Source organism: Comamonas sp. SCN 65-56 (assembly GCF_001724135.1).
Classification (GTDB): domain Bacteria; phylum Pseudomonadota; class Gammaproteobacteria; order Burkholderiales; family Burkholderiaceae_C; genus Comamonas_C.
The window spans coordinates 169,058-224,117 of record NZ_MEDS01000001.1; the positions used below are offsets into that span (position 1 = coordinate 169,058).

Genomic DNA, 55,060 nt, shown 5'->3' on the forward strand with positions numbered 1-55,060 from the left:
AGCGCGAGCAGGTGGCCGAGCAGATGTTGGCAGCGGTGGCGGCGCGTGGCTGGCTGAGCGCGGATTCGCATGGCTGAAGTGGCTCCCTGGATTGCACGCCAGCGCGACCAGCTGCTGGCGCAGCGCGGCCATGCCTGGCTGCTGCATGGCCCTTCGGGGCTGGGGCAGTACGCGCTGGCGCTGGAACTGGTGCGCGCCTGGCTGTGCGATGCACCCGGCACGCAGGGCGCCTGCGGTCAATGTGCCAGTTGCCACGGCATCGCGGTGCGCACCCACGCCGATGTGCGCGTGCTGATGCCCGAGGTGCAAATGCAGCAGCTGGGCTGGCCGCTGCCGGAGAAGGCGCAGGCCGACATTGACGAAAAAAAGCGCAAGCCCAGCCGTGAAATCCGTGTTGATGCGATGCGCGAAGCGGTCGATTTTGTCCAGCGCACCAGTGCACGCGGACGCGGCAAAGCGGTGCTGGTCTACCCGGCCGAACAGATGAATGCGGTGACGGCCAACGCCTTGCTCAAGACCCTGGAAGAACCGCCGGGCGACGCGCGCTTCGTGCTGGCGACCGAGGCCGCGCATCAGCTTTTGCCCACGATCCGCAGCCGCTGCCAGGCCCATGCCTTGCAGTGGCCTGCGCAGGCCGAGGCGCAAGCCTGGCTGGTGGCGCAGGGCGTGGCGGCGGATGCGGCGCCGGTGTGGCTGCGCGCGGCCGGTGGGCGACCGGCCGATGCGCTGGCGCTGGTGCAGGCTGGCGGCAGCCCGCAGGCATGGGCCGGTCTGCCGCAGGCCCTCGCGCGCGGTGATGCGACGGCGCTGGCCGGCATGGAGCCGCCACAGGCGGTCGAGGTACTGCAAAAGCTTTGCCACGACGCGTTGGCGCAGCGTGTGGGCGCCGCGCCGCGCTACTTTGCCGTCGTAGATCTGCCGCCACCCGCGCAATTGCCATCCATTTCCGTGCTCACCCGTTGGGCCGCGCTGCTGCGTGCGCAGGCACGCACGGCGGAACATCCCTTCAATGCCGGCCTGATGCTGGAAGCGCTCACCGCCCAGGCGCGCGAAACGCTGGGCCATGCCCTAAACTCCGGTCACCCGAACCGCCGCTGACACCTACCGACATGGCTACCCCCGCCAATGCGCCACGCCCCAGCGTGATGCAGCTCAACATCAAGGACAAGGCGATGCTGCACGCGTCGTTCATTCCACTGTTTGCCGAAGGGGGCATCTTCGTGCCGACCACGCGTGAATACCGGCTGGGCGATGATGTCTACGTGCTGCTCTCGCTGCCCGAGCAGCCGCAGCGCTACCCGGTTGCCGGCAAGGTGGCCTGGGTCAACCCGGCGCGCGCCGGTGGCGGCCGCACCCAAGGCGTGGGCGTACGCTTTCCGGACGATGACAAGGCGCGCCAGCTCAAGCTCAAAATCGAGGAAATCCTCGGTGCGCTGCTGGGCTCGGACAAGCCGACACAGACCATTTGAGCGCTCTTGCCGCCTGGCGCGCAACGTGCGTGTGGCGTGAACCATGTTTGTCGATTCCCACTGCCATTTGAATGATCCCGGGCTTCGCCCGCAGCTCGCCGCCATCCGCGCGGCAATGGCGCAGGCGCAGGTAGACCGTGCGCTGTGCATCTGCACCACGATGGAGGAATTCCCGCAAGTGCACCAGCTCGCGCTGGACCATGACAACTTCTGGGCCAGCGTGGGCGTGCATCCCGAGACCGAAGACATGGCCGAGCCCAGTGTCAACGAGCTTGTACGCCTGGCGGTGCTGCCACGCGTCGTTGCGGTGGGAGAAACCGGGCTGGACTACTACCAGCTCGACGAGCGCAAGGGCGGCCGCAGCGTGGCAGACCTTGAGTGGCAGCGCGAGCGCTTTCGCACGCACATCCGCGCCGCGCGTGCGGCCGCTCGCCCGCTGGTGATTCACACGCGCAGCGCGAGTGAAGACACGCTCGCCATCCTGCGCGATGAAGGCGAAGACGGCAGTGCGGGCAGTGCCGGCGGCGTTTTCCACTGCTTCACGGAAAGCATGGACGTGGCGCGTTCCGCATTGGATCTGGGTTTTCATATTTCGTTTTCCGGCATCGTCACGTTCAAGAAATCGCAGGACCTGCGCGCGGTGGCGGCCTTTGTGCCGCTCGATCGCCTGCTGATAGAGACCGACAGCCCTTACCTCGCCCCCGTTCCCATGCGCGGCAAGCCCAATAGCCCGGCCTATGTGCCGTATGTGGCGCAGCAGGTGGCGCAGGTGCGGGGTGTGGAGATCGCCGAAATCGCGCAGGCGACGAGTCGCAACTTTGAACGGCTCTTCCTGAAAGGTGAAGCGGCGTGATGGCGCGCAGGCGAGTGCTGCTCCTGGCCTGGCTGCCGCTGATGGCGCCGGTAGCCAGGGCTGGCGCGTATGAAGATTTTTTCAAGGCCATCGAACTGGACGACGACCGCACGGTCGCAGACTTGCTGCGCCGCGGCTTTGATCCGAACGCGCGCGACCCGCGCCGCCAGTCGGCGATCATCGTTGCGCTGGACAAGGATTCGCGCAAGGTCGCTGCCGTGCTGCTGGCCAGTCGCAAGCTCAAGGTGGAAGCGCGCAATGCCAAGGACGAGAGCGCGCTGATGATGGCGGCGCTGCGCGGCAATCTGGAGGCAGCGCGCACCTTGATCGCGCGCGACGCCGATGTGAACAAGACCGGCTGGACGCCATTGCACTACGCAGCCAGCAGCAGTGCGGATACCGCCCAGGCCATGGTGCGTTTGCTGCTGGAGCACTCGGCCTACATCGATGCCGGTTCGCCCAACGGCACCACGCCGCTGATGATGGCGGCACAGTACGGCGAGATCGACGTTGCCCGCCTGCTGCTGCAAGAGGGCGCGGACCCCTCCATCAAGAACCAGCTCGGCCTTGCCGCAGCGGACTTCGCGCGCAAGGCGCAGCGCGATGGCCTGGTGCAGGACATCGTGCGCGCCCTGCAGCAACAGCGGCCCGACAAGGGCCAGTGGTAGGGGCTATGAATGCCCTACCGATCTGAGCCGCGCATACAGGCCGCCAGCGGCCAGCAATTCGGCGTGCGTGCCTTGCTCGGCAATGCGACCGTGCTCCATCACGATGACGCGATCGGCATGCTCTATGGTGGAGAGCCGGTGCGCGATGATCAGCGTGGTGCGCCCGTGCATCAGCCGCTGCAGCGCCTGTTGCACCAGGCGCTCTGACGTGGTATCGAGCGCCGAGGTGGCTTCGTCCAGGATCAGGATGGGCGCATCCCTGTAGAGCGCGCGCGCAATCGCCAGCCGCTGGCGTTGCCCGCCCGAGAGCTGCGTGGCGTTGTGCCCCAGCACGGTATGCATGCCTTGCGCCAGCGTGTCCACATGCTCGGCTAGGTTGGACGCCTCCAGGCTGTGTTGCACGCGCGCTTCGTCAATCGTCGTTCCCAGCGCCACATTGGCGGCAACGCTGGCATTGAACATCACCACGTCTTGGCTCACCAGCGCAAATTGCTGGCGCAGGCAGCGCAAATTCCAATCGTGCAGCGCCACGCCGTCCAGCGTGATGCTGCCGCCATCGGGCGTGATGAAGCGCGGCAACAGGTTGACCAGCGTGCTTTTGCCCGCCCCCGAGGGGCCGACCAGCGCCACCACCTCACCAGGCTTTATGGCCAGCGTGATGCCATCGAGCGCGAAACTCTGCTTGCCGGCGTAGCACACGCGCACGTCGCGCAGCTCGATCGCGCCGTGGGCTCGCCCGCTTTGGTGGCTGCCTTCGTCTTCGGGCTGTGTCTCGTCCAGCAGGCCTTGTCCGCGCTCCAGGGCGGCAACGCCACGCGTGATGGGGTTGGCGATATCGGCCAGGCGCTTGATCGGAGAAATCAGCATCAGCATGGCCGCAATGAAGGCCGCAAAGCCGCCAACGCTCACCGCTTGCGCGCCGTTGCCGCGCCCCTGCCACAACGCAATGCAGATCACGGTGGACAGCGCGGCCGCAGCCAGCAGCTGGATGGCTGGCGTCATGGCACCCGAGGCGACGGTAGATTTCATCGCCAGTTGCCGCAGGCGTTCGCTGAGCTGCTCGAACCGGCTTGCTTCCTGCGCTTGTGCACCATGCAGCCGCACCACGCGGTGCGCGAGCACGTTTTCCTCGACCACGTAGGCCAGGTCGTCGGTGGCGCCCTGGCTGGCGCGGGTGATGCGGTACAGGCGCTTGGACAGGGTCGTCATCACCCATGCCACCGTCGGCACCATGAGGGCGACGATCAGCGTCAATTGCCAGTTCAGGTAGAGCAGGTAGCCTAGCAGTGCGAGTACGGTAAAGCCGTCGCGCGATGCGCCCAACACCGCCTGTACCAGCACGGTAAAGCCGTTTTGCACCTCGTACACCACGGTGTTGGAGAGGGTGCTGGCCGATTGCCGATCGAAAATGTCCATGCGGGCGGCCAGCAACCGGTCGAACAGTGCGGCGCGCAGGCGCACCATGCCCTCGTTGGCAATGCGCGCCAGCGCGTATTTGCCGGTGAACTGGGCCACGCCCCGAATCAGGAACACGCCGATGATGGCTACAGGCACCAGCCACAGCGGCAGCGAGCCTTCCGTGAAACCCTCATCCAGCAGGGGTTTGAGCAGCGCCGGGATCAGCGGTTCGGTAGCCGCCGCGACCACGGTGGTGAGCAGTGCCACGACCCACTCCAGGCGCTGGTTGCCGAAGTAGGGGCGCAGACGTCGCAGGCGCGCGCCCAGCGCTTGAGCCGGCGGCGTCGGCGAGCTCGCAGTAGAATCGTGGTCTTGCATTGATTGCAAATTTTACGTTGGGGTGGTTGCTGAGCGGCACAGTTTGTCACATGGTTTGCTACGCTATGTGTAACATTCAACGCTTTGTCTGAAGGCTTTTACGAGTCACTATTTGTGATGATTTTTGACCCCCCTTCCCAGATCTCTTCTTCCAGGCGCCAGTGGCTGGCTGCTGCGGCGCTCGCTGCCACGACACCGGCAATGGCGCAGTTTCGCGTGGAGATCACCGGCGTCGGCCTGACCCAGATGCCCGTCGCCATCCCGCCATTGCGCGGCGAAGACGCCTCGCCGCAGAAAATTTCCCAGATCGTCCTGGCAGACTTGGAACGCAGCGGCCGCTTCATCGGCGTGGATGCATCCGGCGTCCAGCTCGATGAAACCTCCCGCCCCGATCTGTCGCAATGGCGCGAGCGCAAGGCCGATGCGCTGAGCGCGGGCAGCATCACCCAGCTGGGCGATGGTCGCTGGGACACCCGCTTTCGTCTCTGGGACGTGGTGCGCGGGCAGGATCTGAGCGGCCAGAGCTATACCGTCACCCGCGCCGACCTGCGTCTGGTGGCGCACCGCATCGCGGATTACATCTATGAAAAACTGACGGGCGAGCGCGGCATTTTCTCCACCCGCATCGCCTACGTCACCAAGGTGGGCAGCCGCTACAGCCTGTGGGTGGCCGATGCGGATGGCGAGAATGCGCAGTCGGCGCTCTCCAGCCCCGAGCCCATCATCTCGCCCGCCTGGTCGCCGTCGGGTACGCAGCTGGCTTATGTTTCGTTCGAGTCGCGCAAACCCGTCGTCTACGTGCACGACATCGCCACTGGCCGGCGGCGGCTGATCGCCAATTTCCGCGGCTCCAACAGCGCACCCGCCTGGGCGCCGGACGGGCGCACGCTGGCCGTCACGCTCAGCCGCGATGGCGGCTCGCAGCTCTACACCATCAGCAGCAGCGGGGGCGAACCCACGCGGCTGATGCAGAGCGCTGGCATCGATACCGAGCCGGTCTACTCCAGCGACGGAGTGATTTATTTTGTGAGTGATCGTGGCGGCTCGCCGCAGATCTACCGCGTCGGAGCCAGTGGCGGCAATCCCGAGCGCGTCACCTTCCAGGGCAACTACGCCATCTCGCCCGCCATCAGTCCCGATGGCCAGTGGCTGGCCTACATCGCACGCGTCAATGGTGCGTTCAAGCTGTATGTGATGGACCTCAAATCGCACACGGCAAGTGCCATCACCGATACCACCGACGACGAGAGTCCGAGCTTTGCGCCCAATGGCAAACTGATCGTCTATGCCACGCGCCAGCAGGGCAAGGAGATGCTGATGACGACGACGCTGGACGGCAAGATCAAGGCCAGGCTCGCCGGGCAGAGCGGAGACATCCGCGAGCCGGCGTGGGGGCCATTTCAGAAGCAATGATTTCTTTTTCAAACAAGTGAGAGTTCAACGTGAAAAATTTCGGGTTCAACCGCATGTCTCTGGCCCTGGTGGCAGCCGCCTTGGTGGTGGGCTGCAGCTCGGGCGTCAAGCTGAATCAGCCGCCGGTTGAAGACAAGGGGGCGGCGTCTACCAATGGCGGCAACGGCGCGAGCCAGAGCGGCGTGGCGCCGGTCGATTTGAACGCTACGCAAGGCACGGCCCAGGGGCCGGTGGACGTGGCGCGCATCATTTATTTCGACTTTGACAGCTACTCGGTCAAGCCCGAGTACCAGTCGGTGCTCGATGCCCACGCGCGCTACCTCAAGAGCCACACGGCCACGCGCGTGACGCTGGAAGGCAATACCGACGACCGCGGTGGCCGCGAATACAACCTGGCGCTGGGCCAAAAGCGCGCCGACGCGGTGCGCCGCGCACTGGGCTTGCTGGGCGTGCCTGAATCCCAGATGGAAGCCGTGAGCTTTGGCAAGGAGAAGCCGGCGGTGCAGGGTTTTTCTGAAGAAGCTTTCGCCAAAAACCGCCGCGTTGAGCTGACCTACCATTGAAAGGAGCGGGTGCATGCAGCGATTGACCTTGCGCTGGTGGCTGGCCGTTGTATGCGCATTGCTGGCGCTGGGCGCATCGGCGGCGCATGCGGCGCTGTTTGAGGATGATGAAGCGCGCCGGGCCATTCTGGAGATGCGCCAGCGCATCGATCAACTGCAACAGGGCAGTCAGCGTTCGGGCGATGATTCGGCGCAGTTGCGGCGCAGCCTGCTGGATCTGCAATCGCAAATCGAATCGCTGCGCGGTGATATCGCCGACCTGCGCGGCCAGAACGAAAAGTTGCGCCGCGATGTGACCGACCTGCAGCAGCGTCAGAAGGATGTCGCCAAGAGCGTTGACGACCGACTGCGCAAGTTCGAGCCCGAAACCGTCCAGGTCGATGGCCGCGAATTCAAGGCGGAACCCGCGGAGAAGAGCGACTACGAAGCGGCTCTGGCGGTTTTCCGCACCGGAAAATTCCCCGATGCAGTAACGGCATTCCAGAGTTTCGTTGGCAAGTACCCGCAGTCCGGCTATCTGCCCTCTGCGCGGTTCTGGCTGGGCAACGCGCAATATGCCACGCGTGCCTATCAGGCAGCCATCGACAATTTCAAGGCACTGCTGGCCAGCGCGCCTGACCATGCACGCGCTCCGGAAGCGGCGCTGTCCATCGCCAATTGCCAAGTCGAACTCAAGGATGCCAAGGGCGCGCGCAAGACGCTGGAAGACCTGATCCGGGTCTATCCGCAGTCCGAGGCGGCCACTGCCGCGAAAGAGCGGCTGTCACGCCTGAAGTGACGTCATCGGCTTGCGCGTCCGACGCTGATCTTGCCCGGCGTTTTGCCGGGCTGCAGCGTCTGTACGGCATGACCGGCGCAGCCCGCATCCGCGATGCGCATGTCGCGGTGGTGGGTGTCGGAGGTGTCGGCTCGTGGGTGGCGGAAGCACTCGTTCGCAGCGGAGTCGGGCAGCTGACGCTGATCGACTTGGACCAGGTTGCCGAGTCCAACATCAATCGCCAAGTGCATGCGCTGTCCATCACGCTGGGGCAGGCCAAGGTGGACGCCATGGCCGAGCGCATCGCGTTGATCCATCCCGGATGCGTCGTGCAGTGCGTGGAAGAGTTCGTCGAACCTGAGAACTGGCCGCACGTGCTGCCAGCGCCGGTGGATGCGGTCATCGATGCGTGCGACCAAGTGCAAGCCAAGACGGCCATGGCGGCCTGGGCGCTGCAAACCTCTGCGCTCTTCATCACGGTGGGTGCTGCCGGCGGCAAACAGCAGGCCGAGCGCGTGGAAGTTGCCGATCTTGCCGCTGCAACGCACGATCCGCTGCTGGCGAAGCTGCGCTACGCCCTGCGCCGCCGCCACGGTGCGGCGCGTGATGGTCGCCCGCTTGGCGTCCCCTGCGTCTTCAGCCGTGAGAGCGTGGCGCCGCCAGATGCCTCGTGCACGGTGGCGGCGCCCGATGGCACGCTCAATTGCCACGGCTATGGCTCCAGCGTTGCAGTGACGGCCACGTTCGGCATGTGCGCCGCAGGCTGGGCGATGCGCGCGCTGGCAACCAAGAAAGAGCCGAAAAGCCATTTATAATTGCAGGCTTGGTTGAATTTGGGTCGTTAGCTCAGTCGGTAGAGCAGCGGACTTTTAATCCGTTGGTCGCGCGTTCGAGTCGCGCACGACCCACCAAAGCAGCAAAGGAAACCCAGCTCTTCAAACGATAGCTGGGTTTTTTCTTGGTGACGCTTTGGGGCTTGATGCTCCCCTTCCTCAAGCCCCGCCGCTCACCAGCTCCACCGACTTGAATTTCCCCAACCTCAAAGCATCCAACCTCGCCCGCATCCGCCCCAGTATGTCGCCCATGGCGGATATGGACGCCAGCACATGGGCATCATGCTTTGCCTGTAGCCGCGCTCGAACGCGCGCCGGTGCATGCCTTTGGGCTTGATCCCGTTTCTTCGCTCCTTTCCAGCATTGCTGGTCATGAGCTAAGAAGTCCATTCTTCAAGGGCAACCTCAGTCGACGACTTCCACCAAGCTCAGGAAGCTGATGCGCACAAAGAACCCGCCATGCAGGCGGGCGTCGTTTTCGTTGGTGAAGAGGATCAAGCCAGTGAAACCGTAGCCTGCACCTGCTCCCACGGCGCGGTCAGCTTGCGGCCATCGCGCACCAGCAGTCCGGCGGCCTCCAAGGTGGCAACATCGCCATGCACGTTCTTGTAGTCACGCCCCAGCGCTTGAGCGAGTTCTCGCACATTGCCCACGGCCTGCCGGTGAACATGACGCAGCAGTTCCAAACGCTTGGGCGTCAAGGTTTCCAACATGGTTTGTGCGTCCAGGAATGTGACGTGGGTTTCATCGACTTGCTCGCCAACTGCTGCGCGATTCCAGGCGCCAGCAAAGCGCCCACCCATATCCGCCAAGGTGCCCACGTGTGCTTGAACTTTGTTCATGATGTACCTCCATTGGCCTGCTGTACGTCAGCCAGAAAATCAGCCACCAACTGCTCCACGCTGGTGAAGTGGTAGGGCTGTTCCACTGCGCCGACATGCTTGTGGTCGCCCTTGCCGCGCTCGTTGTCGTAGCCCACGATGCGCCGCCCATCACGGCCATAGAACAGGCGGTACTTCAGCCGATGCGGGCGTTCGGGCGATGGTGCAGGCAACTGCCATATGACCATTTCCACAATGGCTCCGTCGGGCAACAGCGCCTTGTCGTAGAAGATGCGCCGTGCTTTCATATGGTGTATGAAACCATAAATTCAATGATGGTGTCAATGACCATATTCAAGCGCTTTTGATATGCACCACATTGGCGCTTTGCTCTTGCAGCAGGCGCAGCAGCAGCGCCAGAGACTCGCGCTTTTCATCCATGTAGTCGTGCCCGTCGTAGTGCCGCGCCTGCGCCCCGGCAATGCCATGGGACTGCAAGAGCCGTGCGCCTTGGCGTTCACACCAGCATATCCAGCTGCATTGCGGTCACCGGCATGCCGTCGTTCAGAAGGTAGCTCGGCGTGGTGCTGTTCTCGCCGGCGAAATTGTCGTAGTCGTAGGCGGTGGCCAGCGATTCGAGCCCCAGGCCATCGCCAAACGGCACGCCGAAGCGATTGGGCTGAAGCCAAGACGTGTCGCTCAGCAGTGGCGATGGTGTGGTGATCGCCTGCAAAACCCAGTCTCGCATCAAGGCCATGAGCCCCGGGTCTTCCTGAAGGGCGGCGCTACCGGGGGTAGAGACTGGTGTCAGGTCGTTGACGAAAGCACGGAGCGCGGCAGTCTCCAGCAAGGCATCGTCCGAGGGCAGCGGCTGCGTCATCGGGCGGATAGATTGCATCCAGGGCGATGAAACGGCGTCTATGGACATGATGGACTCCTTGAGCGCTCACGCCAGTGAGATGGTGTCACCGTGCGATGGGTTGCTGTGCGTTTGCAACCAATTGTCTCGCTCTGCTCGCGGGGGGGCACGACTTCAGGCCAGCAGTGCCTGCGCAAACTCGCGTGCGCTGAAGGTTTCCAGGTCTTGCACTTTTTCCCCCACGCCGATGAAGTAGACCGGCACCGGGCGCTCCTGCGCAATGGCAGCGAGCACGCCGCCCTTGGCCGTGCCGTCGAGCTTGGTGACGATGAGGCCGGTCAGCTGCAGCGCATCGTCGAAGGCCTTGACCTGCGCGAGCGCGTTCTGGCCGGTGTTGCCGTCGATCACCAGCAGCACCTCATGCGGCGCGCTGGCGTCGGCCTTGGTGATCACGCGCTTGATCTTTTGCAGCTCTTGCATCAGGTGCAGCTGGGTCGGCAGACGGCCGGCGGTGTCGACGAGCACCACGTCCTTGCCGCGGGCCTTGCCGGCGCTCACGGCGTCAAAGCTGACGGCGGCCGGATCGCCCCCTTCCTGGCTGACGATTTCCACGGTGTTGCGCGTGGCCCAGACGCCGAGTTGTTCGCGCGCCGCGGCGCGGAAGGTGTCGGCGGCGGCGAGCAGCACGCTTTCGCCATGGTCGGCCAGGTGCTTGGTGAGCTTGCCGATGGAGGTGGTTTTGCCGGCGCCGTTGACGCCCGCCACCATGATCACGGTGGGCTGGTGGGCGCCTATGGCCAGGGATTTTTCCAGCGGAGCGAGCAGCTCGGCCAGGCAGTCGGCCAGCAGCACCTTGACCGCCGCGGGATCGGTTGCCTTGGCGTCCTTGACGCGGCGTTTGAGTGCTTCAAGCAGGTGTTGCGTCGCCTTGACGCCGGTATCGGCCATCAGCAGCGCGTCTTCCAGCTCTTCGTAGAGCGCATCATCGATGCGTGTGCCGGTGAATACGCTGGTGATGCTGCTGCCGGTCTTGCGCAAGCCCGCGGAGAGGCGGGCGAGCCAGCTTTTGCGCTCTGGCGCCGGAGCTGGTGCGGGAGCTGGCGCAAGCGCGGGAGCAGGTTCAGGCGCAGCTACGGGTTCGGGCGCGGGGGGTGCGGTGGCAGCGGGGCCTTCGGTGGTGGCTGAAGGCGGTTGCGGCGCAGGTGGCGCGATGGTGGGTAGAGCGGGTGTCTCGGCTGGCGCTGCCGGCTCCGCTACGGGGGCATCCGGTGCCTCGGGAGGCGGCGCGGCCGGGGAAGTCTTTTTTCTGAAGAAGCTGAACATTGCGAAGTTTCTAGAATCGCAGCCATTCTATGAAACACACCCTTCTTTTATGCGCGGTGCTGCTGGCCGGCTGCAGCACAACCGCGCCGCCGCAGTCTGCGGCACCTGCTGGTGGCGTGCAAGCGCTGGTTGCCACCGCGTCCGGGGCGCAGGAATTTCGCCTCGCCAATGGCATGACGCTCATCGTGCAGCCGGACCACCGCGCGCCGACGGCGATCCAGATGCTCTGGGTGCGCACCGGCAGCATGGACGAGGTCAATGGCACGACGGGCGTGGCGCATGTGGTGGAGCACATGATGTTCAAGGGCTCGGCCAAGCTCGCGCCTGGTGAGTTTTCACGCCGCGTGGCGCAGTTGGGCGGGCAGGAGAACGCCTTCACCACGCGCGACTACACCGGCTATTACCAGCAGATTCCGGCCGGCCGCCTCAAGAATGTGATGCAGCTGGAGGCAGACCGCTTCGCGCACAACCAGTGGCCCGATGAGGAGTTCCGCAAGGAGATCGAAGTCATCAAGGAAGAGCGGCGCATGCGCACCGACGATCAGCCGCGCGCCGCGCTGATGGAGCAGCTCAATGCCGCCACGTTCATGGCCTCGCCCTACCACCATCCGGTCATTGGCTGGATGAACGATCTGGACCATCTGCAGCCCGACGATGTGCGGCATTTTTATCGCACCTGGTACACGCCCGCCAATGCCGCGCTGGTGATTGCCGGTGATGTCGATCCGCAGCAGGTGCGCGCCTGGGCCGAAGAGATTTATGGCCGGCTGCCGGTGCAGGCGCTGCCGCAGCGCAAGCCGCAGCTGGAGCCGGAGCAAAAAGGCATGCGGCGCATCAGTTTCAAGGCGCCCGCGGAGCAGGCGTATGTGGCGCTGGCCTTTCACATCCCGGCGATGCGCCAGTTGCAGGAGCTTGCCGCCAGCGACAAGGATGCGCTCTCGCTGCTGGTGCTCTCGGCGGTGCTCAGCGGTTACGACGGCGCGCGGCTCGACCGCGCGCTGACCCAGGGGCCTGACCGCGTGGCCGACAGCACCAGTGCCTGGGCCTCGGTGTTCGGGCGCGGGCCTGCGGTGTTCATGCTGAGCGGTGTGCCGGCGCAGGGCAAGAGCGCGGCCGATGTGGAATCCGCTTTGCGCGCCGAAGTGGCGCGGGTGGCCAGGGAGGGCGTCAGCAGCGCCGAGCTCTCGCGTGTGAAGGCGCAATGGGCGGCATCGACGATTTACGCCCGCGATTCCCTGCGCGGCCAGGCAAGCGACCTGGGCAGCAACTGGATCCAGGGCCTGCCGCTGGATGCGGACGATCGCCTGCTGGCGCTGTTGCAGAACGTCACACCGGCAGAGGTGCAATCGGTCGCCGCGCGCTATTTCGGCGATGACCAGCTCACCGTCGGCACCCTGGTGCCCCAGCCGGTCGCCGCGGGTGCCAAGGTGCGCCCGGCGGCACCAGGCGGCGCCGCAGGCGCGATTCGGTAAACGGCGGGAGCGGGAGCAGGGCATGGTAAAAATCATCAAAAAGATAGCTTGCAGCGCTCTATTGACGGGCGCTGCAGGCATTTTTTATATGCAGAGTGCGTTTGCATTGCTGCCGATAGAGCACTGGACGCAGCCCAGTGGCGCCGAGGTCTGGCTGGTGCGGAGTCCGGCAATTCCCATGGTGGATGTGCAGGTGGATTTCGATGCCGGCAGCCGCCGCGACCCGGCCGCGCAGGCGGGACTGGCCAGCGCGGCGGCGCTGATGAGCGCCAAGGGCGTGCAGGCGGAAGGTGGCATGCCGGCGCTCGATGAGAACCAGCTCGGCGAAGCCTGGGCCGACCTGGGCGCCAGCCTGGACGCCGGCGCCGGGCGCGATGCGCTGAGCTTCTCGCTGCGCTCGCTCACCAAGCCTGAGCTGCTCGATCGCGCGGTGCAGTTGGCGGCCCGCCAGATCGCCCAGCCCAGCTACCCGCAGGCGGTGTGGCAGCGCGAGCGCGCACGCTGGCAGGCGGCGATTGCCGAAGCGGACACCAAGCCCGGCACCGTGGCCGGCAAGGCCTTCGCCAAGGCGGTGTACGGCAGCCATCCCTATGGCCAGCAGACCACGGCGCAGACGCTGAACGCCATAGAGACCGCTGATCTGCGCGCCTGGCACACACGCTATCTGCAGCGTTGCCGCGCGCGCGTGGCAGTGGTGGGGGCGGTGAGCCGCGCGCAGGCGCAAGGCTTGGTCGATGGCCTGCTGGCGCGGCTGCCGGCCGGTGATGCGCAGCGTTGCGCGGCACCGCCGGCACTGCCGCCGCTGCAACCGCTGAGCAAGGCGCAGGAGCTCGATATTCCCTTCCAGTCGGCGCAGGCGCATGTGCTCATCGGCCAGCCCGGCTTTGTGCGCAGCGATCCGGATTTCCTCGCCCTGCTGGTGGGTGACCATATCCTGGGCGGTGGCGGTTTTGCCTCGCTGCTCACGGAAGAGGTGCGCGAGAAGCGCGGGCTTTCTTACAGCGTTTTCAGCGAGTTCACGCCGGGTTTGTCGGCAGGGGCCTTCGTTGCCGGTTTGCAGACGCGGCCGGACCAGGCGGCCGAGGCGATTCAGGTCACGCGCGCCGTGATTGCCGACTTTGTCAAGAACGGCCCAACCGAGGCCCAGTTGCGCGCGGCCAAGGACAACCTGATCGGCGGCTTTGCGCTGCGCATCGACAGCAACCGCAAGCTGCTGGGCAACGTCGTCAACATCGCGCGCAATGGGCTGCCGCTGGATTACCTGGAACACTGGACGGACCGCGTGGAGGCGCTCACCGTGGCTGACGTGAAGGCGGCGATGCAGCGCAAGCTCCAACCCGATCGCATGGTGACCGTGGTCGTGGGCGCCAAGCCGGCGGGCAAACCGTGAGCAAGAGCGCTGCCCGCCCCGCGGGTGAGGTGCGCATCATCGGCGGGCAATGGAAGCGCACCCGCCTGCCGGTGGCGGACCGCCCGGGTCTGCGCCCCACGCCCGACCGGGTGCGCGAGACGCTGTTCAACTGGCTCGGGCAGGACTTGACCGGCTGGCGCGTGTTCGATGCGTTCGCCGGAACCGGCGCCCTGGGGCTGGAAGCGGCCTCGCGCGGCGCGACGCAGGTGCTGCTGGTGGAGCACGACGGGGTTTTGGTGCAGGGCATTGCGCGGCTGGCGCAGAAGCTGCAGGCCAGCCAGGTGCAGGTGCGCCGCGGCGATGGCGTGGCGCAGTTGGCGCAGTGCGCGGGGCAGAGCCAGGACCTCGTGCTGCTCGATCCGCCGTTTGACGCGGCGGCGCTGTTCGTGCCCGCGCTGCAGGCCGCGGCCCGGGCGGTTGCTCCGCATGGCTGGATTTACCTGGAAGCGCCCAGGCACTGGGAAGCGACAGCACTGGCACCGCTGGGCCTGGCGTGCCAGCGCTACCTCAAGGCCGGTGCGGCGCATGCCCATCTGCTGCAGCGCTTGCCGGTGCACTCCTGAAAGTGAAGCTGATGGCGCTTGCCAGCCGTGCGCTGGAGGCCTGTTTGATTCAAATCGCAGGATAATGGCGGCCGACCCGCCGCTGGAGCCTGCCCCATGTCCGCCACGATAGCCGTCTTTCCCGGAACCTTCGACCCCATCACCTTGGGGCATGAAGACATGCTGCGCCGAGCGGCGGCGCTGTTTGGCACGGTGATCGTCGCCGTGGCCATGGCGCACCACAAGAAGACGCTGTTCACGCTCGATGAGCGGCTGCAGCTGGCGCGCGATGCGCTGGCGGACCGGCCCAACGTGCAGGTGCAGGCCTTTGACGGCCTGGTGACCGAGTTTGCCGTGGCGCATGGCGCGCGGGTGATGGTGCGTGGCCTGCGCTCGGGCACCGACCTGGATTACGAATACCAGCTCGCCGGCATGAACCGCCATCTGCGGCCCGAGGTCGATACCGTCTTCCTCACGCCCGATGCGCGCTGGCAATCCATCAGCAGTACCTTGGTGCGCGAAATTGCGCAACTCGGCGGCAAGGTGGATGGCCTGGTCAGCAGCACGGTGCTGCCGCGCCTGCTGGCCAAGGTGGGCCGGGCGTAGTCAATTTTTTGATAGCTGCAGACGCTTTCCCACCAAGAGCTGGAGCCGTTTTTCCTTCTAGTTCGGCCCTGCGGATTCCGTCCATTCCTCGGGTACTTGCGAGGCTGATGCGCCGGTTGGCCGGGCGCGCGCCTGTTCGGGCACGATGGCGCTGAGCGGCGCCGGGTGCGGCGCGTGCCTGCGCGTGAGCGCTTCGGCGATTTGCACCGCCGAGGCAGGGCGCCCGGCCACCGTGGGGCGCAGGATGTCCGGGTCACTCTGCAGCTCTTGCGGCGTGGGAACATGCGGCGCGAAGCTGTGCGCGTCGGCCAGCGGCCAGTACAGGCGGTAGGTGTTGTGCTGGTGCGCCAGGTCGTCGAGGATGGCGCGCCGCTCCATCGTCGGCATCAGCGCCGAGAGCAGGCGGATGCGCGCGCTGTCCAGGCGCCGCACGATGTGGTGGGTGCTGAGCTGGTCGGGGTGCATCAGGCCGGCGGCCTGCAGCAGCTCTTTCAGCGCATGCAGCGTGTTGGCGTGGTACTGGGCCACGCGCGGCGCCTTGTTGGAGACGACGAGGGCTTTTTCACGCACCGGGTCCTGCGTGGTGATGCCGGTGGGGCAAAAGCCGGTGTGGCAGACCTGCGCCTGGATGCAACCCAGTGCCATCATGAAGCCGCGCCCGGAGTTGCACCAGTCGGCGCCCAGCGCGAACATGCGCGCCAGATCAAACGAGGTGATGACCTTGCCCGCGGCGCCGATCTTGATGCGCTCGCGCAGCCCCACGCCGATCAGCGTGTTGTGCACCAGGTGCAGGCCTTCCTGCACCGGCGCGCCCATGTGGTCGGCGAACTCGATCGGCGCCGCGCCGGTGCCGCCCTCGGCCCCGTCGACGACGATGTAGTCGGGCGTGATGTCGGTCTCCAGCATCGCCTTGACGATGCCGAACCACTCCCAGATATGGCCTATGCACAGCTTGAAACCGACCGGCTTGCCGCCCGAGAGCTCGCGCAGGCGGGCGATGAAGTGCATCATTTCCACCGGCGTGGAGAAGGCGCTGTGCGAAGACGGCGAGACACAATCCTCGCCCTCGGGCACGCCGCGCGCGGCGGCGATTTCGGTCGTCACCTTGGCGCCGGGCAGGATGCCGCCATGCCCGGGCTTGGCGCCCTGGCTCAGCTTGATCTCGATCATCCGCACCTGCGAGCTGGTCGCCTGATCGGCGAAGCGCTCGGGGTTGAAGCTGCCGTCCGGGTTGCGGCAGCCAAAGTAGCCTGAGCCTATTTCCCAGATCAGATCGCCGCCGTTCTGGCGGTGGTAGCGGCTGATGCCACCCTCACCGGTGTCGTGCGCGAAGTCGCCCATCTTCGCGCCCAGGTTCAGTGCCAGGATGGCGTTGGCCGACAGCGCGCCGAAGCTCATCGCCGAGATGTTGAACACGCTGGCGTTGTAGGGCTGGGTGCAGGGGGAGACGCCGGCGCGCGGCTGGCCCGGCTGGCCGCCGATCCAGATGCGGAAGTCGTGCGAGTCGATCTTGGTGGTCTGCAGCGAATGGTTGATCCACTCATAGCCCTTGGCGCCCACATCCAGCTTGGTGCCGAAGGGCCGCACGTCGGGCACGCCCTTGGCGCGCTGGTAGACCACGGTGCGCTGTGCGCGGGTGAAGGGCTCGCCCTTGTCGATGTCGCCCTCGATGAAGTACTGGCGGATTTCTGGGCGAATGAACTCCAGGAAAAAGCGCATGTGCCCGAGGATAGGGTAATTGCGCAGCACCGCATGGCGCGTCTGGCGCAGGTCGTAGAGGCCGACGACGATCAGTGCGCACGCCAGCGCGAACACGCCGAGCGGCCAGGCGCCCGGGCGCATGGCCATCCAGGGCAGGCTGACGACGGCCGCCAGCACGCACAGCGCGAAGGTGGTGTAGCGCACATGCGTGGCCACGAAGTGGGGATGGGACATTGCCGGAGCTTCCAAAGCCGTGATGAGCCATGCTAGCCCACTGCGCCAATTTTGGGCACCGGGTTTTCAGCCATGCACCGCCGCGCCGCCGGCGAAGGCGCAGGTACAGGCGGGCGGTTTAAGCCCTGCTTCAGCCAGCGCCCCCACAGTGGGCCCAACCATTGGGCACGATGCGATGAACCTCCTGGCACGCCTGCGCCGCGCGTTGAATCTGGCACCCCAGGCCTGGGCACTGGCCGCACCCTATTTCCGCTCCGAGCGCCGCTGGATCGCTGGCGGCCTGCTGCTCGCCATCGTGGCGCTCAACCTGGCGGCGGTGTACATGCTGGTGCAGATCAACAGCTGGAACCGGCTGTTCTACGACGCCTTGCAGCAGCGCAACACCAGCGTTTTCTGGCAGCAGCTCGGCCACTTTGCCTGGCTGGCCCTGGGCTATGTGGTGATTGCGGTGTACCGTTTCTACCTCACGCAGCGCCTCACGATCGACGGGCGGCGCTGGCTGGCGGGCAAGGCCTTCTATCGGCTGGAGCTGGTGCGCTTTCGGGACGGCGAGCAAGGCGCCGCAGCCCTGCCCGACAACCCGGATCAGCGCATCCAGGAGGATTTGAACCTGTTCACCGGCGCCAGCGTCGGCCTGTCCATGGGCCTGCTCAACGCCGTGGTGACGCTGGCGAGCTTTGTCGGCATTCTCTGGGGCTTGAGTGCCAGCGTCGGCCTGCCGCTGCCCACCGCCTTGGGCGGGCCGCGCGCATTTCCGGGCTTCATGGTCTGGATGGCGCTGTTGTACTGCGTGGCCGGCAGCGCCATTACTTTCTGGGTCGAGCGACCGCAAATGCGTCTGAACTACCGTCAGCAACGCCTGGAGGCCGATTTCCGCCACCGCATGGTGCGTGTGCGAGAGCACAGCGAGGCGATTGCACTCGATGGCGGCGAGGGCGTGGAGCAGCACCAGCTCGGCGGGCGCCTCACGGATGTGCTGGCCAACTACCTCAAGCTCGTCAAGGCGCAGAAAAACCTGGTGTGATTTACCAGTTTCTTTGGCCAGGCGGCCGTGGTGTTTCCTTTCATCATTGCCGCGCCGCGCTTCTTGAGTGGTGCCATTCAGCTGGGCGAACTGATGCAGATCGCCTCGGCGTTCGACCGCGTGCAGGGTTCACTGTCGTGGCTCGTGGACAACTATGCCGATCTCGCTGCCTGGCGCGCCACCACCGAACGCCTGAGCGGTTTCGAGGCCAGTCTGGCGGACCCATCCGGCGCTGTCGGCCTGCAGCCCGAACCGGCCGCAAGGCTCTCGGCGCGCGATCTCAGCGTGGCGTTGCCCGATGGCAGGCCGCTGCTCACCCGGGCGACGCTGTCGGTCACGGTCGGCCAGACGGTGCTCATCAGCGGCCCCTCCGGGGCGGGCAAATCCACGCTCTTGCGCGCGCTGGCGGGCATCTGGCCCTGGGCACAGGGCAGCGTGCACCTGCCGCGGGACGCCATGTTCATCCCGCAAAAGCCCTATTTCCCCGACGGCCCGCTGCGTGATGCGCTGGCCTACCCGGAGCGCGCCAGCCGCTACGGTGAGGCCGAGCTGCGCCGCGCCCTGTTCGAAGCCGAACTGCCGGCGCTGTGCCAGCGCCTGGACGAGGCCGGCGCCTGGAACGCCCGGCTTTCGGGTGGCGAGCAGCAGCGCCTGGCGATTGCGCGTGTGCTGCTCAAGCGCCCGGCCTGGGTCTTTGCCGACGAGGCCACGAGCGCCCTGGACAGTCGCACCGAAGACCTGCTGTACCAGCGGCTGCGCGACATAGTGCGCGGGCGTGGCGCGCTCGTCTCGATAGCGCACAAGTCCAGCCTGGAAAGATTCCACGCGACGCGCTGGCGCCTCGATCCGCAGCAGGCACAGATACGCGCTGAATCGATGGAAGCGGCCACTGCCGCGTGATGGGTGTGAGCGTGGTGCGTGTCAGCGCTGCCCGCAGACGCTGCAGGCGCCGTCGCGCGCCAGGCGGATTTCGCTCCAGCGCATGCTGCGGCCATCGAGCATCAGCAACCGGCCTGTCAGGGGCTCGCCGGTGCCCACGATGAGCTTGAGCGCTTCGGCCGCCTGCATGGTGCCAATGATGCCGACCATGGGTGCGAAAACGCCCATGGTGGCGCAGGCCACTTCCTCGAACGCCGCATCGGGCGGGAACACGCAGGCGTAGCAGGGCGATTGGGCATCGCGTGTGTCGTAGACCGAAATCTGCCCGTCAAAGCGGATCGCCGAGCCCGAGACCAGCGGCTTGTGCGCCGCCACGCAGGCAGCGTTGATGGCGTGGCGCGTGGCGTAGTTGTCCGTGCAGTCCAGCACCACGTCGGCAGCAGTCACCAGGGGCGCCAGGCTTTCGCGGTCCATGCGTTGGCGCAGGCCGCGTACCACCACCTCGGGGTTGAGTGCGTGCAGGGCGGCGGCGCAGGAGTCCACCTTGGCTTGGCCGACGCGCGCCGTGGTGTGGGCGATCTGGCGCTGCAGATTGGTCAGGTCGACGACGTCGTCGTCCACCAGCGTGATCGTTCCGACGCCCGCCGACGCCAGAAACAGCGCCGCAGGTGAGCCCAGACCGCCGGCGCCGATGATGAGTGCGTGCGCCGCGAGGATGCGCTCCTGCCCCTCGATGCCGATGGCGTCGAGCATGATGTGGCGCGAGTAGCGCAGCAGTTGGTCGTCATCCATGGTCGAGTCTGCATGAAAAAGGCCGGACAGGCCGGCCTTGGGGTGGCGCCTTGATGGCGTTCAATCGTCCTTCTTGGCTTCCTTGCGTTCGGTCAGCGTCTTGCTGACCTGCACCGGCTGGCCCTTGAGCTGGTTGAGCGCCTGCATCAGCGGGAAATCCTTGTCGGAGCCGAATTCGGGCAGCTTGTGCTCGGTTTTCGCCGTCTTCGCTTCTTCCTCCAGCTTTTTGCGTGCTTCTTCACGGGCCTTCTCCAGCGCCTTGTCTGCCGCGGCTTCGCCACCCTGGGTGTTGTCCAGGTGCTTGGCCAGGTCGGATTCGCGCAGGCGCAGGGCGGCAAAGACGTCGCCCTCGGCCGTTTCATCGACCATCACGTCGGGCACGATGCCGCGCGCCTGGATGGATTTGCCACTGGGGGTGAAGTAGCGTGCGGTGGTCAGCTTGATGCCGGTATCGGGCCCCAGCGGGCGCACCGTCTGCACCGAGCCCTTGCCAAAGGTCTGGTTGCCCATGATGGTCGCGCGGTGGTTGTCCTGCAGCGCGCCGGCGACGATCTCGCTGGCCGATGCAGAGCCTTCGTTGACCAGCACCACCATCGGCACCTTGCGAAAGACTTCCGGCAGGCGCTTGAGCGGGTCGCCGTTGCCGCGGCGCACGTAGTTGGCGGGCGAAGCGGTGAAGATCGCCTTGCTTTCGGCCAGTTGCCCATCGGTGCTCACCACCGTCGCGCCTTCGGGCAGGAAGGCGGCGGAAATGCCGATCGCGGCATCCAGCAGGCCGCCGGGGTCGTTGCGCAGATCGAGCACCAGGCCCTTGATGTTCGGATCCTTCTGGTAGAGGTCCTCGGCCTTGCGCACGAAATCATCGAGCGTGCGATCCTGGAATTGCGAAATGCGGATCCACGCGTAGCCCGGCTCGACCATCTTGGCCTTGACCGATTGCGTCTTGATTTCCTCGCGCGTGATCGTCACCGGAAAGGACCGGCTCTCATCCTTGCGAAAGACCGTCAGCGTGACCTTGGTACCGGGCTCGCCGCGAATGCGCTTGACCGCATCGTTGAGTGGCAGCCCGCGCACCGCCTCGTCGCCGATGCGGGTGATCAGGTCGCCGGTTTTCAGGCCTGCCCGATCCGCCGGCGAGCCTTCGATGGGCGAGACCACCTTGATCAGGCCGTCCTCCTGCGTGATCTCTATGCCGACGCCGACAAAGCGCCCGGACGTGCCTTCGCGAAATTCCTTGAACGACTTCTTGTCAAAGTATTGCGAATGCGGATCCAACCCCGCCACCATGCCGGAGATGGCATCGGTGATGAGCTTCTTGTCGTTCACCGGCTCGACGTAATCGGTCTTGATGAGTCCGAACACGGCAGCCAGCTGCTGCAGTTCCTCGAGCGGGAGTGGCGCCATGGAGCCGCGCGCCACCGTCTGCAGTGACACGGTCGTCAGCGCGCCGGCCAGCACGCCAACCGAAATCCATCCTGCAATCTTGAGTCTCTGCCCCATAAACCACCTTTGTCGCGTCGCGGCAATATACACCTTGGAGGGGCGGGTTCAGCGCCGGTTCCCGCGTCAGGCCTTGCCTTGATTGGCCACGGCAGCCGCAGCCTGCGCGGCCGCGTCGGCATCACCAAGGTAGTAGTGGCGCAGCGGCTTGAGTTCGGCGTCGAGCTCGTAGATCAGTGGTATGCCATTGGGGATGTTCAGACCCACGATGTCCGCATCGGAAATGCCGTCCAGATATTTCACCAGTGCGCGGATCGAATTGCCGTGCGCCGCGATCAGCACCCGCTGCCCGCCGCGGATGGCCGGGGCGATCGTGCCCTGCCAGTAGGGCAGCACGCGCGCCACCGTGTCTTTGAGGCATTCGGTCAGCGGCACCTGGTCTGCCGCCAGATTGGCGTAGCGCAGATCGCCGCGTTCGCAACGCGGATCGGTCGGCTCGAGCGCGGGCGGCGGCACGTCGTAGCTGCGCCGCCAGATATGCACCTGTTCGTCGCCATACTGTTGGGCCGTCTCCGCCTTGTTCAGACCCTGCAGCGCGCCATAGTGGCGCTCGTTCAGGCGCCAGCTGTGCATCACCGGCAGCCAGGTGCGCTGCATGGCATCGAGACAGTGCCACAGCGTGTGCGTAGCCCGGGCGAGCACGCTGGTGCAGGCCAGGTCGAACTCATAGCCCTCGGCCTTGAGCAGGCGCCCGGCACTCTGCGCCTGGCCAATGCCGGTGGCCGTGAGTGGCACGTCGGTCCAGCCGGTGAATCGGTTTTCCAGGTTCCAGGTGGATTCGCCGTGGCGGATCAGGACAAGCTTGTGCATGCGGTGTTCCAGTGCTTGAACAAACCGGCTATTTTAGAATCGACGTCTTTTCATCAAAAAAACTGGCGCGCCGTGAATTTCGTTCTGGAAAACTGGTATCTGATCGTCCTCGCCCTGGCTTCCGGCGGCTTGCTGGCCTGGCCGGTGGTATCTGGCGGCGGTGCGGGCGGCTTGTCCGCCACGCAGGCCGTGCAGCTCATCAACCGCGAGAAAGCGGTGGTCATCGATGTCTGCGAGGCCGCCGAGTTCGCCGCAGGGCATGCCAGTGGCGCGAAAAACGTCCCGCTCTCGAAATTTCGCGAGCAGCTGCCCCTGACCGTCAAGAACAAGAGCGTGCCGCTGGTGCTGGTTTGTGCCCGCGGCATGCGCGCGCGCCGCGCCGTGGGCATGGCGCGCCAGCTGGGGTACGACAAGGCGCAGGCCCTGACGGGTGGCATGCATGCCTGGCGCGAGGCCAACATGCCGGTTGAAAAGGCGTGAGCCCAAATGCGGCTGCCCCAGTGTCGCCGCGCCGCGAATGAAAGGAACCATGCCATGCAAGCCGTGAAGATGTACACGACCGCCACCTGCCCCTATTGCGTGCGCGCCAAGCAGCTGCTGCAGCAGCGCGGCGTGCAGGCGATCGACGAGATCCGCGTCGATGCCGATCCGCAGGCGCGCCAGCAGATGATGGAGATCACCGGGCGGCGCACCGTGCCTCAGATTTTCATTGGCAGCCACCATGTGGGCGGATGCGACGACCTCATGGCGCTGGATGCCGAAGGCGGCCTGGTGCCGCTGCTGAACGGCTGAGAGCTCGCGGCGATGCACGCTGCATAATGCGGATTTGACCTGCCCGCTGCGGGAACCTCCCGGGCGGGCATTTTCGTATTCACCACCCTCAAAGACCGACACCATGGCCGACGAACAAGCAACCCCCGTATTCCAGATTCAGCGCATGTACCTCAAGGACGTGTCGCTGGAGCAGCCCAATTCGCCCGCGATCCTGCTGGAGCAGCAGCAGCCCAGCGTCGACATCCAACTTGGCGTTGGCGCTGAAACCGTGGCCGACGGGATCTATGAAGTCACGGTGACGGCGACGGTGCATGCCAAGCATGGCGAGAAAACCGTGTTCCTCGTCGAGGCCAAGCAGGCGGGCATCTTCGAAATCCGCAACGTACCGCAGGAGCAGATGGACAACGTGGTGCGCGTGGTTTGCCCGCAGATCATTTACCCGTACGCTCGTGCCAATGTCGCCGATGTGGTGACGCGCGCAGGCTTTCCGCCGGTGCATCTGGCGGAAATCAATTTTCAGGCGATGTACGAGCAACAGCAGTCGGCAGCGGCTGCGCAGGGTGCCAACGGTACGCAACAATAAACGGCATTTTGATGCCTGGCCCAGATGGAGCAAGCGTCTAAAGCTCTTAATATCGTAGTGTTCGGCGCGGGCGCGTGGGGTACGGCGATCGCCATCCATGCCGCCAACCACCCCGGCGGGCATCGCGTTTGTCTTTGGGCGCGCGACGCGGCGCAGGCCAGCGCCATGCAGGCCGAGCGCGAAAACCGGCGCTACCTGCCGGGCGTGGCGTTCCCGGCCGCGCTGTGCGTGGTCGGCGGCGAATGCACCGGTCTCGCGGCGCAGGCCGATCTGCTGGTGGTGGCAACGCCCATGCAAGCGCTGCGCGGCATGTTGCAGACCCTGCATGGCACCGTGGCACCCGTGGCCTGGTTGTGCAAGGGGCTGGAAGCGCAAACCGGCCTCATGCCGCACGAAGTCTGTGCGCAGGTCGCTCCGGAACTGGCGGCAGGTGCACTCAGCGGTCCCAGCTTTGCCCTGGAGGTCGCGCGTGGGCAGCCGACAGCGCTGGTGGCCGCGAGCCGCCACGCCAGTGTGCGCGAAGCCTTGGTGCAGGCGCTGCACGGACAGCATTTGCGCGTCTATGCCAACGATGACCTGGTGGGCGTGGAGGTGGGTGGCGCGGTGAAGAACGTGCTGGCCATAGCCACCGGCCTGTGCGATGGGCTGCAGTTGGGGCTCAATGCGCGCGCTGCGCTGATCACGCGCGGCCTGGCGGAGATGTCGCGTCTGGGGCTGGCGCTGGGCGCGCGTGCCGAAACCTTCATGGGGCTTTCCGGACTGGGTGATCTGGTGCTGACGGCCACGGGAGACCTCTCGCGCAATCGCAAGGTGGGTCTGCTGCTGGCACAAGGCCAAACACTGACGCAGGTGCTGCAGTCGCTGGGCCATGTCGCCGAGGGCGTCTACAGTGCGCGCACGGTGGCGGCACGCGCACGCAGCCTGCAAGTGGACATGCCGATCACCAGCGCGGTGGTGGCGCTGCTCGATGGTCGGTGGCGGCCTGAGCAGGCCGTTGCCGCCTTGATGGGGCGCGATGCGCGCAGCGAACGCGCGTAGGGCTCAGGCTGACCGGTGACTGGCGGGTGCGCGCATGCGCAGCGCGCCATCGAGCACCAGCACGCTGACGGCGGCAAAAATCGGTATGTAAGTTGGCCACTGCGCACTGCTGATGCGTTCTCCCAGCAGCAGTGCGGCAAGCACCAGCAAGATGGGCTCCACATAGCTCAACAGGCCGAACAGCCCCAATGGCAACAGGCGGCTTGCGGCCATGTACAGCGCCAGAGCCACCGCACTGACGGCGCCAAGCGCTGTCACCATGCCCCAGAGGTGCGTGTGGCCGGCAAACAGGCTGGTCGATGCCGGTGCCCGCAGGATGTACCAGAGCGCTGGCGGTGCCAGCAGCGCCAGGTCGACCCAGTGGCCTGCCAGATGGTCGGTGCCCAACTGGCGCCGCAGCACGAAGTACACCGTATAGCCGAGGGCCACCAGCCAAGTTTCCCATGACAGCGCGCCACTGCGCAGAATTTCGTGCGCCACGCCCAGCGCGGCGAGCAGCACGGCCAGGCACTGCAGCAACGACAGGCGTTCATCAAACAGCAGGCGCCCGGCGATCACCATCACGAGGGGCAGCAGAAAGTAGCCCAGGGAAACGGCTAGCGCCCGCCCCTGCAGCGGCGCCCAGAGAAACAGCCACAGCTGCACGCCCAGCAGCGCGGCGCTGGCACACAGCGCCAGGCCCCAGGCCGGATTGCGCAGCGCGTGCCGGGCCATCGTGCGTACGCGCGGCCCTTGCTTGCGCGTCAGCAGGATCAGACTGGTGAATGGCAGGGTGCACAGCACGCGCCAGCCAAAAATCTGCTCGCCATCCAGCGGTGCGAGCCAGGGCGCCAGGTAGTACATTGCGGCAAACAGCACCGATGCACTGATGGAGACAAGGATGCCGGTCCACATGATGATGCAGGCCAATCACCCGGTGGCACTCGGGCCATCCGGATGTCGGGCTATTCGGTATCGTCAAAGACCAGCGACGGGTTGTTGATCACGCGTGCGCTGGCGCCTGGGGCCAGTCGCCCGGTTCCCGGGTAACCAAAACCGGTGCCGGGCTCAAGTGCGGCGGCCGCCACGTTCGCCAGGGACTGGTTCAGGCCGACGTAGTAGCTGCCGGCAGGGGCGTCCACGGTCTGGCGCAGGACTTGCGGCGCCGGTGCGCCGGCCGGATTGGCGGGGAAGGTCTCGGTCAATATCGATCCCGCTTCGGCAATGCGCATCACCTGCAATCCGAGCATGCGCAAAGGTTCCGCGGCGGCCGAGTCGCCAGCCAGCCAGTAACCACAGGGCCTGGGGCGACTGACCTCGGCCTGCAGTTGCACGGTGGAGGTCCAATTCACCTTGTGAGGGGTGATCGCGCCAGTCTGCGCATTCATCAGCGCCAGTTCGCGCTGCGAGGTGGTGGGGCTGGCCTGGACTGCCACGCTACCCTGGCAGGCCCTGGATGCGATGTCGCGCGCGACAAAGGTCTGCACCTGCAGCAGGTCCTTGCCACGTTCGGCAGTGCTGCGCAGCACGCTGCTCAGCGCCACCACCAGGCTGTGCACCCGGCGCTGGATGTGCGCCGCGCCCAGGTTCGAGCCGCGGCTGGCGATCTCCAGGCTGACGGCATTCTGCAATCCGCCCAGGTTGCGCAGCGTTTGGGGCCGCGCATCGCCGGTGACGGCGCTCAGGCCGTTGTCCGTGGATTCAAGTCGGTAGAACCATTCATGCGTCAGCTGGCTGGCGTCCAGGGCTTCGAGCATGGGGCGCAGGTACCACTCCTGAGCGGCTTTGGTAATGAAATCCGGGATGTTGGGTGTGGTGGCGTACTGCGCCAGCACGTCCTGGCCGGGCAGCCAGTCGCCCTCGGTGCCGTGGGCTGCCACCACCGGGTACTCGTGCACGTCGGCAACGACGTTGGGGCGGACGGTACTGATGAGCCTGGCCAGGGCCTGGGCTTCCGGGGTGCGCAGATCGAGGTGATCGCGGTCGAGGTCGGTGCCATTGGCCGTGGCATGGGCATCGTTGGCGGCGCCGTCGGGATTGGCGCGCACGACGATGACGACGTTGATGCGTTGCAGCATGGGCTCGAGCAACCCTTGCGCGAGTTCACGGGCGATCACCATCAACGCTTCGCCACTCGCCGGCTCATCGCCGTGCTGCTGGCCGACCAGCAACACCGTGGGGCGTCCGTTGGACTGACCGGAGGGTGTGCCGCCGCGCGCCCCAGTGCTCAACGCAAGCGCCTGGATCGCGGCCCCTCCTTGCGACAGGCCCAGATCCATCAGCCGGGCATTCACGCCGCCCTGCGGTGCCCGTACGAGATCTCCCAGCCACTGGGACACTTCGGCATTGGTGCTGAAGGCGCGGCGACCGGGCCGCAGGCCCGGAGTGTCGTATTGCACGGGCGGTTCGGAGAAGTGGGCTGCAACGGCGGTCGATTCAATCGGCGCGGTGTCCGTGCTGGTCGTTATCGGAACGACGGGGGTTGCCACGGCCTGGTCCGCAGGCGCCTGGGCACCGGCTGGCGGTGGTGCGACCGCCTGGGTCTTCGGTGGTGCGACTTTGGTGCCCGGTGCCGGCCATGGCGGCAGCGGCGTGCTGCTACAGCCTCCCAGCATCAGCGCAATGGCCAGCGGAACGGCTCGCGAAAATCCTTGGCGAATGCGCAGGGGCGGCTGGCCGGGGGTGAGACAAGGCAACGATGTCATGGGTGGTTCATCAGCGCGGGCGCGCAATGCGAGGGTGGCGATAGCTTGCCACAAAGACGCGCGCCCGCCCCACCCCGGTGCCGTCAGTACCTGGGTGCGCCGCCACGCGGACCGCGGGAACGGTTTGCGCCACCGCCGCCGCGGCGCCCGCGCTGCCCCATGATGTCCACGCTGGTGCGCATCGGGTCGGGCTGGCCGCCGTGCTCGCGCGCACCACGCGGCTGGTCCATGCCCATGCGGCCCAGGCGCGTGCCCAGATGGGCGTTCTCGCCCCGGGGCTGGCTGTCGTCACGGCGTTGACCGTGGTGCTCGGGGCGCCGCCGTTCCTGGTGCTGGGTGTTGCCACCTTCGCTGCGCGCATGTTGCGCTTTACCCGTTCGCTGCTGGTCGCCAGAGCGCGGCGTTGCGCGTGCGGCCCTGCTGGCGCGCATGCGATCCATCATTTCCGAACGCGCAGCTTTGGCCGCGGCCTGCATCACGTCGCGACTCGGCGGTTTGCCGGCGCCGCCCCAAAGCGTCTGGCGACCCATGGCGATGGGTTCGGCCTGCTCGCCTTCGTCGGGGCCGAAGCCGTCGATCATCTGAACTGGAATTTCCTGGCGCGTGAAGCGCTCGATCTCCATCATGAAGCCTTCCTCATCCATGCAGACGAGGCTGACGGCGTGGCCTTCGCGTCCGGCGCGGCCAGTGCGGCCGATGCGGTGCACGTAGTCTTCCGGCACGTTCGGGATTTCGTAGTTGACGACGTGCGGCAGGTCATCGATGTCAATCCCGCGCGCTGCAATATCCGTAGCTACCAGCGCACGTACCTGGCCCGTTTTGAAGCCTTCCAATGCCTGAGTTCGGGCGCTCTGGCTCTTGTTGCCATGCAGCGCCATGGCACTCACGCCATTCTTTGCCAAAAATTCGGCTACGTTGTTGGCACCGAACTTGGTGCGCGTGAACACCAGCACCTGGCTCCAATCGTGCTGCTGGATGATGTGCAGCAGTACCTGTTTTTTCTTGGCGCGGCCCACGGGGTGGATGACCTGGCTGATGCGCTGCACCGTGGTGTTGCGCGGCGTCACCTGGATGCTCTGGGGGTTTTTGAGTAGGCCATTGGCCAGCTCGCGGATCTCGTCGCTGAAAGTCGCCGAAAACAGCAGGCTTTGCTTGTCACGCGGCAGCAGGGCGAGGATTTTTTTCACGTCGTGGATGAAGCCCATGTCCAGCATGCGGTCGGCTTCGTCGAGCACCAGGGTCTGCACTTCCGACAGCGCCAGCAAGCCTTGCTGCTGCAGATCGAGCAGACGGCCAGGCGTGGCCACGAGGATGTCCACGCCGCGGCGAATGCGCTCGACCTGGGGGTTCATGCCAACGCCGCCGAAGATCACGGTGGAGCGGATGTCCAGGTACTTGGCGTAGGCGCGGATGGCTTCTTCGATCTGTGCCGCGAGTTCTCGCGTGGGCGTGAGGATCAGTGCGCGGATGGGCGCTCGCTTTTCCGTGCCGCGATCGAGCTGTGCGAGGCGGTGCAGCAAGGGGAGCGCGAAGGCCGCCGTCTTGCCGGTGCCTGTCTGGGCGCCCGCAAGCAGGTCGTGGCCTTGCAGCACGGCGGGGATCGCCTGTGCCTGGATGGGGGTGGGGGCGTCGTAGCCCAGCTCTTGCACGGCGCGCAGCAATGCTGGCGCCAGGTTCAGTTCTTCAAAGGTCATGTATGTGGTTTGCACCCATCCTGGGCGCGGGTATCAGCCTGATGCCGCCGGGTTGGGGCCGGCGGTCCAGTACAACAGGGCTGATGGTTGCGAAAGTGCAGGCCATGCCGCATGGCCTGTGCGCCAGGTATTCAAGGCGCGGCTGCCGACGTTCTGGAGCGCCCGACAGCCGACTATTGTCGCATGCAAGGATAATCGCTGCATGCATGCGCGTGCATGTTGTTGTATTCGGACCGCATCTCAAGAAGGAAACCATGGCCCAGTATGTTTTTTCGATGAACCGCGTGACCAAGACGGTGCCACCCAAGCGGCAGATTCTGAAGGACATATCGCTGTCCTTTTTTCCCGGCGCCAAGATCGGCGTGCTGGGCCTGAACGGCTCGGGCAAGTCTTCGCTGCTCAAGATCATGGCCGGCATCGACAAGGAGATCGAGGGCGAGGCCATTCCCATGCCCGGCCTGTCGATAGGCTACCTGCCGCAGGAGCCCCAGCTCAACCCCGAGCACACGGTGCGCCAGGCCGTGGAAGAGGCCATGGCCGAGGTGAATCACGCCCGCGCGCGGCTGGAGGAGGTCTACGCCGCCTACGCCGAGGAAGACGCCGACTTTGACGCCCTGGCCGCCGAGCAGGGCAAGCTGGAGGCCATCATCGCCGCTGCCGGCACCGACAGCGAGCACCAGTTGGAAATTGCCGCCGACGCGCTGCGCCTGCCGCCCTGGGAGGCGGTGATCGGCCAGCTCTCGGGTGGCGAGAAGCGCCGCGTGGCGCTGTGCCAGCTGCTGCTGTCCAAGCCCGACATGTTGTTGCTGGATGAACCCACCAACCACTTGGACGCTGAGTCTGTCGAATGGCTGGAGCAGTTCCTGCACCGCTTTCCCGGCACCGTGGTGGCGATTACCCACGACCGCTATTTTCTGGACAACGCTGCCGAATGGATTCTGGAACTCGACCGCGGCCACGGCATTCCCTACAAGGGCAACTACACCGAGTGGCTGCTGCAGAAGCAGGCACGCCTGGAGTCGGAGCAAAAGGGCGAGGAGGCGCGTGCCAAGGCGCTGAAGAAGGAGCTGGAGTGGGTGCGCCAGAACGCCAAGGGCCGCCAGGCGAAATCCAAGGCACGTATTGCCCGCTTTGAGGAACTTTCCGACTACGAATACCAGCGCCGCAACGAGACGCAGGAAATTTTCATCCCGGTTGCCGAACGCCTGGGCACGCAGGTGATCGAGTTCCACGGCGTCACCAAGAGCTTTGGCGACCGCGTGTTGATCGACAACCTGAGCATGACGATTCCCGCGGGCGCGATCGTCGGCATCATCGGCCCCAATGGCGCGGGCAAATCGACCTTGTTCAAGATGATTGCCGGCAGGGAGCAGCCGGACAGTGGTCAGGTCATCGTGGGTCAGACCGTGCAGATGGCCTATGTGGATCAGTCCCGCGATGCGTTGTCCGATGAAAAAACGGTGTGGGAAGACATCTCGGGCGGGCTGGACATCATCAACGTCGGCAAATTCCAGATGGCCAGCCGTGCCTATTGCGGGCGTTTCAACTTCAATGGGCAGGATCAGCAGAAGCTGGTGGGCAAACTCTCCGGCGGCGAGCGCGGGCGCCTGCACCTGGCCAAAACCCTGATCAAGGGTGGCAACGTGCTGTTGCTGGACGAGCCCTCGAACGACCTCGATGTGGAAACCCTGCGCGCACTGGAGGATGCCTTGCTGGAGTACGCCGGCACTGTGCTCGTCATCAGCCACGATCGCTGGTTCCTCGATCGCATCGCCACGCACATTCTGGCGGCCGAGGGTGATTCACAGTGGGTGTTCTTTGATGGCAACTATCAGGAGTACGAAGCCGACAAGAAAAAACGACTGGGCGAAGAAGGTGCTGCGCCAAAGCGGGTACGCTACAAGGCGCTCAAATAAGGGTTTGTCGTTTTTTCAGCCTGTCGCAGCGATCTGCCATGTCGGTTTCACCCTCGGATTCGGCGGCCATCTATCGCGCCTGCATCGTCAATGCCGTCAAACGCAGTGCTGCGCTGATGACGGATTTGGTGCGTCAGGTACGTGAACACTGGGGTGAAGCACCGGGAGAGGACGCACAGGCCAGTGCCGCGGCATTGACGGCACTGGCCGGCAGTGGCAGCAAACTGGTTGCCGAATACCCGATGGCCTTGCTGGAGCTCGTGGCCCAGGGCGCGGCGACGGCGCAAGGGCGTACCAGTGCCGAGACCAGGCCGAGCCGTGTAGAACCCGGTGAGGCGCGTGCACGGGTGGAGATGGTCAGGACACGCCAGCAGGTTGCGCGCGAAGCGGCACCGGCGTTGACGGAGCTTGACGGCCTGATGGGTTCGGTACAGGGTTTTGACCGAGCACAACCGGAGCGCAATCCCTTGCGCCCTGGCAATTACGTTCGTGCGTTGTACGGTGTGGTGGCGGGTGCGGGCGTGCCTGATCAAGTTCGCCGCCAGTGGTTGCTGCGCATGTCGGAGCGCTTGGGTGCGCTGCTTTCCCGCGAATACCGGCGAATTTCTGATGAGCTGCGCGGGCAGGGGATCAGGCCGGTGCACTACATGCCCACGGTGCGCAGCCGGCAGGGCGACTTGGGCGTGACCACGGGGTATGGGGATGCTTCGAGTGCATTCCTGGCACCTTCGGAACTGGGGATGTTGCCAAGCCTGGAGTCTTCGCTTTGGGACACTGTGCGACCCGCAGGCATCACGCGCGCGGACGATCTCACCGGGTATGCGGACACAGCGGCAGCAGCGCCGACAGGCCGTGACGGTGCTGCTGCGGCAATGGGTAGCAGGAGGCCTGTGGCGCAGCCCGATCTGGTCCGCGATGTGTTGTCGCAGATGGTGGAAACGATCGTGCGCGACGAGCGCCTGATGCCTGTGGTGCGCCATGCCGTCATTCGGCTGGAGCCGATTTTGCGACAATTGGCTCAGGGGGATACCCGTTTTTTCCTTGACGCAGCCCATCCTGCCCGCCGGCTGCTGGATCGCCTGACGGTCAAGGGGTTGGAGGGCGCTGCAACCAGTGCGCGGTGGCGCAGCCAGTTTGCGCATTCGGTGGAGGGCGTCGTAGCCAGCCTGACGAGCGAAGGCGTGCCGACGGTCGACATGTTCGAGCGTGCCTTGTGGTCACTGGACGCCGAGCCCATGGCCGTGCGCGCAGAGGCTGCAGCGCGAGCCGCGTTGCAGCCAGCGGATTTGTCCCGCGCCGAGCCGGTGGGGCAAGCGATTGCACCGACCGCCTCAGATCAGGGAAATGCCTCTCTGCAACTGGGCGATTGGGTTGAGATTGATGGTGCGCATGGCATGTCGCGCACCCAATTGACCTGGTGCAGCCCGCGCCAGACGCTGTTTCTCTTCACGCAGGCCGATGGCAGTACACAAAGCATGACGGCGCGCATGGTGGACAAACTGCTGCAGTCCGGCACCATGAGGCGTGCCGCTTCCTCCTGAACGGGAAGGCCCAAAAAGGACGCCTGCAGGAGTCGGTCTCCTGCAGGCGTGTACAGGCCTCGCGCGCGTCAGACGCCCAGATAGCGCTGGATGACCTCAGGTTGTTTCTTGAGCTCTGCGGTCGAGCTCTCGTGCACGATCTGACCGTTGTTCAGGATGTAGGCCCGGGTTGCGAGCGAGAGCGCGGCCGCCAGGTTTTGCTCGATCAGCACGATGGTCTGCCCAGCCTTGGCCAGATCGCGGCAGACGCGGATCAGATCCTGGACGATGACGGGCGCAAGCCCTTCAAACGGTTCGTCCAGCAGGATGATCTTCGGATCGCGCACCAGTGCCCGGGCGATGGCCAGCATCTGCTGCTCGCCGCCCGAGAGATCGGTGCCGCGGCTGGTCTTGCGCTCCTTCAGGCGCGGGAACATCGCGTAGATGCGTTCCAGCGGCCACTTGTTGGATGCGGTCAGTCCGGCGAGGATGATGTTCTCCTCGACGTTCAGGCTGCCGAAGATGCGCCGCTCTTCGTGCACCAGTTGCAGGCCCTGCATGGCGATCTCGTGGGCCTTCTTGCCTGCGAGTTCGACGCCATCGAGCTTGATGCTGCCCTTGCGGGGTTTGACCACGCCGGCAAGGCTTTTGAAGGTGGTCGATTTGCCGGCCCCGTTGCGACCCAGCAGGGCGACCACCTCGTTCTTTTCGACGCGCATGCCGACATCGAAGAGGATGTGGCTGTCACCGTAAAAGCTGTTGACTCCACTGACTTCCAGCAGGCTCATTGCGTCTCTCCATGTACGCCGCCGAGGTAGGCTTCCTGCACCTGGGCGTTGTTCTTGATTTCGTCGGGCGTGCCTTCCACCAGCAGGCGGCCTTCCTGCAGCACGGTGACGCGTTCGACCAGTTCGAACAGCGAATCCATGTCGTGGTCGATGATGACCAGCGTGCGCCCCTTGGCGATCGATTTGAGCAGCGCCACGGTTTCCACGCGTTCCTCGGCGCTCATGCCGGCGAGTGGCTCGTCAAGCAGCAGCAGGGTAGGTGAGGTGGCCAGCGCAAGACCGACTTCGAGGCGGCGTTTCTCGCCATAGGCGAGGTCGGCCACGGGGGCGTCCAGCCGGTGCGAAAGGTGCACCAGCGCGGCGGTGCTGTTGACCTGGTTGGTGAGACCGCGAACCTTGCCCAAGGATTTGAGCAGGTCGAGCTTGAAGGTGCCGCGGATCTCGGCCAGCGCGGCAATCATCAGGTTCTGGCGCACGGTCAGGCGTTCGAACAACTGGTTGATCTGGTAGCTCTTGGTCAGGCCGATCTGGCAGGCTTCGACCACGCCCATGTGCGTGATGTCGCGCCCGTCGAACTTGATCGTTCCGGCGGTGGGCTTGACCTCGCAGGTGAGCATCTTGAAGAAGGTGCTCTTGCCGGCGCCGTTGGGGCCGATGATGCCGCGGATCTCGCCGTAATTCACCGCAAAGTCGATGTCACTGTTGGCGGCAATGCCCCCGTAGTGCTTGGTCAGACCCTTCACCTCGATGATGTGGCCGCTTTTGTTGCGGGTGCTCTTGAGGTGCAAGGCACCAGCCGTTTCGGCGGCCTTGCCGTGCACTGCGGGTTCCGGTGCGGTGGCGGTCTTTTGGGGGCGGAACGCCATGCGGTACAGGTCGATGAAGGCGCCTGCGAGCCCGCGGCGCAGAAAGACCACCAGCAGCACGAAAATGATGCCCAGCACCAGCTTCCAGCTTGCGCCCAGATCCAGCGTGATCTGGAAGAAGTCACTCAGCAGCAGCCAGGTCGCAGAGCCGAGAATGGGGCCAAACAGGGTGCCGGCGCCGCCGATGGCGGTCATCATCACCACTTCGCCGGAGGTGGCGAACATGAAAGCGTCCGGTGGCATGAAGCCCTGCATGACGGCGAGCAGCCCGCCGCCAAAGCCGGCGTATACCGCGGCAACGATGAAGACAACGAGCTTGTAGCGGTGGATGTTGTGGCCCAGGGCGGTGGCACGGTCCGGGTTCTCGCGAATGGCGCGCATCACCAGGCCGAAAGGGGAACGCACGATGCGCAGCGCGATCACCAGCCCGACGAACATCCAGAATGCGAAGAAGGCGTATTGCTCCAGCTCGGTCTCGAAATGCAGGGTGGTGAAACCCAGGCCCAGGCTGGCCTGCGGCACGCCAGGCAAGCCGTTCTCGCCGCCGGTGTACTCGGCCAGAGGGTTGAACTCCATGAAGAAGAACACCTGGGCAATCGCCACCGTGATCATCGCGAAGTAAATGCCGGTGCGCCGCAGGGCAATCATGCCGACGAGATAGCCTGCTACCGCCGCCACCAGCGCGCCAAGGATGAGCGCGAGCACCACGTTGGTGAACGAGGTGTGCGTCAGCAGGTAGGCGGCGAACATGCCGCCTGTGCCAAAGAACGCCGACTGACCGAAGGAGAGCAGGCCGGTGTAGCCGAACAACAGGTCAAAGCCTATGCCGACCAGGCCGAAGATCATGATGCGGTTGATCGTCGCCGGTGTGAAGCCGAGCGGTGGCAGGACGAAAGGAATGGCAATCAACACGAGCAGCGTCACCAGCTCGGTGAAAAATGGGATTTTTCTGGACATCTGGAACTCGGGGATTTAAGTGCGGCCGATGGAGCCCATGAGCCCGCGCGGACGGAAGACCAGGACGAGCGTCATCGCCACGAACAGCATGATCTCGGAGTAGGCGGGGTTGATCATCGAGGTAAGGCTTTGGATTTCTCCGGCTATCAGGCCGCCGAGAACAGCGCCCGGAAACGAGCCGACACCGCCGATCACCACCACCACGAAGGTCATTACCAGGATGGAGTCGCCGCTGTCGGGCGACATCGCAACCACTGGTGAGTAGACGATGCCCGAGAAGCCGGCCGCCATCGCACCGATGCCGAAGACCAGCGTGAAAACCTTGTAGACGTTGATGCCCAGAGAGTCGACGGCTACCGCATCCTCGATGCCGGCGCGCACGATCATGCCGATGCGGGTGCGGTAGAGCACCCAGTAGAGCGCGAACAGTGCCACGGCAATGATGCCCAGCAGAGCGAGCCGGTAGTTGGGGTAGATCATGAACCCCATGTTCGACGCGCCCGAAAAAATCTCGGGTGGCGGAATCTTCTTGGACAGGCTGCCGAAGAAATAGCGGATCACTTCTGCGAACACGATGCTCAGACCGAAGGTGACCAACAACTGGTCTTCATCAGGCCTGGAATAGAAACGCTTGATGATCAGCTGCTCCATGATGACGCCGACGATCATCACGAACACCGCCCCCGCCAGCACGGCGAGGATGTAGGAGTGTGAATACTCGAACGCCAGCCAGCCGGCGTAGCCGCCCAACATGAACAGGGCGCCGTGCGCCAGATTGAGCACGCCCAGCGTGCCATAGATGATCGTCAGGCCGGACGAGATCAGCGCCAGCAGCGCCCCAAGTACCAGCCCGTTGAACAACTGCGAGATGAAATTGGCCGTGTTAATCACATTGCCCCGCCATGGTGTTGTCTAGAAAAACGTGGATTCAAATATGCTGCGCGCCCTTGCGTGAAACCAGCATCACGCAAGGGCGCTTGTCAAGAAGCCGGCATGAATGCACCGCGGTGAGCGCCCCGGTGCATTGCTTGCCGATCAGGTGTAATCACCCAGCTTGCAGCCGAATTCATCCGGCTTCTGGATGACTCCGGCGCCGTCGACCAACTCGATGACTTCCCAGAAATCCTCGTCGTTCTTCATGTCCTTCTTTTCCTTGCCGCGGACGATGACGACGGGGCGCACGCACTGGTGGTCTTGCGGGCGGTAGTGCACGTCACCGAGCAGCGACGGGATGGTCTCGCCCTTTTCCCACTGCTTGATCACATCGGGGGGGTAGAAGCTGCCGGCTTCCGTCACCATGCGCGCCCAGTGCGCGAAGCTGACATAGCCATTTTCTGCACCCCATTCCGGACGGTAGCCGTACTTCTTGTGGAAGGACTCGACGAACAGCTTGGCCAGCGGGAATTTGTCTTCCAACGTCCACCAGAAGTCGGTTGCGGCCAGCACGCCATGGGTGATGTCGACGCCGGCTTCCTTGGCGATGAACGGAATCTGGTAGGGCAGTACCAGCGTCATCTTCGGGATCAGGCCGAATTGCTTGGCCTGCTGCGATGACAGCACCGCATCGCGGCCCCAGTTCACGTTGATCAGGAACTCGGCGCCGGAGTTGGCGATGTTCGTCAGGTACTGGCTGAAGTCCTGCGTTCCCAGGGGTGAAACCTGGTTGGTCACCATTTTCCAGCCGGCTTCCTTGGTCAGGTAGTTGTTCACCGATTCGGTGGTGGTGTGGCCGTAGGTGTAGTCCGGCGTCATGAACGCGGCCTTGCGGTTCTTGCCGAACTGCTTGACCATCACCGGACCGATGGCGCGCGCGGCCATTTCACCGTAGAAACCCTGGCGGAAGCCGTAGCGCACGCAGTCCTTGCCGGTGGTGTCGTTGGAGCCCGAAATGCCGGCCATGTAGATGATCTTCTGCTGCTGCGCAAACTTGTTCATCGCCACGGCCACCGCCGATGAGGTCGAACCAATCATCGCGATGACCTTGTTCTTGGCGATGAAGTTCTGCTCTACCTGCAGCGCCTGGTTCGGTTTGGCCGCGGAGTCGGCGGAGACCAGCCCCACCTTCTTGCCGTTCACGCCGTTGTTGATTTTGGGTGCGAGCTTCTTCATCAGCTCGTGGTTGGTGTTCATGTGCTCAATGGCAAGCTCCATGCCCTTGAGCTCGTCGGCGCCCTGCACTGCATAGGTACCTGTCAGCGGCACGGCGGCACCGATGTACACGGTGTCGCCCTTGGACCCGTCGGGCCAGGTGCCCATGGCAGGCTGGTCTGCAGCCATTGCCCAGTGCATGCCGCCGAGGCCGGTGGCAGCCATGCCGCCGGCTGCGCCCATCTGCAGCGCGCTGCGGCGCGAAACGCCATTGAGGGAATCAAACTTGGACATATATCTCCTTCGTGGTTGTCAACCAGGGCTGAATCATTTTGCGGCGACCTGCCGCAAATCACTATGAAGCGTTGCGCCGCCCATTGCAGACATTGGTGTGCGTGCAATTTCATGGCTCGCTTTGCGCGACAGTGAAAATATAGGTGCCCTGTCGTGCTCTGCAAAGGCACGAAAACCCCGAGAAAATCGGCCTGCAAATCGCGCTGTTTGTCAGGAGCGCGTAAGAGACAGGTCGCAGCACATGCGTCGCAGTGCTCTGGTGGCAGGCGGATTTCGGATATGAAAACCACCATCGACGCCACAGGCGCCTTGCCCTCTTACCTCACGCGGGCGCTGTGGATCTGTCGCGCTGATGGCGAATAGCCGAGTGCGATGGAAATTTCGTGTGCGCTGCTCTGCAGCTTGGGCAACCAACCATCGTCAAGACGGTCCGCTGGCGCAGAGATGGAGAGCCCCGCCACCAGGTCTCCCTGGTCGTCATAGATGCCGGCGGCGATGCAGCGCACGCCCATTTCCAACTCTTCGTTGTCTCGTGCGATGCCATATTGGCGTGCCCGGGCCAGTTCGCGCTCAAGCGCGGAAAGCTGGGTGATGCTGTTGCGCGTATGGCCGGGCAGACCGGTGCGCGTGGCATAGGCTCGCACGCGCTGCGGGTCTTCTGCTGCAAGGAAAAGCTTGCCGGTGGATGTCAGGTGCAGTGGCGCGTGACCGCCAATGGCACGCACCACCTGCATGCCCGAGCGTTCGCTGTAGGCGCGCTCGATATACACGATCTCGTCGCCCTGGCGTACGCTCAGATTGACCGGCTGCTGGATCATCTTGTGCAGATTGCGCATGGGCACGATGGCCGCATCACGCACGTTGAGCCGCGCCTTCACCAGGTTGCCGAGTTCAAGCATGCGCATGCCCAGGCGGTAGCTGCCGGCTTCCGGTCGATCCACGAAGCGCCCTATGGTCAGGTCATTGAGGATGCGGTGCGCGGTGGAGGGGTGCAGCCCGGCTTTGTCACTGATTTCCTTGAGCGACATCGCTTCATCGCGAGCGGCCAGAATGTCGATCAGCGTGAACATGCGTTCGATGACCTGGACGCTGGGGCGCGGCGGGATGTCAGTGAGGGTGCGTTTCATGGCGTGCTGGATGGCTGGTGCAAGCGAATTTTATCTGGTGAAACGACCTGTGCGCAATTTTCCTGTGCAGTCCGTCTGCAGCTCCGGACTGCGACAATCCGCCCCATCTGTCTTGTGGGAGCGTAACGATGTTGCTCAATGCCGAAGAATCCCGGTTGGTGCTGGTGGACTATCAGGAACGGCTGATGCCGGTGATTCAGGATGGCGCGGCGGTGCTGGCCAATGCACGTCGGCTGGCGCAGGTGGCGAAAATGGTTCAAGTGCCGGTTTGGGGGACTGAGCAAAACCCCCAGCGCCTGGGGCCCAACGATGCTCAGCTGCGCGCGTTGTGCGACAAGACCCTGGCCAAGATGCACTTCAGCGCGGTAGCCGATGGCTTGGCCGAATGGCTTGCGCCGCCCCCTGCTGCCCCCAGGGGCAACGCGCGCAGCCTGCCCAGGCACCTGCAGAAGAGCCAGCCCGTCTCCAGTGAACGTCCGAGCATTGTGGTGGCCGGCTGCGAAGCGCATGTGTGCCTGTTGCAGACGGCGCTGGAACTGATCGAAGAAGAGTTTGAAATCTGGGTCGTGACGGATGCCTGCGGTTCGCGCACCGATCGCAACCGGGACGCCGCATTTGACCGGCTCGCGGGCGCAGGTGCTGAATTGGTAACTACTGAAATGGTGGCGTTTGAGTGGTTGCGCTCGTGCGAACATCCGTCGTTCAAGGACATGCTTGGACTGATCAAGTGAATCGGGCGGCAAGAGGCTGTCCGATAATTGAACTCTCTTGACACATGGGAGACACGTATGAGTGCATTGGGTTCTGGCAATTACGCGAAAACACGGGCTGCGGCGCAGAGTGATCCGCAAGGTTTCTGGGCTGGCGTTGCCGAGGGCATTGCCTGGGACAAGCGCTGGGACACGGTCATCGATGACTCGCGCAAGCCCTTCTACCGCTGGTTTGCCGGAGGTGTGCTCAACACGTGCTACAACTGCGTGGACAGGCACGTGGAGGGTGGCCGCGGCGACCAGCTGGCGCTCATCTATGACAGCCCGCTCGCCGGCGCCCAGCGCAAGTTCACCTACCGACAGTTGCAGGACGAAGTGGCGCGCTGCGCCGGTGTGCTGCGCGACATGGGGGTGGGCAAGGGCGACCGGGTGGTCATCTACATGCCCATGGTCGCCGAGGCGGCGATCGCCATGCTTGCCTGCGCCCGCATCGGCGCGGTGCATTCGGTGGTCTTCGGCGGTTTTGCAGCGCCCGAGCTTGCCAAGCGCATCGTGGATGCCAAGCCCAAGGTGATGATGTCTGCCTCCTGCGGCTTGCTGCCGGGCAAAGCCGTGCCCTACAAGCCGCTGCTCGATGAGGCGCTGGAGATTGCCGGTGCGCCTGCTACCCCCTGCCTGATCCTGCAGCGGCCCGAGTTGCACTGCGACATGGTGGCCGGGCGCGATGTGGAGTGGAACGATGCCGTTGCCAAGGCGCAGCCGGCCGATTGCGTGCCGCTGGCTGCGACGGATCCGCTGTACGTGATCTACACCTCGGGCACCACCGGCAAGCCCAAGGGCGTGGTGCGTGACAACGGCGGGCATGCCGTGGCGCTGCGCTGGTCCATGGATGCGGTTTTTGGCGTCAAGCCCGGCGATGTGTATTGGGCCGGCTCGGATGTGGGCTGGGTCGTCGGCCACTCTTACATCGTCTATGGCCCGCTGCTGCAGGGTTGCACCACCATCCTTTACGAAGGCAAACCCGTGGGCACGCCCGATGCAGGGGCGTTCTGGCGCGTCTGCGCCGAGCATGGGGTGAACGTGTTCTTTACCGCGCCAACGGCGTTTCGGGCGATCAAAAAGGAAGATCCGAATGGCGAGCTGGTCAAAAAATACGACCTCTCCAAATTTCGCACGCTGTTCCTTGCAGGCGAACGGGGTGACCCCGACACCATTGAATGGGCGCAGAACATCCTCGGTGTACCCGTGATCGACAACTGGTGGCAGACGGAACTCGGCTGGCCGGCCATCAGCAACTGCATGGGTCTGGAATATCTGCCGGTACACCCAGGCTCACCGACCAAGCCGGTGCCGGGTTTTGACATCCGCATCCTGGACGAGGAGGGCAGGGAGAAGGAGCCGGGAGAGATCGGCAGCCTGGTCATCAAGCTGCCCATGCCTCCGGGAACGCTTTACACGCTGTGGAACAACGAGCACGGTTACGAGGAGACCTATCTTTCGCGTTACCCGGGCTACTACCTCTCGGGCGACGCGGGCTACATCGATGCCGAGGGCTATGGCTGGGTGATGTCACGCATCGATGACATCATCAACGTGGCGGGGCACCGGCTCTCCACCGGACAAATGGAAGAGATCCTGGCCTCGCATCCCGACGTGGCGGAAGCGGCGGTGGTGGGTGTGGCGGATGCGCTCAAGGGGCAGGTGCCGCTGGGCCTGGTGGTGCTCAAAATGGGCGTAAAGCACACCGATGAGGAGATCTGCAAGGACCTGGTGGCGCGCGTGCGCGCGCAGCTTGGCGCGGTGGCGGACTTCAAGAGTGTGCATGTGGTGGCGCGCCTGCCCAAGACGCGCTCGGGCAAGGTGTTGCGCGTCACCATCCGCACCATGGCCGATGGCGGCGAGGTGAAGATCCCGGCAACCATCGAGGACGATGCGGTGTTGCCTGAGATTCAGGAGGCGCTGAGCGCGCTGGGCTACCCGCGCAAGTCGTAAGGCTGCGCTGCGCGGGGCGGCGGTTACCCCGCGCGTGCGCTTTCGCGACTGGCGACGCGGTCGCGCCAGGCCTGCAGGGCGGCGTAGCCTTCGGCGCCCGGGTTGAATTTCATCAGCTTGGCAAACTCCAGCGCACAGAAGGCCGTGATGTCGGCAATGGTGAAGCGCTCGCCAGCCATCCAGGGCTGATGGGCCAGGGTTGCATCGAGCCAGCGTGCGCTTTCGCGCACCTTTTCACCTTGCGAGGTGCCGAAATCCGGGAACTGCGGCTGCTCCAGCGCGGCCAAGCCCGGATGGGTGTGGCGTATGCAGTTGGCAATCGGCAGCAGCCAGTACCACTCGACGCGCCGGTCGTGCATTTCAATGAAGGCGCGCTCCTCGAAGTCCTCGCCCATCAGGTTGTTCTGCGGGTGAGCGCCCTCCAGCCAGGTGCAAATGGCGCGTGTTTCGCTGAGCACGCGGCCATCGTCGAACTCCAGCGCGGGCACGCGCGAAACCGGCACCTTGGCGTGGTAGCTGGCGGCCTTGTGTTCACCGGCGTTGAGGTCGATGGTGACGAAGTCGATGCCGGTGATGGCTTTTTCAGCCATGAACATGAGCACGCGGCGAGGGTTGGGTGCGCGGGTGGCGGTGTAGAGCTTCACGACGGACAGTCTCCTGGACAGGTAGGGCAAGAGCCCAGATGGTAGGGCTTTCGCCGGGCCGGAGAACGGCCTCGGGAGCGGAATTTGCATCCGGGCAGTCGGTAGAATCCCTAGCTTGGCGCGCGGGTGGCGAAATTGGTAGACGCACCAGGTTTAGGTCCTGACGCCCTCACGGGCGTGCCGGTTCGAGTCCGGCCTCGCGCACCAACCAGGAATCAGAATTCCAGGTTGTCGATGAGCCGCGTCCTGCCCAGGCGGGCAGCGCCCAACGCCACGAGATGCCCGGCTTCCAGCGCGCCTGCGGGCGCTTGCAGGTCGCCGCGCTGGCGCACGGTCAAATAATCCACCTCCCAGCCTTGCGCGCCCAGCGCTTGTGCGGCGTCGCTTTCCAGTGTTGGCAAGGCCTGGCGCGCGGCCAGGGCGGATTGTGCAAGCGTCTGCAGCGCGCGGCTGAGCTGCACCGCCTGGCTGCGTTCTTCAGGGCTCAGATAGGCATTGCGCGAGCTCAGTGCCAGGCCGTCCGGCGCGCGGCTGATGTCGGCGGTGACGATGTCAATCGGCAGCGCAAACTGGCGCACCATCTGGCGAATCACCATCTGCTGCTGGTAGTCCTTGCGCCCGAAGACCGCGGTGCCCGGATTGCCACCGAAGACGCAGCCGAAGAGCTTGAGCACCACGGTGCAGACACCAGTGAAAAAGCCGGGGCGGAAATGCCCTTCGAGAATGTCCGCGAGTTGCGGATCGGGCTGCACCACGAAGGTTTGGGGCTGCGGGTAGAGATCGCTTTCGCGTGGGGCGAAGACGATGTCACAACTTTCGGCTTCAAGAACCTTGCAATCCTTTTGCAGCGTGCGTGGGTAGCTATCAAAATCTTCGTGTGGCAGAAACTGCAGGCGGTTGACGAAGATGCTGGCCACCAGCACATCGCCCAGCGGTTTGGCCTGGCGCACGAGTGCCAGGTGCCCTGCGTGCAGGTTGCCCATGGTGGGCACAAAAGCCGGGCGGCCACGCCCGGCGAGCGCCGCGCGCAGGTCGGCAATGGTATGAACGACTTGCATGGGAAGACTGCCGCTTACCAGGCGTGCAGGCTGTCGTCGGGAAAGCTGCCGTTTTTCACGGCCTGCACGTAGGCGTGCATGGCGTCCTTGATGCTGCCGGCATCCTCCATGAAATTGCGTACGAAGCGCGGCATCTTGCCCAGATTCACGCCGAGCATGTCGTGCAGCACCAGCACCTGGCCGGCGGTGCCTTTGCCTGCGCCTATGCCTATGGTGTGGCAGCGCGGTAGCTCCAGCGTGAGGCTGGCGGCGAGTTGCGCCGGCACCATCTCCAGCACCAGCATTTCGGCACCGGCATCCTGCAATTCGAGCGCGTGGCGGCGCAGCGTTGCGGCGGCTTCGTCGCCCTTGCCCTGCACGCGGTAGCCTCCCAGGGCATGCACGGTTTGCGGGGTGAGACCGAGGTGGGCGCAGACGGGAATGCCGCGCTCGACGAGAAAGCGCACCGTCGAGGTGATCCAGCCACCACCTTCGAGCTTGACCATGTGCGCGCCCGCCTGCATCAGCTGGGTGGCGCTTCTGAGCGCCTGCTCGGGCGATTCACCATAGCTGCCGAAGGGCAGGTCGCCGATCAGCCAGGCGGTGCCTTGCACCCGCCGCACGCCGCGCGAGACGCTGGCCATGTGGTAGCACATGGTCTCCAGCGTCACGCCGACGGTGCTGGAGAGCCCCTGGCAGACCATGCCGAGCGAATCGCCCACGAGGATGCATTCCACGCCCGCCGCGTCGGCCACGGCGGCAAAAGTGGCGTCGTAGGCGGTGAGCATGGTGATTTTTTCGCCCGCTTCTCGCATCTGGGTGAGACGCGGCAGGCTGATCGGCTTGCGCTGTGGCAGCGGGGATGCGGGGGGCAGCGTGCCGTAGGGCGTGCCCGGGGTGGTGGCAGGGATGTTCATGGCTCGGCTGTACTGAAAAAAACCGGGGCAAGTCTATGCCATGCGGCGCGATGCGGCCTGGCGCTGCCACAAAAAAGGCCCGCTTGCGCGGGCCGTGAAACTGCGAAAAAACGGCTGACCTCAATCCAGCGCTGTCTTCTTGCCGTCGACGAACTTGCTCAAGGTGTAGGTCGGGTCCTTCATCTCGCCGTTGGGCTCGAAGCGGATATGCGAGGTCACGCCCTGGTAATCCGTCTTTTGCAGGAAGGGGATGTAGACCTTGGGGTCCCACGAGTTGGCGCGCTTCATGGCGTCGGCCAGCAGCATCACGCCGTCGTAGAAGTAGGGGCTGTAGACCTGGAACTGGCCGGGAAACTTGGCGTCGTAGCGCTTCTTCCACTCGACACCGCCGGGCATCTTCTCGATGGAAGAGCCACCGTCGGCGCAGACCACGTTGGTCAGCGTCTTGGCGTTGGCGGAGACGTTGGCCAGCTCGGGCACGCACATGCCGTCACCGCCGAACATCTTGACGTTGTTCATGCCCAGCTGCTGCATCTGGCGCAGCATCGGGCCGGCCTGGCCATACATGCCGCCGTAGAAGATGGCGTCGGGCTTCTTGGCCTTGATCGAGGTCAGGATGGCCATGAAGTCGGTCGCCTTGTCGTTGGTGAACTCGTTGGCCACCACCTTCACACCCAGCTTCTCCGCGGCTGCCTTGTACACGCTCGCCAGGCCCTGGCCATACGGCGTGCGGTCGTCAACCACGGCCACGGTCTTGAGCTTGAGGGTCTTGGCGGTGTAGTCCGCCAGCGCGGCACCGAGCGCGTTGTCGTTGGCGATCACGCGGTAGGTGGTATTCCAGCCTGGCTTGGTCAGGTCGGGGTTGGTGGCGGCACCGGTGATCATCGGAATGCCGCAATCGTGAAACACCTTGGAGGACGGAATGGCCACGCCCGAGTTCACGAAGGTGACCGCGCCCGCAACCTTCTGATCGCAGAGCTTTTGCGAAGCGGCCGTGCCTTGCTTGGGGTCTGCGCCATCATCTTCAGCGACGATCTCGAACTTGATCTTCTTGCCGGCGATTTCCATGCCCTTGGCGTTCAGGTCCTCGATGGCCATGCGCACGCCGTTCTCGTCGTCCTTGCCGAAGTTGGCCTGCGGGCCTGAGACGGGGCCGATGTGGCCGATCTTGATGACCTGTTCCTGCGCCAAGGCGTTTGAACCGAAACCGATCGAACCCATGCCCGCCACGGCGGCGGCGACCAGCAACTTGCGCGAAATTTCCATAGGGATGGCTCCTGCCTGTTCAAATAGTGAAGGCGCTACCTTATGGGTCACCACCTGACTTGGCAATGGAGAAAACGCGAGGGTGTGTGGCTTTTTCGTCACGGATGTGACAAACCACAAAAAAGGGCCGCACGAGGCGGCCCTTGATCGTGAAAGCACCAGGCTTTCGCGGCGGCATTACATGCCCATGCCGCCCATGTCGCCCATGCCGCCGGGCATGGCCGGGGCAGCCGCTTCGTCCTTGGGCGCTTCGGTCACGGTGGCTTCGGTCGTCAGCAGCAGCGACGCGACGGAGGCCGCGTGTTGCAGCGCAGCGCGGGTCACCTTGGTCGGGTCCAGAATGCCCATCTCCAGCATGTCGCCATAGGTGTCGTTGGCGGCGTTGAAGCCGTAGTTGCCCTTGCCACCCAGCACCTGGTTGGCGACCACGCTGGGTTCGCCACCGGCGTTGGCAACGATCTCGCGCAGCGGCGCTTCGATGGCCTTCATCACCAGCTTGATGCCGGCGTCCTGCTCGGCGTTGTCGCCCTTGAGCTTGTCGCCAATGGCTTGCTTGGCGCGCAAGTAGGCCACGCCACCGCCGGCGACGATGCCTTCTTCCACCGCAGCGCGCGTGGCGTGCAGCGCGTCTTCGACGCGGGCCTTCTTTTCCTTCATCTCGACTTCGGTGGCAGCGCCCACCTTGATCACGGCCACGCCACCGGCCAGCTTGGCCACGCGTTCCTGCAGCTTTTCGCGGTCGTAGTCGCTGGTGGCCTCCTCGATCTGCACGCGCACCTGTTTGACGCGTGCCTCGATGTCGGCCGCGGCGCCGGCGCCGTCGATGATGGTGGTGTTTTCCTTGGCGATTTCGACGCGCTTGGCCTGGCCCAGATCGGCCAGCGTGGCTTTCTCCAGCGTCAAACCCACTTCCTCGGCGATGACCTTGCCGCCCGTCAGGATGGCGATGTCTTCGAGCATGGCCTTGCGGCGGTCGCCGAAGCCCGGGGCCTTGACGGCGACGACCTTCAGGATGCCGCGGATGGTGTTGACCACCAGCGTCGCCAGCGCTTCGCCTTCGACGTCCTCGGCGATGATCAGCAGCGGGCGGCTGGACTTGGCCACTTGTTCCAGCGTCGGCAGCAGGTCGCGGATGTTGCTGATCTTCTTGTCGTAGAGCAGCACGAAGGGGTTTTCGAGCAGCGCGACTTGCTTTTCGGGGTTGTTGATGAAGTAGGGAGAGAGGTAGCCGCGGTCGAACTGCATGCCCTCGACGACTTCGAGCTCGTTGTCCAGGCTCTTGCCGTCCTCGACGGTGATCACGCCTTCCTTGCCCACCTTGTCCATCGCGTCGGCAATGATCTTGCCCACGGATTCGTCGGAGTTGGCCGAGATCGAGCCGACCTGGGCGATTTCCTTGCTCGTGGTGGTGGCCTTGGAGGCCTTCTTCAGTTCTTCGACCAGGGCGGCGACGGCCTTGTCGATGCCGCGCTTGAGGTCCATCGGGTTCAGGCCGGCGGCGACGTACTTCGTGCCTTCGCGCACGATGGCCTGGGCCAGCACGGTGGCGGTGGTGGTGCCGTCACCGGCGATGTCGTTGGTCTTGGAGGCCACTTCCTTCACGAGCTGGGCGCCCATGTTCTGCAGCTTGTCCTTGAGTTCGATTTCCTTGGCGACGGACACGCCGTCCTTGGTCACCGTGGGGGCGCCGAAGGAGCGCTCGAGCACCACGTTGCGGCCTTTGGGGCCCAGGGTGACTTTCACTGCGTTGGCGAGAATGTTCACGCCTTCGAGCATGCGGGCGCGGGCTTCACCGCCAAAAATTACGTCTTTTGCTGCCATGTCTGGCTCCTGAAAATATGGATGAAATCAGCGTCTAGCGCTTGCTTGGCAAGCGTTGACAGCTATCAAAACAAGGCGGATTACTTTTCGACGACCGCGAACAGGTCTTCTTCCTTCATTACCAACAGCTCTTCGCCATCGACCTTGACGGTCTGGCCGCTGTACTTGCCGAACAGCACGCGATCGCCCACCTTCACATCCATCTTGATGCGATCGCCGTCCTCGTCGAGGCGGCCCGGGCCCACGGCCAGCACTTCACCCTGGTCGGGCTTCTCGGCGGCGTTGTCGGGAATCACGATGCCCGAGGCGGTCTTGGTTTCGTTTTCGAGGCGCTTGACGACCACGCGGTCGTGCAGAGGACGAAGTTTCATAGCATCTCCTGGAGGCTTAAAAGAAAATTGCATCGCAAAAACGGCTCCCTGCGAGCCGTTTCATCGGTGGGTGGAGTAGTGTTAGCACTCAACTCCAACGAGTGCTAATGATATAGGCGTTTTGGCATTTTTCAAGGCGCAGGTGCGCGCTTCGTGCAAAAAAGAGGCGCGCGGGGGGCTCAGACGCTGGTGCCGGTCGGAAGCAGGCCAAGGCAGCGGTCGAGGATGTGGAAGTGGTCCTCGAACAAAAGCGCTTCCATCGCAGGCAGGTCGCCGATGGGGTGCCACTGGGCGTGGGCCGCATCGTCGCCGCCGCGGACGGCGGGCAACGGCGCATGACCCAGGTCGAAGTGATGGACATGCGTGAGCGTGCGCCCGCGCTGGCTGCGTCCGGGGTGATCGAACACCGTGACCTGGCGCAACGCCGCACGCAAGGCGTTTTCGTCGAGTGCATAGCCGGTTTCCTCGCGCAGTTCGCGCAGGCAGGATTGCCACAGCGTGTCGTGCGGCTCCAGAAAACCGCCGGGCAGCGCCCAGAGGCCCTTGCCTGGGGCTCGGCCGCGCTGTATCAGCAGCACCTGGCCCCGGCATTGCAGCAGCGCATCCACGGTGACGAAGACCGGCGGCCAAGGGGTGTTGGCCCACGCGGCGCGGTAATCGCGCAGCATCTGCCATTCCTCTTGCAGGGCGGTGTACTCCGGGGTGTTCGCAAACTGCGTCAGCAGCGTGGCGGTGGCGGGCGGGATCTCGCGCAGGTAGGGCGCAAGCGCTTGCGCGGCGCCGCCCGCGGGTGCGCCGAGCCAGGCATCGCGCAGCACGGTGGAGTCCATCCGCCCGCGCCGTGGCATGCGCAGCAGCGCCCAGTCGGGAAAGGCCGCGAGGTAGCTGCTGCTTTCGTCCTTGAAGTGGCCGACCAGGGCAATTTTCCCGGCCGCTTCGGCCTGCGTCGCGACGGCGGCGCGCACCGCATCGGCCCAGCGCGGCTCGTCGTAGTAGTCGCGCACCGGCAGCACCGTGAGGCGGCTGGCTTCGTCGGCGCTCACGCTGGCCTGCAGCAGCGCGGCGCGTTCCTGCCAGGTGAAGGGGTTCTTGGGCGTGCGCGCCTGATGCGCGGAGCCGACGATGACGATGACGCGCCGTGCGTGCGCCAGTGCCTCATGCAGCAGGGCCAGATGGCCGTTGTGCACGGGCTGGAATCGGCCGATGAGGATGGCGATGTCGTGCATGGTGGGTGCTGTGGGTTGGGGGCGGGTGGGCCCTCACCCCGGCCCTCTCCCAGAAGGAGAGGGGGAAATACCGGGTTTACAGCCCGGCCGCTGCGCGCAGCGCCGCAGCCTTGTCCGTGCGCTCCCAGGTGAACTCGGGCTCGTCGCGGCCGAAGTGGCCGTAGGCGGCGGTCTTGGCGTAGATCGGGCGCTGCAGATCGAGCATCTGGATGATGCCCTTGGGGCGCAGGTCGAAGTGGTCGTTGACCAGTTGTGCAATCTTTTCGTCCGGGATCACCCCGGTGCCCTCGGTGTAGACGGTAACGTTCATCGGCCGCGCCACGCCAATCGCATACGCCACCTGGATCTGGCACTGGCGCGCCAGGCCGGCGGCGACGATGTTCTTGGCGACGTAACGGCAGGCGTAGGCGGCGCTGCGGTCCACCTTGGTCGGGTCCTTGCCACTGAAGGCGCCGCCGCCGTGCGGGCAGGAGCCGCCGTAGGTGTCGACGATGATCTTGCGCCCGGTCAGGCCGCAGTCGCCCTGCGGGCCGCCGACGACGAAGCGCCCGGTCGGGTTGATCAGGTACTTGGTGTTTTTGAGCCACTCCTTGGGCAGCACCGGCTTGATGATCTGTTCGACCACGGCCTCGATGAAGCTGGCCTTCATCTTCGTCGGCGTCTCGCTCTGATCCGGGTTGTGCTGGGTGGAAAGCACCACGGTATCGATGCTGTCGACCTTGCCGTCGATGTAGCGCATCGTCACCTGGCTCTTGGCGTCCGGGCGCAGGAAGGGCAGGGCGCCGCTCTTGCGTTGTTGCGCCTGGCGCTCCATCAGGCGGTGTGCGTAGTAGATGGGCGCGGGCATCAGCGTGTCGGTCTCGTCGCAGGCGTAGCCGAACATCAGGCCTTGGTCACCGGCGCCGGTGTTCAGGTGGTCGTCGCTCGCCTGGTCCACGCCCTGGGCGATGTCGTTGCTTTGCTTGTCGTAGGCGACGAGCACCGCGCAGCCCTTGTAATCGATGCCGTACTCGGTGTTGTCGTAGCCGATGCGTTTGATGGTGTCGCGCGCGACCTGGATGTAGTCGGGCGTTGCCACGTCCGAGCGCAGGCTGATCTCGCCCGCGAGCACGACCAGCCCGGTGTTGGTCAAGGTCTCGGCGGCTACGCGACCGCGCGGGTCGACCTGCAGGATGGCATCCAGGACGGCGTCGGAGATTTGATCGGCCACCTTGTCTGGATGACCTTCGGAGACGGATTCCGAGGTGAAGAGAAAGTCGTTCGCCATTTGTGCATAAACTCCGTGTTGCTAAGCATCTGGGGCGTTGCCCAGGCTTCCGAAGGAGCCTTGTGGCGAACGCTTTAGCAGTGGTATTTAACGTCGCCCTGCAAGTTGCTCGGTTAACTCGGCGACGCTTTCATTGTAGTCATGTCCTTCTTCCTGCGCCTCTTGGCTGTGCTGCCGTTGTGGTTGCTCCACCCGTTGGGAGCGGCGATGGGCTGGCTGGCGTTTGCGCTCTCGCCCACCTACCGGCGCCGCTTTGTCGCCAATGCCGCCGTTGCCGGCTATGGCTTTGCTGCCGTGCGCGCCGCGGTGGCGCACGCGGGGCGCATGGTGGCGGAAACGCCCCGGCTGTGGTTGTCGCGCCGCCTGCCGCACTGCGCGGTGCATGGGCAGGAGAGCGTGGAGCAGGCCTGGGCCGCGGGGCGCGGCATCGTGTTTCTGACGCCGCACATTGGCTGCTTTGAACTCTCGGTGCAGGAGGGCGCGCGACGCTGGGCCGCCGAGCACGGCGATTTCACCATCCTCTACCGTCCGGCGCGCAAGGCCTGGCTGGCGCCCATCGTGGCGCAGGCGCGCCAGCGGCCCGGCATTCAGGCGGTGCCGACCACTCTGCAGGGCGTGCGTCAGATGATCAAGGCGCTGCGCCAGGGACGCGCCGTGGGCCTGCTGCCCGACCAGGTGCCGCCGCAGGGCTTGGGCCTGTGGGCGCCGTTCTTCGGCCGCGATGCCTACACCATGACGCTGGCGGCGCGCCTGGTGCAGCAGACCGGCGCGGCCGTGGTGCTTGCGCGCTGCGAGCGCCTGCCCTGGGCGCGCGGCTATGCGCTGTATCTGCAGACTCTGGCCGAGCCGCTCGCGTCCGATCTGCCAACGGCCGTGGGTCAGATCAACGGCGCGATGGAGCAACTGATCCGCGCCTGCCCGCAGCAGTACCTGTGGGGCTATGGGCGCTACAAACAACCACGCGGCTTGGCGGCGCGGCAGCAGGAGCCCGCCGCATGATGGCGCGCATCGGCATTGCGCTGCTGAACCTGCTGGGGCGCCTGCCGCTGCCCTGGCTGCGTGCGCTCGGGGCCGGGGTGGGCCGCCTGCTGTTCGTGCTGGCGCGGCAAAGGCGCAGGGTGGCGCTGCGCAACCTGGCGCTGTGCTTTCCCGAACTGACCGAGGCCCGGCGCCACGCGCTGGCGCGCGAGACCTTCGAGGTGTTTTGCCAGACCTTTCTGGACCGCGGCTGGCTGTGGAGCGGCTCCGAGGCGCTGGTGCGTTCGCGCGTCACGCTCACCGGTGCGGTGCACGAGCTCGATGGTGCAACGCCGACCATCGTCTTCGCGCCGCATTTCTACAGCATGGATGCGGGCGGCCTGGCGCTGCCGCTCCATACCAGGCGCGAGTTCACGTCGATCTTCGCCACCCACCCCAACCCGGTGCTCGACGCCTGGTTCATGGGCGGGCGCCAGCGCTTTGGGCGCGTGGCCATGCTCAACCGCGCCGATGGCGTCAAGCCCATCATCCAGTGTTTGCGCAAGGGTGGCCTGCTGTACTTGTTGCCCGACATGGACTACGGGCCGACGGATTCGGTCTTCGTACCGTTTTTTGCCGTGCCCGAGGCGGCGACCATCCCGTCGCTGTCGCGCTTCGCCCGTCTGGGCCGCGCCAAGGTGGTGGCGCTGTACAGCCGCTTGACGCCGGGCGGCTACGAGGCGGTGCTGACGCCCGCTTGGGAGCATTACCCGACCGACGACCCTGTGGCCGATACCGCGCGCATGAACCGTGAACTGGAGGCGGCCATCCGCCAGATGCCGGCGCAGTACTACTGGGTGCACAAGCGCTTCAAGACGCGACCGGCGGGGCAGGCTTCGCTATACCAATGAAAAGTGGCTCTAACGCGCTCTGGTATTGAGCAAGCGGCTCATTTTTCAGGTGGTCAAAAAATCCTGCAGCACCTGTGTGACCCGCGCCGGGTGTTCGTGCACCAGCCAGTGTGAGGCGCCGGCCAGGGCCTGCACCGCCAACTGCGGCACCCAGTCCTGCAGCCCATCGAGCAGTGCTGGGTGCAGTGCGGTATCGGCCAGGCCCCACAGCACCTGTGTGCGCACGCCCACCTGCAGCAGCTCGGGCTGCAGTTGCAGGGCGGCAGCGCCGAGGTCATCGCCGCGTGGTGGGCGCAACGGGCTTGCGCGGTAGTAGTTGCAGGCGCCGGCCAGCCCCTGCTGCCAGAGGGCGCGGTACTGCGCGCGCAGCTCATCGGACAGCCAGGCGGGCGGCTTTCCATCCGGAGTCTGGAACAGGGCAAACAGGCGGCGGAAATCGTCCTTGGCGAGCAGCGCCTCGGCGTCCGGGCGGCAGAGGAAGTGCATGTACTGGCTGGCCGCCTGCTGCACCGGGTTGTGCGCCAGTTCCCGCGCGAACGCGCCGGGGTGCGGCGCGTTGATGATCAAGAGGCGCGCGAGCAGCGCTGGGTGCGCGCTGGCCAGGTTCCAGGCGATGGCGCCGCCCCAGTCGTGCGCAACAAGGCAGGCGAGGGGCGTGCCAGCGGCTTCATGGGCGATCAGTGCGGCGATGTCCTGTACCAGGTGTTTGGGGCGGTAGGCGGCAACGTCTGTCGGCTGGCTGGAGGCGCCATAGCCACGCAGATAGGGCGCGATGCAGCGGTAGCCGCCATGCGCCGGCTGCGAGAAATGGGCCAGCAGCGCATCCCAGATGAAGGCGCCTTCGGGAAAGCCATGCAGAAACAGCAGCACCGGCCGGCCGCGCTCACCCTGCACATGGCAGCGCAGCTGGATGCCGTGGGGCAGGGCGATGTCTTCCAGGGTGGGGTGATTACTCATGAAATGAGAGCTTTCGGCGCTTGTCAATAGTGCGTTGGAGGCCTGAAATGCTTCAAATCTGCAGAACGCCGTTACCCGTCTGTGCAGGGGCGGACGCTGGCGCGTCAGCCGGGTGGCTCCATTGCCACAGCAGCTGCGCCACGTCTTCCACGCCTTGTTTTTTCAGCGCAGAGAACAGCCGTACTTCACCGCCACCGGCATTGAGCCGCGTAATGGACAGCGCCTTGGCCTGCTCCGCGCGGGTGAGCTTGTCGGCCTTGGTCAGCAGCACGAGGAATTTCAGCCCGGCTTCCACGCGCGGACGCAGCGCGTCGAGCAGCGCCTCGTCGAGCTCGGTCAGGCCCAGGCGCGGATCGCACAGCAGCACGAAGGCGGTGAGACTTTCGCGCTGCACCAGGTAGTTGAGCATCACGCGCTGCCAGCGCAGCTTGTCTTCGCGCGAGACGGCGGCGTAGCCATAGCCCGGCAGGTCGGCGAGCACCGCGTCGGTCGCGCCCTGCTTGCCCAGCGCAAACAGGTTGATGTGCTGGGTGCGCCCGGGCTTCTTCGAGGCGAAAGCCAGTTGGCGTTGCTGCGTCAGCGTGTTGATGGCGGTGGATTTGCCGGCGTTGGAGCGCCCGACAAAGGCGATCTCCGGCACCTCGACCGCAGGCAGGTGGTGCAGCTGAGCGGCGGTGGTGAAAAAGCGCGCAGTGTGCATCCAGGCCAGTGCCGCCTTGCCGTCGATGCTGGCGTGCGCGGGCGTGGCGGAAGCGATGGCAGGGGTGGAAGGCATGCGGCGGGGCGGTTGGCACAAGCGGGCATTGTAGAATCCAGCGGTTTTTGCGCCCACAACTCCCAGAGTTCCGATATGAAGTTGATTGCCTCCTTGCTGATGTCAGCCGCCCTGGCGGTTACCGCAGTTTCCGCACTGGCGCAGGACGCGACGGCCAAACCCGATCCTGCCAAGGGCCAGGCCACCTATGGCACGACCTGCGCCGCCTGCCACGGTGCGGATGGCAACTCCATGATTCCCGCCAACCCGACGCTGGCGCAGCAGTTCCCCGAATACCTGGCCAAGCAACTGCGCGAGTTCAAGGCCGGCAAGCGCGTGGATGCGGTGATGCAGGGCATGGCCTCCACGCTGGACGAGGAGGCGATCCGCAACGTCTCCGCCTGGCTGGGCACGCAAAAGGCGCGTCAGGGGTTTGCCAAGGACAAGAATTTGCTCGCGACGGGTGAGCGCCTGTACCGCGGCGGCGCGCAGGATCGTGGCATTGCCGCCTGCGCTGGCTGCCACAGCCCGAACGGGGCTGGCATCCCGGCCCAGTTCCCGCGCCTTTCGGGGCAGCATGAGGAATACACCGCCAAGCAGTTGGTCGATTTCCGCAATGGCACGCGCGCCAACAGCACCATCATGCATGACGAGGTGAAGTACCTCACCGACCACGAGATCAAGGCGCTGTCCGATTACATCGCCGGCCTGCGCTGAAGGCACTGCGGAACCTCGGCGGCTGTTTGACAGTCGATGAAAGCGGGCACGCCTTCCAGGGTGGCCCGTTTTTTTCATGGGCCAACGGAGACCGAACATGCACGCAGGGCGCAACGGCAAGGATTTCAACCACCCGATTGCCAGCGAGATCACGCCGGCGCAGGTCTATGCAGGCCGGCGTGACTGGTTGCGCATGGCAGGTGCGGCGGCCGGGCTGGCGGCCTTGGCTCCGTGGACAGCGCAGGGCGCGATCGCCGGGGAATCGGGTGCAAAGCCGGCTGCGCTGGCAGCGCAACGCTCCAAGGTCGATGCCGCGGTGACGATGGAAAAGCCCACCAGCTTCCAGGATGCGACCAGCTACAACAACTTCTATGAATTCGGCACCGACAAGTCCGACCCGGCCGAATACGCCCATGCGCTCAAGACCAGTCCGTGGAAGGTGCAAGTCAGTGGCCTGGTGAACCGGCCGCGCACCTACGATCTGGACGATCTGCGCAAGCTCAGTGCGCTGGAAGAGCGCATCTACCGCCTGCGCTGCGTTGAAGGCTGGTCGATGGTGATTCCGTGGATCGGCTATTCGCTCTCTGCCCTGATAGCGCAGGTGCAGCCGCAGGGCAGCGCCAAATATGTGCAGTTCGAAACCCTGGCGGACAAGGCCAGCATGCCCGGCGTGCGCGGCTCCGTGCTGCAGTGGCCCTACACCGAAGGTCTGCGCCTGGATGAAGCCATGCACCCGCTGACCTTGCTCACCCTGGGCATGTATGGGCAGGTGCTGCCGAACCAGAATGGCGCGCCGGTGCGGGTGGTCGTACCGTGGAAGTACGGCTTCAAGAGCGCCAAGAGCATCGTGCGCATCCACTTCGTCGAAAAGGAACCGA

53 protein-coding genes, 2 tRNA genes and 1 pseudogene (2 of these 56 cut by a window edge) are annotated in these 55,060 nt (G+C 65.0%); 28 read left to right on the plus strand and 28 right to left on the minus strand.

The features are described from left to right. The 5 genes in view from tmk to ABS45_RS00800 are tightly spaced (at most 43 nt apart) and all read left to right on the plus strand, a layout consistent with a single transcriptional unit that may run on beyond the window. A protein-coding gene (gene tmk, locus ABS45_RS00780; protein ID WP_291551827.1) for a dTMP kinase crosses the window boundary here: on the plus strand, positions 1 to 77 show its 3' portion. 583 nt of this gene lie to the left of the window's left edge; 77 of the gene's 660 nt are visible here — the last part of the coding sequence; its start codon lies off the left edge, out of view; the stop codon is at positions 75 to 77. Then, on the plus strand, positions 70 to 1,098 hold the full coding sequence (locus ABS45_RS00785; protein ID WP_291551829.1) for a DNA polymerase III subunit delta': 1,029 nt from the start codon (positions 70 to 72) through the stop codon (positions 1,096 to 1,098). The genes tmk and ABS45_RS00785 overlap by 8 nt, the downstream gene beginning before the upstream one ends. An 11-nt stretch (positions 1,099 to 1,109) precedes the next feature. Next, positions 1,110 to 1,469: a PilZ domain-containing protein gene (locus ABS45_RS00790; RefSeq protein ID WP_291551832.1), complete on the plus strand. Its 360-nt coding sequence runs from the start codon at positions 1,110 to 1,112 to the stop codon at positions 1,467 to 1,469. Positions 1,470 to 1,512: 43 nt separating this feature from the next. Further along, positions 1,513 to 2,322 (plus strand): TatD family hydrolase, encoded by an 810-nt coding sequence (locus tag ABS45_RS00795; RefSeq protein ID WP_291551834.1) that lies wholly within the window; start codon positions 1,513 to 1,515, stop codon positions 2,320 to 2,322. Next, a complete protein-coding gene (locus ABS45_RS00800; protein ID WP_291551837.1) occupies positions 2,322 to 2,990 on the plus strand; it encodes an ankyrin repeat domain-containing protein in 669 nt (222 codons plus the stop codon). The genes ABS45_RS00795 and ABS45_RS00800 overlap by 1 nt, the downstream gene beginning before the upstream one ends. A 3-nt stretch (positions 2,991 to 2,993) precedes the next feature. Here the strand turns inward: ABS45_RS00800 and msbA are convergent, their stop codons facing one another. After that, positions 2,994 to 4,766, minus strand: a complete 1,773-nt coding sequence (gene msbA / locus ABS45_RS00805) for a lipid A export permease/ATP-binding protein MsbA (RefSeq protein ID WP_291551840.1) — start codon at positions 4,764 to 4,766, stop codon at positions 2,994 to 2,996. A gap of 117 nt (positions 4,767 to 4,883) precedes the next feature. Between msbA and tolB the strand changes: the two genes are divergently transcribed. The 5 genes from tolB (at position 4,884) to ABS45_RS00830 (ending at position 8,410) form a co-directional block, all read left to right on the plus strand. Continuing rightward, positions 4,884 to 6,179: a Tol-Pal system beta propeller repeat protein TolB gene (gene tolB, locus ABS45_RS00810; RefSeq protein ID WP_291551842.1), complete on the plus strand. Its 1,296-nt coding sequence runs from the start codon at positions 4,884 to 4,886 to the stop codon at positions 6,177 to 6,179. A 29-nt stretch (positions 6,180 to 6,208) separates the two neighbouring features. Then, positions 6,209 to 6,742 (plus strand): peptidoglycan-associated lipoprotein Pal, encoded by a 534-nt coding sequence (pal, locus tag ABS45_RS00815; protein WP_291551845.1) that lies wholly within the window; start codon positions 6,209 to 6,211, stop codon positions 6,740 to 6,742. Between the two features lie 13 nt (positions 6,743 to 6,755). Next, the gene (gene ybgF, locus ABS45_RS00820) at positions 6,756 to 7,520 is read left to right on the plus strand and encodes a tol-pal system protein YbgF (RefSeq protein WP_291551847.1); all 765 of its coding nucleotides are present in this window, start codon (positions 6,756 to 6,758) and stop codon (positions 7,518 to 7,520) included. A gap of 68 nt (positions 7,521 to 7,588) precedes the next feature. Continuing rightward, entirely contained in the window at positions 7,589 to 8,314 is a 726-nt protein-coding gene (locus tag ABS45_RS00825) for a tRNA threonylcarbamoyladenosine dehydratase (protein WP_291552129.1), read from the plus strand. 20 nt (positions 8,315 to 8,334) lie between these two features. Next, positions 8,335 to 8,410, plus strand: a tRNA-Lys gene (locus ABS45_RS00830). A 416-nt stretch (positions 8,411 to 8,826) separates the two neighbouring features. Here the strand turns inward: ABS45_RS00830 and ABS45_RS00835 are convergent. From ABS45_RS00835 to ftsY, 5 genes are all read right to left on the minus strand, one after another. Then, positions 8,827 to 9,174: a hypothetical protein gene (locus tag ABS45_RS00835; protein ID WP_291551849.1), complete on the minus strand. Its 348-nt coding sequence runs from the start codon at positions 9,172 to 9,174 to the stop codon at positions 8,827 to 8,829. Beyond that, positions 9,171 to 9,461: a DUF6516 family protein gene (locus ABS45_RS00840; RefSeq protein ID WP_291551851.1), complete on the minus strand. Its 291-nt coding sequence runs from the start codon at positions 9,459 to 9,461 to the stop codon at positions 9,171 to 9,173. The genes ABS45_RS00835 and ABS45_RS00840 overlap by 4 nt, the downstream gene beginning before the upstream one ends. Positions 9,462 to 9,507: 46 nt before the next feature. Continuing rightward, positions 9,508 to 9,651 (minus strand): hypothetical protein, encoded by a 144-nt coding sequence (locus tag ABS45_RS00845; RefSeq protein WP_291551854.1) that lies wholly within the window; start codon positions 9,649 to 9,651, stop codon positions 9,508 to 9,510. 19 nt (positions 9,652 to 9,670) lie between these two features. After that, positions 9,671 to 10,081, minus strand: coding sequence for a hypothetical protein (locus tag ABS45_RS00850; RefSeq protein WP_291551856.1), 411 nt, complete (start codon positions 10,079 to 10,081; stop codon positions 9,671 to 9,673). A gap of 105 nt (positions 10,082 to 10,186) precedes the next feature. Further along, entirely contained in the window at positions 10,187 to 11,335 is a 1,149-nt protein-coding gene (gene ftsY / locus ABS45_RS00855) for a signal recognition particle-docking protein FtsY (protein WP_291551859.1), read from the minus strand. Between the two features lie 29 nt (positions 11,336 to 11,364). Here ftsY and ABS45_RS00860 point away from each other — a divergent pair, with 29 nt between their 5' ends. The 4 genes from ABS45_RS00860 (at position 11,365) to coaD (ending at position 15,366) form a co-directional block, all read left to right on the plus strand. Next, a complete protein-coding gene (locus ABS45_RS00860; protein ID WP_291551862.1) occupies positions 11,365 to 12,807 on the plus strand; it encodes a pitrilysin family protein in 1,443 nt (480 codons plus the stop codon). A gap of 22 nt (positions 12,808 to 12,829) precedes the next feature. Further along, the gene (locus ABS45_RS00865) at positions 12,830 to 14,197 is read left to right on the plus strand and encodes a pitrilysin family protein (protein ID WP_291551863.1); all 1,368 of its coding nucleotides are present in this window, start codon (positions 12,830 to 12,832) and stop codon (positions 14,195 to 14,197) included. After that, complete coding sequence (gene rsmD, locus ABS45_RS00870; protein ID WP_291551866.1) at positions 14,194 to 14,781, plus strand: 16S rRNA (guanine(966)-N(2))-methyltransferase RsmD; 588 nt, start codon at positions 14,194 to 14,196, stop codon at positions 14,779 to 14,781. Before ABS45_RS00865 ends, rsmD begins: the two co-directional genes overlap by 4 nt. A 96-nt stretch (positions 14,782 to 14,877) precedes the next feature. Next, positions 14,878 to 15,366, plus strand: a complete 489-nt coding sequence (gene coaD, locus ABS45_RS00875; RefSeq protein WP_291551869.1) for a pantetheine-phosphate adenylyltransferase — start codon at positions 14,878 to 14,880, stop codon at positions 15,364 to 15,366. A gap of 57 nt (positions 15,367 to 15,423) precedes the next feature. Here coaD and ABS45_RS00880 read toward each other — a convergent pair whose 3' ends face one another. Continuing rightward, a complete protein-coding gene (locus tag ABS45_RS00880; RefSeq protein ID WP_291551872.1) occupies positions 15,424 to 17,301 on the minus strand; it encodes an FMN-binding glutamate synthase family protein in 1,878 nt (625 codons plus the stop codon). 175 nt (positions 17,302 to 17,476) lie between these two features. On the opposite strand from ABS45_RS00880, the pseudogene ABS45_RS00885 reads away from it, so the two are divergent. Next, positions 17,477 to 19,225 (plus strand): annotated as a pseudogene (locus ABS45_RS00885) (ABC transporter ATP-binding protein/permease). A gap of 21 nt (positions 19,226 to 19,246) precedes the next feature. On the opposite strand, the gene moeB reads toward ABS45_RS00885, so the two are convergent. From moeB to gpmA, 3 genes are all read right to left on the minus strand, one after another. Next, positions 19,247 to 19,996 (minus strand): molybdopterin-synthase adenylyltransferase MoeB, encoded by a 750-nt coding sequence (gene moeB, locus ABS45_RS00890; protein ID WP_291551875.1) that lies wholly within the window; start codon positions 19,994 to 19,996, stop codon positions 19,247 to 19,249. A gap of 60 nt (positions 19,997 to 20,056) precedes the next feature. Then, positions 20,057 to 21,496: a S41 family peptidase gene (locus tag ABS45_RS00895; protein ID WP_291551879.1), complete on the minus strand. Its 1,440-nt coding sequence runs from the start codon at positions 21,494 to 21,496 to the stop codon at positions 20,057 to 20,059. 66 nt (positions 21,497 to 21,562) lie between these two features. Then, positions 21,563 to 22,306, minus strand: coding sequence for a 2,3-diphosphoglycerate-dependent phosphoglycerate mutase (gene gpmA, locus ABS45_RS00900; protein ID WP_291551882.1), 744 nt, complete (start codon positions 22,304 to 22,306; stop codon positions 21,563 to 21,565). A 72-nt stretch (positions 22,307 to 22,378) separates the two neighbouring features. On the opposite strand from gpmA, the gene ABS45_RS00905 reads away from it, so the two are divergent. The 4 genes from ABS45_RS00905 to ABS45_RS00920 all read left to right on the plus strand — a co-directional run bounded on the left by ABS45_RS00905 (position 22,379) and on the right by ABS45_RS00920 (position 24,701). Next, complete coding sequence (locus ABS45_RS00905) at positions 22,379 to 22,786, plus strand: rhodanese-like domain-containing protein (protein ID WP_291551885.1); 408 nt, start codon at positions 22,379 to 22,381, stop codon at positions 22,784 to 22,786. A 54-nt stretch (positions 22,787 to 22,840) separates the two neighbouring features. After that, entirely contained in the window at positions 22,841 to 23,098 is a 258-nt protein-coding gene (grxC, locus tag ABS45_RS00910; RefSeq protein WP_291551887.1) for a glutaredoxin 3, read from the plus strand. Positions 23,099 to 23,201: 103 nt separating this feature from the next. After that, positions 23,202 to 23,663 (plus strand): protein-export chaperone SecB, encoded by a 462-nt coding sequence (gene secB, locus ABS45_RS00915; RefSeq protein WP_291551889.1) that lies wholly within the window; start codon positions 23,202 to 23,204, stop codon positions 23,661 to 23,663. A gap of 24 nt (positions 23,664 to 23,687) precedes the next feature. Next, positions 23,688 to 24,701, plus strand: coding sequence for an NAD(P)H-dependent glycerol-3-phosphate dehydrogenase (locus ABS45_RS00920; RefSeq protein WP_291551892.1), 1,014 nt, complete (start codon positions 23,688 to 23,690; stop codon positions 24,699 to 24,701). Between the two features lie 3 nt (positions 24,702 to 24,704). Here the strand turns inward: ABS45_RS00920 and rarD are convergent, their stop codons facing one another. From rarD to ABS45_RS00935, 3 genes are all read right to left on the minus strand, one after another. After that, positions 24,705 to 25,595 (minus strand): EamA family transporter RarD, encoded by an 891-nt coding sequence (gene rarD / locus ABS45_RS00925; protein ID WP_291551894.1) that lies wholly within the window; start codon positions 25,593 to 25,595, stop codon positions 24,705 to 24,707. Positions 25,596 to 25,645: 50 nt separating this feature from the next. Beyond that, positions 25,646 to 27,295: a M14 family metallocarboxypeptidase gene (locus ABS45_RS00930; protein ID WP_291551897.1), complete on the minus strand. Its 1,650-nt coding sequence runs from the start codon at positions 27,293 to 27,295 to the stop codon at positions 25,646 to 25,648. Positions 27,296 to 27,468: 173 nt separating this feature from the next. Then, positions 27,469 to 29,079: a DEAD/DEAH box helicase gene (locus ABS45_RS00935; protein ID WP_291551899.1), complete on the minus strand. Its 1,611-nt coding sequence runs from the start codon at positions 29,077 to 29,079 to the stop codon at positions 27,469 to 27,471. A 254-nt stretch (positions 29,080 to 29,333) separates the two neighbouring features. Here ABS45_RS00935 and ettA point away from each other — a divergent pair, with 254 nt between their 5' ends. Further along, positions 29,334 to 30,995, plus strand: coding sequence for an energy-dependent translational throttle protein EttA (gene ettA / locus ABS45_RS00940; protein ID WP_291551902.1), 1,662 nt, complete (start codon positions 29,334 to 29,336; stop codon positions 30,993 to 30,995). 38 nt (positions 30,996 to 31,033) lie between these two features. Beyond that, positions 31,034 to 32,536: a DUF1631 family protein gene (locus tag ABS45_RS00945; RefSeq protein WP_291551904.1), complete on the plus strand. Its 1,503-nt coding sequence runs from the start codon at positions 31,034 to 31,036 to the stop codon at positions 32,534 to 32,536. A 68-nt stretch (positions 32,537 to 32,604) separates the two neighbouring features. Here ABS45_RS00945 and ABS45_RS00950 read toward each other — a convergent pair whose 3' ends face one another. From ABS45_RS00950 to ABS45_RS00970, 5 genes are all read right to left on the minus strand, one after another. Beyond that, positions 32,605 to 33,303, minus strand: a complete 699-nt coding sequence (locus ABS45_RS00950; RefSeq protein WP_291551907.1) for an ABC transporter ATP-binding protein — start codon at positions 33,301 to 33,303, stop codon at positions 32,605 to 32,607. Then, a complete protein-coding gene (locus tag ABS45_RS00955) occupies positions 33,300 to 35,126 on the minus strand; it encodes a branched-chain amino acid ABC transporter ATP-binding protein/permease (protein ID WP_291551909.1) in 1,827 nt (608 codons plus the stop codon). Before ABS45_RS00955 ends, ABS45_RS00950 begins: the two co-directional genes overlap by 4 nt. A 15-nt stretch (positions 35,127 to 35,141) precedes the next feature. Beyond that, the gene (locus tag ABS45_RS00960; RefSeq protein ID WP_291551911.1) at positions 35,142 to 36,017 is read right to left on the minus strand and encodes a branched-chain amino acid ABC transporter permease; all 876 of its coding nucleotides are present in this window, start codon (positions 36,015 to 36,017) and stop codon (positions 35,142 to 35,144) included. Positions 36,018 to 36,161: 144 nt separating this feature from the next. Further along, positions 36,162 to 37,508 carry a substrate-binding protein gene (locus tag ABS45_RS00965; protein ID WP_291551915.1) on the minus strand — a complete coding sequence of 449 codons (1,347 nt, stop codon included), beginning with the start codon at positions 37,506 to 37,508 and terminating at the stop codon, positions 36,162 to 36,164. A 317-nt stretch (positions 37,509 to 37,825) separates the two neighbouring features. Then, the gene (locus ABS45_RS00970) at positions 37,826 to 38,635 is read right to left on the minus strand and encodes an IclR family transcriptional regulator (RefSeq protein ID WP_291551918.1); all 810 of its coding nucleotides are present in this window, start codon (positions 38,633 to 38,635) and stop codon (positions 37,826 to 37,828) included. A gap of 128 nt (positions 38,636 to 38,763) precedes the next feature. Between ABS45_RS00970 and ABS45_RS00975 the strand changes: the two genes are divergently transcribed. After that, complete coding sequence (locus ABS45_RS00975; RefSeq protein ID WP_291551921.1) at positions 38,764 to 39,366, plus strand: isochorismatase family protein; 603 nt, start codon at positions 38,764 to 38,766, stop codon at positions 39,364 to 39,366. Positions 39,367 to 39,423: 57 nt separating this feature from the next. Beyond that, positions 39,424 to 41,337, plus strand: coding sequence for a propionyl-CoA synthetase (locus ABS45_RS00980; RefSeq protein ID WP_291551923.1), 1,914 nt, complete (start codon positions 39,424 to 39,426; stop codon positions 41,335 to 41,337). Positions 41,338 to 41,360: 23 nt separating this feature from the next. Here ABS45_RS00980 and ABS45_RS00985 read toward each other — a convergent pair whose 3' ends face one another. Continuing rightward, the gene (locus tag ABS45_RS00985; RefSeq protein ID WP_291551925.1) at positions 41,361 to 41,981 is read right to left on the minus strand and encodes a glutathione S-transferase family protein; all 621 of its coding nucleotides are present in this window, start codon (positions 41,979 to 41,981) and stop codon (positions 41,361 to 41,363) included. 120 nt (positions 41,982 to 42,101) lie between these two features. Between ABS45_RS00985 and ABS45_RS00990 the strand changes: the two genes are divergently transcribed. Beyond that, positions 42,102 to 42,188, plus strand: a tRNA-Leu gene (locus ABS45_RS00990). Positions 42,189 to 42,196: 8 nt separating this feature from the next. Here the strand turns inward: ABS45_RS00990 and panC are convergent. The 7 genes from panC to metK form a co-directional block, all read right to left on the minus strand. Then, positions 42,197 to 43,039 (minus strand): pantoate--beta-alanine ligase, encoded by an 843-nt coding sequence (gene panC / locus ABS45_RS00995; RefSeq protein WP_291551927.1) that lies wholly within the window; start codon positions 43,037 to 43,039, stop codon positions 42,197 to 42,199. A 14-nt stretch (positions 43,040 to 43,053) separates the two neighbouring features. Continuing rightward, the gene (panB, locus tag ABS45_RS01000) at positions 43,054 to 43,935 is read right to left on the minus strand and encodes a 3-methyl-2-oxobutanoate hydroxymethyltransferase (RefSeq protein WP_291551929.1); all 882 of its coding nucleotides are present in this window, start codon (positions 43,933 to 43,935) and stop codon (positions 43,054 to 43,056) included. Between the two features lie 120 nt (positions 43,936 to 44,055). Continuing rightward, entirely contained in the window at positions 44,056 to 45,201 is a 1,146-nt protein-coding gene (locus ABS45_RS01005; protein ID WP_291551931.1) for a branched-chain amino acid ABC transporter substrate-binding protein, read from the minus strand. 177 nt (positions 45,202 to 45,378) lie between these two features. After that, positions 45,379 to 47,022 (minus strand): chaperonin GroEL, encoded by a 1,644-nt coding sequence (gene groL / locus ABS45_RS01010; protein WP_291551933.1) that lies wholly within the window; start codon positions 47,020 to 47,022, stop codon positions 45,379 to 45,381. Between the two features lie 80 nt (positions 47,023 to 47,102). Beyond that, positions 47,103 to 47,393, minus strand: coding sequence for a co-chaperone GroES (gene groES / locus ABS45_RS01015; RefSeq protein WP_291540403.1), 291 nt, complete (start codon positions 47,391 to 47,393; stop codon positions 47,103 to 47,105). 179 nt (positions 47,394 to 47,572) lie between these two features. Continuing rightward, the gene (locus tag ABS45_RS01020; protein WP_291551935.1) at positions 47,573 to 48,619 is read right to left on the minus strand and encodes a bifunctional nicotinamide-nucleotide adenylyltransferase/Nudix hydroxylase; all 1,047 of its coding nucleotides are present in this window, start codon (positions 48,617 to 48,619) and stop codon (positions 47,573 to 47,575) included. A 76-nt stretch (positions 48,620 to 48,695) separates the two neighbouring features. Next, positions 48,696 to 49,886 (minus strand): methionine adenosyltransferase, encoded by a 1,191-nt coding sequence (metK, locus tag ABS45_RS01025; RefSeq protein ID WP_291551937.1) that lies wholly within the window; start codon positions 49,884 to 49,886, stop codon positions 48,696 to 48,698. Between the two features lie 141 nt (positions 49,887 to 50,027). Between metK and ABS45_RS01030 the strand changes: the two genes are divergently transcribed. Further along, positions 50,028 to 50,885 (plus strand): lysophospholipid acyltransferase family protein, encoded by an 858-nt coding sequence (locus ABS45_RS01030; protein ID WP_291551939.1) that lies wholly within the window; start codon positions 50,028 to 50,030, stop codon positions 50,883 to 50,885. After that, a complete protein-coding gene (locus tag ABS45_RS01035) occupies positions 50,882 to 51,754 on the plus strand; it encodes a lipid A biosynthesis acyltransferase (RefSeq protein ID WP_291551941.1) in 873 nt (290 codons plus the stop codon). The genes ABS45_RS01030 and ABS45_RS01035 overlap by 4 nt, the downstream gene beginning before the upstream one ends. A gap of 45 nt (positions 51,755 to 51,799) precedes the next feature. Here ABS45_RS01035 and ABS45_RS01040 read toward each other — a convergent pair whose 3' ends face one another. Together ABS45_RS01040 and yihA are read right to left on the minus strand one after the other, a co-directional pair. Next, the gene (locus ABS45_RS01040; protein ID WP_291551943.1) at positions 51,800 to 52,711 is read right to left on the minus strand and encodes an alpha/beta fold hydrolase; all 912 of its coding nucleotides are present in this window, start codon (positions 52,709 to 52,711) and stop codon (positions 51,800 to 51,802) included. A gap of 52 nt (positions 52,712 to 52,763) precedes the next feature. Then, complete coding sequence (gene yihA / locus ABS45_RS01045; protein ID WP_291551945.1) at positions 52,764 to 53,486, minus strand: ribosome biogenesis GTP-binding protein YihA/YsxC; 723 nt, start codon at positions 53,484 to 53,486, stop codon at positions 52,764 to 52,766. Positions 53,487 to 53,561: 75 nt separating this feature from the next. Between yihA and ABS45_RS01050 the strand changes: the two genes are divergently transcribed. Continuing rightward, positions 53,562 to 54,182 (plus strand): c-type cytochrome, encoded by a 621-nt coding sequence (locus ABS45_RS01050; protein ID WP_291551947.1) that lies wholly within the window; start codon positions 53,562 to 53,564, stop codon positions 54,180 to 54,182. Positions 54,183 to 54,279: 97 nt separating this feature from the next. Then, positions 54,280 to 55,060: the 5' portion of a protein-methionine-sulfoxide reductase catalytic subunit MsrP gene (gene msrP, locus ABS45_RS01055; RefSeq protein WP_291551950.1), read on the plus strand. It continues 212 nt past the right edge of the window; the window shows 781 of its 993 coding nt (coding positions 1-781); it begins with the start codon at positions 54,280 to 54,282; its stop codon lies beyond the right edge, outside the window.

Bases quoted from the DNA above. Each gene is read 5' to 3' on its own strand.
- ABS45_RS00785 (WP_291551829.1), top strand. From the start codon at position 70: ATGGCTGAAGTGGCTCCCTGGATTGCACGCCAGCGCGACCAGCTGCTG.
- ABS45_RS00850 (WP_291551856.1), bottom strand. From the start codon at position 10,081: ATGTCCATAGACGCCGTTTCATCGCCCTGGATGCAATCTATCCGCCCG.
- ABS45_RS01005 (WP_291551931.1), bottom strand. From the start codon at position 45,201: ATGGAAATTTCGCGCAAGTTGCTGGTCGCCGCCGCCGTGGCGGGCATG.
- ABS45_RS00945 (WP_291551904.1), top strand. From the start codon at position 31,034: ATGTCGGTTTCACCCTCGGATTCGGCGGCCATCTATCGCGCCTGCATC.
- ABS45_RS00880 (WP_291551872.1), bottom strand. From the start codon at position 17,301: ATGTCCCATCCCCACTTCGTGGCCACGCATGTGCGCTACACCACCTTC.
- ABS45_RS00865 (WP_291551863.1), top strand. From the start codon at position 12,830: ATGGTAAAAATCATCAAAAAGATAGCTTGCAGCGCTCTATTGACGGGC.
- ABS45_RS00930 (WP_291551897.1), bottom strand. From the start codon at position 27,295: ATGCTGGGAGGCTGTAGCAGCACGCCGCTGCCGCCATGGCCGGCACCG.
- ABS45_RS01020 (WP_291551935.1), bottom strand. From the start codon at position 48,619: ATGCACGACATCGCCATCCTCATCGGCCGATTCCAGCCCGTGCACAAC.
- rarD (WP_291551894.1), bottom strand. From the start codon at position 25,595: ATGTGGACCGGCATCCTTGTCTCCATCAGTGCATCGGTGCTGTTTGCC.
- ABS45_RS00920 (WP_291551892.1), top strand. From the start codon at position 23,688: ATGGAGCAAGCGTCTAAAGCTCTTAATATCGTAGTGTTCGGCGCGGGC.
- moeB (WP_291551875.1), bottom strand. From the start codon at position 19,996: ATGGATGACGACCAACTGCTGCGCTACTCGCGCCACATCATGCTCGAC.
- ABS45_RS00860 (WP_291551862.1), top strand. From the start codon at position 11,365: ATGAAACACACCCTTCTTTTATGCGCGGTGCTGCTGGCCGGCTGCAGC.
- ABS45_RS00840 (WP_291551851.1), bottom strand. From the start codon at position 9,461: ATGAAAGCACGGCGCATCTTCTACGACAAGGCGCTGTTGCCCGACGGA.
- ABS45_RS00935 (WP_291551899.1), bottom strand. From the start codon at position 29,079: ATGACCTTTGAAGAACTGAACCTGGCGCCAGCATTGCTGCGCGCCGTG.
- ABS45_RS00955 (WP_291551909.1), bottom strand. From the start codon at position 35,126: ATGTCCAGAAAAATCCCATTTTTCACCGAGCTGGTGACGCTGCTCGTG.
- ABS45_RS00825 (WP_291552129.1), top strand. From the start codon at position 7,589: ATGACCGGCGCAGCCCGCATCCGCGATGCGCATGTCGCGGTGGTGGGT.
- ABS45_RS00800 (WP_291551837.1), top strand. From the start codon at position 2,322: ATGGCGCGCAGGCGAGTGCTGCTCCTGGCCTGGCTGCCGCTGATGGCG.
- panC (WP_291551927.1), bottom strand. From the start codon at position 43,039: ATGCAAGTCGTTCATACCATTGCCGACCTGCGCGCGGCGCTCGCCGGG.
- ettA (WP_291551902.1), top strand. From the start codon at position 29,334: ATGGCCCAGTATGTTTTTTCGATGAACCGCGTGACCAAGACGGTGCCA.
- ABS45_RS00975 (WP_291551921.1), top strand. From the start codon at position 38,764: ATGTTGCTCAATGCCGAAGAATCCCGGTTGGTGCTGGTGGACTATCAG.
- gpmA (WP_291551882.1), bottom strand. From the start codon at position 22,306: ATGCACAAGCTTGTCCTGATCCGCCACGGCGAATCCACCTGGAACCTG.
- ABS45_RS01040 (WP_291551943.1), bottom strand. From the start codon at position 52,711: ATGAGTAATCACCCCACCCTGGAAGACATCGCCCTGCCCCACGGCATC.
- ABS45_RS00965 (WP_291551915.1), bottom strand. From the start codon at position 37,508: ATGTCCAAGTTTGATTCCCTCAATGGCGTTTCGCGCCGCAGCGCGCTG.
- tolB (WP_291551842.1), top strand. From the start codon at position 4,884: ATGATTTTTGACCCCCCTTCCCAGATCTCTTCTTCCAGGCGCCAGTGG.
- groES (WP_291540403.1), bottom strand. From the start codon at position 47,393: ATGAAACTTCGTCCTCTGCACGACCGCGTGGTCGTCAAGCGCCTCGAA.
- ABS45_RS01035 (WP_291551941.1), top strand. From the start codon at position 50,882: ATGATGGCGCGCATCGGCATTGCGCTGCTGAACCTGCTGGGGCGCCTG.
- yihA (WP_291551945.1), bottom strand. From the start codon at position 53,486: ATGCCTTCCACCCCTGCCATCGCTTCCGCCACGCCCGCGCACGCCAGC.
- ABS45_RS00980 (WP_291551923.1), top strand. From the start codon at position 39,424: ATGAGTGCATTGGGTTCTGGCAATTACGCGAAAACACGGGCTGCGGCG.
- metK (WP_291551937.1), bottom strand. From the start codon at position 49,886: ATGGCGAACGACTTTCTCTTCACCTCGGAATCCGTCTCCGAAGGTCAT.
- ABS45_RS00970 (WP_291551918.1), bottom strand. From the start codon at position 38,635: ATGAAACGCACCCTCACTGACATCCCGCCGCGCCCCAGCGTCCAGGTC.
- groL (WP_291551933.1), bottom strand. From the start codon at position 47,022: ATGGCAGCAAAAGACGTAATTTTTGGCGGTGAAGCCCGCGCCCGCATG.
- ABS45_RS00895 (WP_291551879.1), bottom strand. From the start codon at position 21,496: ATGGGGCAGAGACTCAAGATTGCAGGATGGATTTCGGTTGGCGTGCTG.
- ABS45_RS01030 (WP_291551939.1), top strand. From the start codon at position 50,028: ATGTCCTTCTTCCTGCGCCTCTTGGCTGTGCTGCCGTTGTGGTTGCTC.
- ABS45_RS00790 (WP_291551832.1), top strand. From the start codon at position 1,110: ATGGCTACCCCCGCCAATGCGCCACGCCCCAGCGTGATGCAGCTCAAC.
- msbA (WP_291551840.1), bottom strand. From the start codon at position 4,766: ATGCAAGACCACGATTCTACTGCGAGCTCGCCGACGCCGCCGGCTCAA.
- ABS45_RS01050 (WP_291551947.1), top strand. From the start codon at position 53,562: ATGAAGTTGATTGCCTCCTTGCTGATGTCAGCCGCCCTGGCGGTTACC.
- ftsY (WP_291551859.1), bottom strand. From the start codon at position 11,335: ATGTTCAGCTTCTTCAGAAAAAAGACTTCCCCGGCCGCGCCGCCTCCC.
- panB (WP_291551929.1), bottom strand. From the start codon at position 43,935: ATGAACATCCCTGCCACCACCCCGGGCACGCCCTACGGCACGCTGCCC.
- ABS45_RS00795 (WP_291551834.1), top strand. From the start codon at position 1,513: ATGTTTGTCGATTCCCACTGCCATTTGAATGATCCCGGGCTTCGCCCG.
- secB (WP_291551889.1), top strand. From the start codon at position 23,202: ATGGCCGACGAACAAGCAACCCCCGTATTCCAGATTCAGCGCATGTAC.
- ABS45_RS00950 (WP_291551907.1), bottom strand. From the start codon at position 33,303: ATGAGCCTGCTGGAAGTCAGTGGAGTCAACAGCTTTTACGGTGACAGC.
- grxC (WP_291551887.1), top strand. From the start codon at position 22,841: ATGCAAGCCGTGAAGATGTACACGACCGCCACCTGCCCCTATTGCGTG.
- ABS45_RS00835 (WP_291551849.1), bottom strand. From the start codon at position 9,174: ATGAACAAAGTTCAAGCACACGTGGGCACCTTGGCGGATATGGGTGGG.
- coaD (WP_291551869.1), top strand. From the start codon at position 14,878: ATGTCCGCCACGATAGCCGTCTTTCCCGGAACCTTCGACCCCATCACC.
- ybgF (WP_291551847.1), top strand. From the start codon at position 6,756: ATGCAGCGATTGACCTTGCGCTGGTGGCTGGCCGTTGTATGCGCATTG.